This is a genomic window from Ferrovum sp. (assembly GCF_027317285.1).
Taxonomy (GTDB): Bacteria; Pseudomonadota; Gammaproteobacteria; order Burkholderiales; family Ferrovaceae; genus Ferrovum.
Genome location: NZ_DAHVHV010000010.1, coordinates 1 through 47651, shown reverse-complemented (window position 1 = coordinate 47651; position 47651 = coordinate 1). Strand labels below are relative to the sequence as shown.

The window sequence follows — 47651 nt, the reverse complement described above, 5'->3', positions numbered from 1 at the left end:
TCCGTGCTCTATCACAGCGTGCAAGGGCGTGCCAAGAACTTCCTGCGCAAGTTGGATCACCACAGCATCTATTGGCTGATTGCCGGAACATACACTCCGTTCTGTCTGGTGACGCTGCGCGGACCCTGGGGTTGGTCGCTGTTCGGCGTGGTGTGGGGGCTCGCAGTATTCGGCGGCTTGCAGGAACTGAGGCCGAGCGAGGCACGAACGCTGTCCCTGTGGATCTACGTTTTGATGGGCTGGCTGATCCTGATCGCTCTGGTTCCGCTGGAGCGGGCACTGGGACCGGCCGGTTTCGCCTGGGTCGTTGCCGGCGGACTGTTCTATACGATCGGCATCATCTTCTATGTGCTCGACACACGCCTCAGTTATGCGCATGGGATCTGGCACTTGTTTGTGATGGCTGGCAGCGCCGCTCATTACGTTGCCATCCTGCATTATGTTCTGTGAGTGGGGTGGGTCAAAATCAATGGCCAAAAGTGGGTCAAATCTGTTGACCATCGATCATCGATTAAGGAGTCTATATGAGCAAAACTGAAGTCAAATGGCTGGACGAGCCGGAGAAGCATGACTACCCGGCGGCCGAGTCCTATCTGAGTCTGATCTACGATGTGCAAACCGTGGCAAAACTTATCGAGCAATTGAAGCAGGCTCCCATGACCGAATTCAAGGCAAAGGACATTTTCAGGGCCTCCGGCTTGTCCTTGCTGGGGATCAGCAATTCCCGTGTGGAAAGAGACCGCAAAAAGATTCTGGCCGAACAATCCCTTTCTCCGTTGTTGCTTGTACGGGATACGGTCAACGGCAAGGTTGTGATTGCCGATGGTTATCATCGCATGTGCGCGGTCTACGGGTTTGAGGAAGATTCCATGATTCCGTGCAAGATTTGCTGAAAGATCGGGGCGATGGGAACGGCCAGATGACTGTGTGTATGCGCGCGCCCGGCGCTGGATATTCATCGTAAAACCTTGGTACAATTTCCCCTGTACGATGGCGGGGCAGACACGTGTCGCGCCCCTGGATCTGGTTCCCTACTCTGAGGATGAGGTTTATGACCAGCAAATCTGTTTTGCCCCATGGTGAGGATCTTGATCCGGCAACTCAAGTCAGGTTGTCCCAGTTCATGGACCATCAATATCTCTGCTCTTCCCTGACGGTGAGTGAGGTTCGCACCCTGCTGGAGTATCTGACCTACCTGGAATTTAATAAAGGCGACATCCTGTCCGAGATCGGTTCGGTGGGAGATGCCTTGTATTTTGTGGTTCAGGGGCAGATCGCCCTGGCTTTCGTGGAACAGAACCAGGAAAATGAAATCGCCTCTGCGGGACCGGGCGAAATGTTGGGAGAGATGTCTTTTTTTGACAAAATGCCCCGTTCGGTTCGGTTGGTGGCCAAAGAGCCTGACACCCAGGTGCTTAAATTATCCAGAACCATGTACAAGCGTCTGAAATCAGAGCATCCCTTCATTGCCATCAACATTGTGGAACATGCCATTGTGAGCCTGGATCGGTTGTTTCGGGCGGTCAGTACCAATTACTCGCACTTTTCCCATTATCTCTACCGCACGGGCAAGTAATTTCTTTCGGGCCTCTGATCGGACAGGTCGGAATGCCGGGAGCACTCCTGGAGTGGTTTCGTTCCCAATTCTTCTGGAAAGGTCTGCCCGCCCGAACGCGACGTAACCCATTGAACCCTTTTATCTTTTGTTTTGAAACCGCGCCTGGTTTCGGTGATTTTGAACCGTTGGCGGAGTCACCATGGAAAAATTGCAAACCACCACGCTGAAAATCAAGGGCATGAGTTGTGCTTCCTGCGTCAGTCGCGTGGAAAAGGTTCTGGGTGGACTTGCGGGAGTCGTGGCGGTGGATGTGAATCTGGCCACGGAACGGGCACAGGTTCACCATGCGCCGAACGGCGTTCGACTGGAAGATTTGACGGCGGCCGTGGCCAGGGCCGGTTACGAGGCCTGTGCGCTGGAAGAACAGGAAGAGGTGGACGATAGCATCGAACGGGATGCTGCGTTACGGGTTCAGAGGCGCGAGGTGATGGTGGCCTCCGTGTTGGGGTTGTTCGTCCTGATCCTTTCCATGGGACCGGCCTTCGTTCCGGTGCTGGCACGCTGGCTCGAGGGGGTTAGTCCTTTTCATGAATTCTGGGCATGGGTGCAGGCGGTATTGACGACCCTCGTCCTGTTTGGGCCGGGACGACGATTCTTCGGTCCGGGATGGAAGGCCTACCGTCACCTCTCTCCGGACATGAACTCGCTGGTCGCCACAGGAACCGGCGTGGCCTGGGTCTACAGCCTGTGGGTGCTGGTGTTTCCCGCCTGGTTTCCCGTGGCTTCCCGCCATCTTTATTTCGACTCGTCTGCCGTGGTGGTGGCTGCCGTGTTGTGGGGAAAATATCTGGAATCCCTGGCCAAGGGACAGACCTCTCTGGCTCTGCGCAAACTCATCGGCCTGCAATCCAAGACCGCTTGTCTGGTGGACGATCAGGGCCAGGAACGCGCTGTCCCCACCGTCCAACTGAAGGTGGGAGACCGTCTCGTCATCCGTCCGGGAGAGAGAATCGCGGTGGATGGGCGGGTGAAGGAAGGCCGTGCCTATGTGGACGAATCGATGCTGACCGGGGAGCCTTTGCCAAAGATCAAGGGGGAGGGAGATCAGGTGATCGGGGGGACGGTGGATCTGGATGGGCGACTGATCGTCGAGGCGACTTCCGTGGGAAGGGATACCGTGTTGGCGCAGATCGTGAAGTTGGTGGAAAGTGCGCAAACCGGGAAGTTGCCCATCCAGGGGTTGGCGGACCGGGTGGTACGCATATTTACGCCGTTGGTTCTCCTGACGGCGCTGCTTTCCTTTGCGGTCTGGATGGTGGTGAGGGACGATCTCAATTTGGCGTTGGTTTCCGCGGTAGCGGTATTGGTGGTGGCCTGTCCCTGTGCCATGGGTCTGGCCACCCCGGCTGCCATCATGGTGGGCACCGGGCGTGCTGCCGAACTGGGGGTCTTGTTTCGCAAGGGTGAGGCCCTGGAGGCTCTTTCGCGTATCGACAGGATTCTCTTTGATAAAACCGGGACTCTGACGGAGGGGCGACCGGTCCTGGTCGGGGTGCATGGCGCGCAGCCTGATGAAGCCTTGCGACTGGCCGCCGCATTGGAGTCTGCCAGCGAACATCCCCTGAGCCGATCCATCGTGGATGTTGCCCGGCAACGTGGCATGAATCAACCGGTTGTCGAAGGGTTTCGTGCGGTACCGGGTTTTGGGGTCGAGGGGCAGGTGGACGGTTCCAGGGTATGTGTGGGTGCTCGGCGGTTTCTTGAGCAGGAGGGCATCCCTGTGGACGAGAATGCCGTGAACGAAGCCACGCGGCTGGAAAATGAGGGCTGTACAGTGGTATTTGTGGCGATCGGTTTGCGATTGTTGGGTTTTCTCGCCCTTTCGGACCCGATCAAGGCGGGGGCTCAAGAGGTCGTCCAGGCATTGAAAGCGCGGGGCTTGAAGGTGGTCATGGTGACCGGCGATGCCCATCGGACGGCAGCGGCCATCGCAGGACAACTGCAGCTTCCGGAATTCCATGCGGAAATGTTGCCCCAGGATAAGGCCCGTGTCGTTATCGACTTGCAAAACCAGGGGCATCGGGTGGCGTTTGTGGGCGACGGGATCAATGACGCGCCAGCGCTGGCCCATGCCTCGGTGGGCATTGCACTGGCCTCAGGCACCGATATTGCCATGGAAGCGGCAGCGGTGACCCTGACCCGGGGAAATTTGCGCGCAGTGGTGACCGCCTTCGATGCAGCGCGACAGACGCTCGATAATATCCGGGGCAATCTGTTTTGGGCATTTTTTTATAACATTCTGCTCATCCCCATTGCGGCGGGTGTGGCCGTGCCCTTTGGCGTACATCTGAATCCGATGCTGGCTGGAGTCGCGATGGGGTTGTCTTCCGTATTTGTTCTGGGGAACAGTTTGAGGCTCAAACGGATCTCCGCCTTTGATGAGGCAGTCGTCCGGAAATAATTTTCGGCCTCCCTGTAAAAAAAAACGTGTTTCTGTTCGATGAGGTCAAACCGGTGGTTCTTCGGTATCATCTGAACTTTCTGTTATCGGAAAAACCTTACCGTTGTCGAGGGAGATAAGTGGAAGACACTGAATTGAAGGAATGGCAAAGGAAACGGCGTCAGATGCTGGGAATGGGCGGTGCGGCTCTGGCCGGTTCCCTGTGGCCGAAGGTCAGTTTGGCCGAGTTGGGGGAAGCGTTTCCCCTCGGGTTTCTGTGGGGCGCGGCGACGGCGGGACATCAGGTGGAAGGCAGCAATATCAACAGCGACTCGTGGTTGCTGGAAAATATGCAGCCAACCCTGTTTGACGAGCCATCGGGGGATGCCTGCGATCATTACAACCGTTTTGATCAGGATATTTCCATGTTGTCCGATCTGGGGCTCAACACTTTCCGTTTTTCCATCGAATGGTCACGGATCGAGCCTGAAGCCGGACAATTTTCACGGGGGCAGATCGATCACTATCGCCGTGTTCTGGAATCATGTCAGCGTTACGGGGTGCGTTCCATGGTGACGTTCAACCATTTCACCACCCCGCGCTGGTTTGCCGGGTTGGGGGGATGGGAAAACCCGGAATCGAGTTGGCTCTTTGCGCGGTACTGTGATTGGGTGACGCGGCATCTGGGCGAGTGGATGAATTATGCAACCACGTTGAATGAGCCCAATCTGACGCAGTTGCTGTTTTGTATTCCGGGGTATGAACTGACCAAACTGGGTACGATCAAGGACCAGGAAATTATTCGAAAAGCCGGAACCCGGGTGGGCACGGGCCGCTTTTCTTCGTGGATCTTCGGGGACCTGGAGCAGGTTCATCAGGGGTTGCTCCAGGCTCATCAGGCAGGGTACGAAGCCATCAAGGCGGTACGTCCCGAATTGCCGGTCGGGGTTTCCATTGCCATGGAAGATGACCAGCCCGTGGGGCCGGGAGCAACGGCGATGCTGGAGCGCAAGCGCCGTCTTTCTTACCTGCCCTGGTTTGAAATGGTGCAAAGGCATGGTGATTTTCTGGGGGTACAGGCCTATTCCCGGGCACGGATCGGCGCGCGCGGCCGGTTGCCGCCACAGACTGGTTATCCGCTCACCGATATGGGGTATGAATTCTATCCTGAAGCCCTGGAGGGCGTCATCCGGTATACCCATGGGCATGTAAAAATCCCGCTGTACGTGACGGAAAATGGCGTGGCCACCATGGATGATACGCGGCGGGTCGACTATATCCGTCAGGCGGTTTCGGGGGTGGCCCGTTGCCTGGCCGCAGGGATCGATGTGCGGAGTTACATTCACTGGTCCCTGCTGGACAACTTTGAATGGCTGGACGGCTACCGCCCGCATTTTGGATTGGTGGCAGTGGACCACAGAACTTTTCAACGGCACATCAAGCCCAGTGCGACTTATCTGGGCGAGATTGCCCGGCAGAACCGGGTCCTGGTGGTACCCCGCTCCGCGTGAAATCCGCTGCGCATCACAAGGATCCGTCGCATTGGATGAAGGCAGCGGTTGCCGTTTTCTTTTGCTGGGGGATGAGTACCGTACTGATCGATTCTCTGGTGCCCAAACTCAAGGTTCTGTTTTCCCTGGGGTACGCGGAGGTATTGCTGACCCAGTTCAGTTTCTTCATCGGTTATCTGGTGTTCTCGATTCCTGCGGGGCAGATCCTGGCGCAGTTGGGTTATGCGCGCAGCATTGCCCTGGGACTGGCGACTGCGGTCCTGGGATGCCTGCTCTTCATTCCGGCAACGGCGTTTCGTGAATTCCCGTGGTTTTTGGGTGCGCTTTTCGTCTTGTCGGCGGGGATTACCCTGCTTCAGGTCAGCGTCAATCCCCTGGTCATGGAGTTGGGGGACTCTGGTCTCGCCCACAGTCGCCTGACGTTGGCTCAAGCCTTCAATTCCCTTGGCACGACCTTGGGGCCCCTGATCGGCGCGGCAGTGATTCTGCGGCATGCAACTTTCGAGGACATGAACCCGATGCGCTGGCCTTTCCTGGCGATTGCCGTCATTTTTGGCGCGTTGTCCCTGTTGTTCTGGAAGGGGCAGCATTCGTCGGACCTCCCGGTTCTGCAGGAATCCCCGCGTGGGGTGGATTGGCAACTCTTTAAAAAGTTTCGATTTTCCTTTGGTTGGAGCGCCCTGTTTGTTTATGTGGGCGCCGAAGTGACTCTGGGAAGTTTGATGACCAGTTATTTGATACAACCCCAGGTGCTGGGTATCAGTGCTCCCGTAGCGGGGAGTCTGGTCAGCCTTTACTGGGGGGGGGCCATGGTAGGGCGTTTCATGGGTTCCTGGGTGCTCTCCCGTTTGCAGGCACACCGGGTCCTGGGCAGTTGCGCCCTGGGCGCAGCGACTCTGGTGCTGGTCTCCTCCTCAAGTCAGGGGCATCTCGCAGCGGTGGCCCTGATTGCCGTAGGGCTGTGTAATTCGATCATGTTTCCCGTCATTTTTTCGTTGACCCTGGAAAATCTGGGCGGCGATACGCCCCAGGGGTCCGGGCTGTTGTGTATGGCCATCGTGGGCGGGGCACTGGTTCCTTTGCTGACGGGAGCCCTGGCCGATGAATGGGGGTTGGCCCACGCTTTCGGGGTTCCAGTACTTTGCTACTTCATCATTGCCACTTTTGCCTTTTCGCAGAAGAGATTGGTCCGGTGTGAGCATCGTCCATGAACTGCTCCCGCCGACCCTTGGGCGGAAACGAGGATGGCAGTCCTGTCGCTCGGTGAGAAGGAAGCGTCGATAACTACCGACCGTACCGCACATTGAGTACTGCCTTTCCGATCGAGTCCTGATGAAGGTAGAAACCCACCATTGCGGCTGGCGCATTTTCATCCAGTGGCAGTTTGTCCGTTTTCAGCGCGTATACGGTGAATTGATAGCGGTGCGGCTTGTCGCCTGTCGGCGGGCATGGGCCGCCATATCCGGATTTGGCGAAATCGGTTCGACTTTGGATGCTGCCCGGTGGGGCAAGATTTGTCTGCGGGTTTCCCGCGTCCTTGGCCAGCGTCGTTGCGCTGGCGGGGATGTTGAAGATGACCCAGTGCCACCAGCCGCTACCCGTCGGGGCGTCCGGGTCATAGACAGTCACGGCAAAACTCTTGGTCCCTGCGGGGGCACCCTTCCATTGAAGTTCGGGCGAGACATTACTGCCTTGGCATCCAAATCCATTGAATACCTGTTCGTTGGCAATGCGCCCGCCTTCCTTCACTTGAGGGCTTGTCAAGGTAAAGCCGTCCGCCATGACGGTTTCAGCCATCAAGAGGTTGGCCAGCACAAACAAAAAAACTTTCCGCATTGTGGTCTCCATTGCATGATTTATTCGCCTCGTCCGGACCGTGTCCCACGGGGCCATGGTAGACCTTTCCGGATGAATGGGCAATAAAACCCGGCCTTGAACGGGTTATGGGGATGCTTCTGAGTGTGAACACCGGATTTGATGGTCTGATTTTCAGGCTGAATGATGGGCGGCTGAAAAAAGTGGCTGTGAAGGCCCATGTTTATTGATGTGATGGTGGAGGTAAGCGGGATCGAACCGCTGACCTCTTGCATGCCATGCAAGCGCTCTCCCAGCTGAGCTATACCCCCAAAAGAATCCGTGCATCATACAGGGTTCAAGGGACTCATGCAAGGGATGTGGGGGTGAGGAAAGGATTCTCCGGGGATTGCCGGAAGATTGTTGGGGGGTAAGTGCGTGTCATTCAGCGCCAGAGAGTCCTTCTCTGCGGGAGGATTGATGGCTTCTCGGGGGGGTAATAAAAGTGTTTCTGGCTTGTTGGGTGGTGAATTGATTCGGCAAAAGCGAGGGGTGTGATTTATTGAAAATAATTATTGGTTTTTTGACTTTGCATTTTGTTTCAATTTTGTTTTATGATTTGGTATACTGACCGGCAATCCAGTGATTGCAATCTGTTGTCGGTAATTCGGATTAGGCACTTTAACACGTGCCTTAAGTTTCACTTAATAAAAGGAATGTGATGATGGCAACTTATGAAGAATTGATGGCTCAGGCAGAGGAATTGAAACAGAAGGCAGAGGCCGTGCGTCAACAGGAAAAGTTGGGCATGATTGCAGAGATTCGCGAGAAAGTGGCGCGTTACGGTATCACGGCCAAGGAGTTGGGGCTGGTGGGGACACGCGCCGTGGCCCGCTCCGCTGGATCCGGTGTTCGCTATCGGGGTCCTAATGGGGAAATCTGGAATGGCAAGGGACGTCGCCCCGATTGGCTTAAACAGGCTACCAGCGCGGGACGAAACAAGTCTGATTTTGCGATCTGATTGCCTCGTCCATTTCCTGAAAAAAATCCGCAGGGCAGGGCAGGTGCTTACGTTGTCTTGTCCCTGGATTGATCGTCCAGATTCTTCAGGAAATCCATTTTTTCGGCAATCTTGACTTCCAGCCCGCGGGGTACGGGACGGTACCACCGGGGAGGTTTCATGTCTGAAGGCAGGTAGGTTTCTCCTGCGGCGTAGGCATGGGGTTCGTCATGGGCATAGCGATAAGTTTTTCCATGTCCCATTTCTTTCATCAAACGGGTTGGCGCATTGCGTAGATGCATGGGAACTTCACGGCTCCTGTCCTGCTTTACGAAGGCGCAAGCCTGGTTGTAGGCCATGTAGCCGGCATTGCTCTTGGCCGCAACGGCAAGGTAGATGACTGCCTGGCCGAGTGCCAGTTCCCCTTCCGGGCTACCCAGTCGTTCTAGGGTCAGCGCAGCATCATTGGCAATCTGCATGGCCCTTGGATCCGCCAGACCGATGTCTTCCCATGCCATCCGGACGATTCGCCGTGCCAGGTAACGGGGATCGGCTCCCCCATCCAGCATCCTGCACAGCCAGTAGAGCGCGGCATCGGGATTGGAGCCGCGCACCGACTTGTGCAGGGCGGAAATCTGGTCATAGAAGTTGTCCCCCCCCTTGTCAAATCTTCTGCTGTTCAGGGTGAGCGCATTCTGGATGAAATCGGCATCGATCATGGTCACGCCCGCCGTGCCTGCAGCCGTATTGCACTGTTCCAGCAGGTTCAAAAACCTTCGGGCATCCCCGTCGGCATAGCCAATGAGGGTGTCAACGGCCAAGTCGTCGAACTGGAGCTGACCCAGTGCCTTTTCCTGTGCCCGCCGCAGCAATTGTCTCAGTTCGTCTTCCGTCAGGGGCTTCAGGACATAGACCTGAGCGCGGGACAGAAGGGCTGAGTTCACTTCAAACGACGGGTTTTCGGTCGTCGCGCCAATGAAGGTGACCAGACCGCTTTCGGCATAGGGCAGCAGGGCATCCTGCTGGTTCTTGTTAAACCTGTGAATTTCATCCACAAACAGGAGGGTGTGTTTGCAACGGGCCAGATTCTCCTGCGCCTGCTCCATTGCTGCCCTGATGTCTTTCACCCCGGAGAACACGGCGGACAGGGCGATGAATTCACAGTCAAAGGCGCGTGCAGTCAGCCGGGCCAGGGTTGTCTTGCCCACACCTGGTGGCCCCCACAGAATCATGGAATGGGGTTTTCCTGATTGAAAAGCCAATTTCAACGGCTTGCCTTCACCCAGAAGGTGGGACTGCCCAATGACTTCATCCAGTTCCTTGGGACGGAGGGCTTCAGCCAGGGGGGCAACGGGCTGTTGTGGAAATAAATCAGCCATGATTTTTCCCTGCCGACTCGCGGGATTGCGCCATAAACCCTTCGGGCGTTTGTGGGCGGGGTAATCCGGCCAATGGAGGTATGGGGTTCTGGGACATGACGGGGCTTCCGTGTCAGCGGAAAACTGTAGGGGGTCCGGGAATCGGATGGAGCATGGATTATAATCCATTCCATTCAGGGTGGACGCCCTCCGATTTTCGCTACAGGTTCCCTCGCTCATGGATCATTCAGCCCATACCCCGGTGATGCGCCAATATTTGGCTCTGAAGGCCCAACATCCGGATCGCCTGGTTTTTTACCGGATGGGAGACTTTTACGAACTGTTCTATGAGGATGCGGAAAAAGCCGCACGCTTGCTGGATATTTCCCTGACCAGTCGCGGGATGTCCGCAGGTCGGCCGGTTCCCATGGCGGGAATCCCGTACCATGCGGCCGAAGGCTACCTGGCGCGTCTGGTTGAATTGGGGGAATCGGTGGCGATTTGCGAGCAGGTGGGCGATCCGGCCACCAGCAAGGGTCTGGTGGCGCGTCAGGTGATGCGCGTGGTGACGCCGGGAACCGTGACCGAGGCTGCTCTTCTGCCGGATCATCGAGATGCCCCGCTGGTGGCGCTGATACAACGGTCCGGGCAGGTGGGTGTGGCAGTTCTGACCTTGAGCAGTGGGCGCTTCCGGGTGCTGGAGGTTCCGCTGCCAGGTTTGATGTCCGAATTGGAGCGCATTCAGGCCCGGGAAATACTCTGTCAAAGTGGAGAAGAGCCGGCGACCCGGGGAGGCTGGGTGGTTCATGCCCTCCCTGCCTGGCATTTCGACGAAAATCGGGCCCTGCGCGATTTGACGCAGCATTTCGGCGTGCATGACCTGGTGGGGTTCGGTCCGGTGAGTCCGCTGATGTTGCAGGCTGCCGGGGCCCTCTTTCACTATGTACAGCAGGCCCAGGGGGCGCACTTGCCCCACATCGATCGCCTGGAAGTCCAGCAGACCAGGGATTGGGTATATCTGGATGAAATCACGCGACGCAATCTGGAAATCACGGAAACCTTGCGCGGCAGCGGGGCTCCTACCCTGTGTTCATTACTGGATACCTGTCGCAATTCCATGGGGCGACGTTTGCTTCGCCACTGGTTGCACCATCCCCTGCGTGATTTGAGCGTGATTCGGGCCCGCCAGGAAGGTGTTCGGTGCCTCATTGGTCGAGGAGATGCGCACCAGGCCCTGCAACTGCAAAGTTTTCTCAAGACCACGGGCGATGTGGAGCGGGGGGTGGGAAGGATTGCCCTGGGGAGCGCGCGCCCCAGGGATCTGGTGGCGTTGCGCGAAACCTTGCAGGGGTTGCCCGATCTCTGGACGACAATCCAGGATCTGACGGACTCGGCGCGTCTGCGGGAATTGCATGATGTGTTGCGCCATTTCCCTGGCGAAGTGTTGGACCTGCTGCAGCGTTCCATTGCTTCTGATCCGGCCCCTTTGATCCGGGAGGGCGGGGTCATCGCGCAGGGCTTTGATGCCGAACTGGATGAATTGCGCAGCATTCAGAACGACTGCGGCGCTTTCCTGCAGGCTCTGGAGCAACAGGAGAGAGCGCGGACGGGCATTCCCACCTTGAAGGTGGAGTACAACCGGGTACATGGGTTCTATATCGAGGTGACCCACGTACATCGGGAGCGCATTCCCGATAACTACCAGCGCCGCCAGACCCTCAAGAATGCCGAGCGTTATCTCACGCCCGAACTCAAGGCGTTTGAAGAGCGGGCACTGGCTGCGGGAGAGCGTGCTTTGGCCCGGGAGAAATGGCTGTATCAACACGTTCTGGAAACATTGAAGCAGTTTCTCGGGGAACTCAAAATGCTGGCCTCGGCCATCGCCGAACTGGATGTGTTGGCCTGTTTCGCAGAACGGGCTGTGGCGCTGAATCTGGTGGCTCCCGAGTTCTGCGCGGAGTTCCGCATGGAGATCGAGGCGGGGCGGCATCTGGTGGTGGAACAGCAGGTGGAACGGTTCGTGCCCAACGATACCCGTTTGCACGAGGGGCGTCGTCTGCTTCTGATCACGGGCCCCAACATGGGGGGCAAGTCCACCTACATGCGGCAGACTGCCCTGATTGCCCTGCTGGCGCATACCGGAAGTTTCGTGCCGGCGCGACGCGCGCTTCTCGGTCCCCTGGATCAGATTTTCACCCGGATCGGGGCGGGTGACGATCTGGCTTCGGGGCGATCCACTTTTCTGGTGGAAATGTCGGAAGCCGCCTACATTCTGCACCATGCGACTCCTGCCAGCCTGGTTCTGGTGGATGAGATCGGGCGGGGAACGTCCACCTTTGACGGACTGGCACTGGCACACGCCATTGCCCGCCATCTGTTGGAGAAGAATCGTTGCGCCTGCCTGTTTGCGACGCATTACTTCGAGTTGACCCATCTGGAACGGGAGGTGGCGGGGGTGGCCAACGTGCATCTGGATGCAGTGGAACACCATGACCGTATCGTATTCCTGCACGCGCTGGAAGAAGGTGCGGCCAGTCGCAGTTACGGCCTCCAGGTGGCGGCTTTGGCAGGCATTCCCCGACCGGTGCTGCGCTGGGCGCGGGAATTATTGACGCGCCTGGAACAGCAACCGGGGCTACGCCCGGCTCAGGACGACCTGTTTCAACAGGAATGGAAGCCACTGCCGGAAGTCGAGCGGGAGGAAAATCTTCAGAAACCGGAACCTCATCCGGCAATCGTGCGTCTTGCCGCTTTGGAACCTGATCGGTTGACCCCCCGTGAAGCGTTGGAAACCCTGTACGCCCTGGTGGCGCAGGTTCAATCGAACCCGGCGCCGGGGGGCTGAAGACGCGCCGGTTTTCTGCCTGTCGGGCAGATCAGGTAGAATGCATCCAGCAACGGGAGGATCCACATGCTGAAAACAGGACAACCGGCCCCGGGTTTTGAGTTGCCCGATGCAGGGATGGAAATGGTTTCCCTTAATGGCTACTTGGGGCAGTGGATCGTCGTGCTTTTTTTCTATGCGCGGGATGCGTTGCCTCAATGTCGTGAGGAGGCCATCGGTTTCAGCGACCGGGAAGAGGAATTTGACCGCCTTGGCGCCAAGGTGCTGGGTGTTTCCCAGGATGATGTGCTGTGCCATGCGGACTTTTGCGAGGCTCACGGCTTGAATGCCCGGCTCCTGTCGGACGTGGAAGGGGAGGTTTGTCAACGTTACGATGTCCTGCGGGAAAAGGAGATGGGTGGGCAGAAACGATCCTGTGTGGATCGTATCACCTACATCATCGATCGCCAGGGAATGGTTCGTTTTGCAGTAGCGGTGAACAACAACCGCGACCATGTGGTCGAAGTGTTGAATCTTGTCAAGGAACTTAATCGATCATGATTATCGCAAAGAATTCAGTCGTCACGCTCGCTTTCGTATTGCGGGACGATCAGGGGGTTTTGCTGGAAGAGAGCGACCCTACCATCAGTTACCTGCATGGGGGCTATGACGGCATTTTTCCTTTGGTGGAAGAAACGCTGGAGGGTCAGGAGGAAGGGTTTGCCTGTAAGGTGACCATGACGCCGGACATGGCCTTCGGGGAGTACGATCCCACGTTACGCAGAACGGAACCGCGTTCGCTGTTTCCGCCTCAGGTCAAGGTGGGGATGCAGTTTCAGGGCGAGGGGGAAGGCGATCAGAATTGGCTGTTTGCGGTGACGGAAGTCACGGACGAAACAGTGACGCTGGATGGGAATCATCCGTTGGTTGGCAAGACGCTGGTGTTCGACTGTACGGTGAAAGGCGTGCGGCGTGCCAGTGCAGAAGAACTGGAACATGGCCATGTTCATGGAGAACATGGCCATCACCATTGAAGCATCAGTTGGTTTTCAGGTAGGCCGGCCACGGCGTCCCCAGTTCATTCTGGGTCAGACGTGGGCTCTGGAACAGGGTCCACTTGCCAATCAACCCCTTGGACCAGATCCCCAGAACCAGTTGACCATCGCGATATTCGCAACGGTAGGTGGCGGGGATCGTGGTCGTTCCCGTGCCAAACGGGACCCCGGTGAGATCGGCGTCGGTCTCGATGATGACGCCATCCTCCGTGCGCAGGATGCGTTCGTGGATGTTCTTGGCGGCGTTCCCTGGTGAGGCGTTCAGCATGCTCACGGGACAGGCGGCCTGCATGGCTTCCAGTTCCAGGCCGGGTTTATTGGCGATCTCCCGTTGGCCAGGGTGCGCCAGTTTGAGTTCGTCGGGATAGGGTTCGCCGGCTTGGGCAACGAGCGGGGCTGCCGTCAGCAAGGCCAGAACGACCAGCGTCGGGCGTCGGATGGGTGCAGGCATAGGAGTTCTCCAGATCAGATCGTTATTCGGTTATGACGGGAGTGGCGATGACCCGACCTTCCCTCCCATGAGGCGATTCTACTGCAATCTGTGGAGAATCGTGTGGTGAGAAGGGGAAGAGATGCAACTTTTGCCGCTTGGGGTCATAATGGCGCAGTTGATTTCCTTTCCCAGTTCCGCTGCGTGTGGATTACAGGATGCCTCGGCACATGAATGATGAATCGGTCGTTTCAGATACCCTTGCTGAAGATTCTCTCCTGCTTCAGATCCGTGCGTTGGGCCATCTGCCTTCTCCTTCCTCCACCGCTTTGCGTCTTTATGCGTTGATCCAGTCGGACGACGTGGATTTGCACAAAATGGCCGAAGTGATCAAGGGGGATGTGGCGCTGACCGTGCGCCTGATCCGCCTGGCCAACCGTCCGGGAGGGAATCCGGGGCGTCCGGTGGCTTCCGTCGAAGAAGGGTTGATGCGCCTCGGACTCAAAACCGTGGCGGGATTGGCCGTGGGCATGTCGGTGATCGATGATGCTGTCGCCTCGAGTGCGCCGGATGCCTCGGCCTATCTGGCGCTGTGCCGTCACTCCCTGGCGGCGGCAGTGCTGGCAGAGTGGATGTGTGACCGTCCCAATGTTCCGGCCAGTGCCGCCGACCTTTTTACCTGTGCCTTGCTGGCACGGATTGGGCAACTGGCCCTGCTCCGTTTCTACCCGGAGCCTTACTCGGTTCTGCTTCGTTTGAAGCAGAACGCGCATGAATTACTGGGTGCGGAACGAGAACAACTGGGCATCGATCATCAGGCGATCACTCTGGCGTTGCTGCAGGAATGGGGGTTTCCTGATCCGCTGACGGAGGCCATCCGAATTTCCGAGGCGGAACCTGAATTGCGGGTAGGCAATGACCGCAGTCACGTCATGGCACAAATTCTCAATTTTGCCTGGGAGGCCGCTCCTGCGTTGGTCTCCCGGCGTCCGGAAAAGATCATGAGCCATCTGGAATATGGCTTGGCCCTGCTGGGGCAAAACGTGTTGGCGGAAGAACTCTCCGGAATGGTCGGGAACATCCTCCAGCATTGGCTTGAGTGGGATTCTCACAAACAGGAACACGATCATTCCGCCACAAGTGCCGTCCAGGATACGGGTGACCCGGAGACGGTCACGGCGCAACTGTTGCTCGTGGGGGTTCCCGAGGACACACGTCAGTCATGGGAACCGGTCTTCGTGGAACGGGGTTACGGTGTTTTGAGCGCGGACTCCTGGGGAGCCGTGACGGCCCAGATGACCAACGAACGGGTGGAGTTCATGATTCTCTGGCAGGATGGGCTCCGCACCCTGGGGGAGCAGGAAAAACGGTTGTTCGAATCCTGGGTGGGCGAGGGACGCCGGGCGATCGTGGTGCTGGTTCCTGACTTGAATGCACCCTTTGCCCATGAACTTCTGGAAATCGGGGCGGACATCGTCCTGCCCTGCACGGTGTCTGCTACCCTGCTGGGGGCTCAGTTGGCGCGTTTGGAGGACAAACTGGTGGTGGCGCGAAACCTTGAATCCGAACAGTCTGCGCACCGCAAGTTATTGTCCGAACTGGTATTGACGACTCGTAAATTGCATTTGCAGGCCTTGACGGATCCGCTCACGGGGCTGGCCAACCGGCGGATGGCGGAGGCTTTCCTGAAACGTCACTGGTCTTTGGTGGAACGCCGTAACATTCCGCTGGGGTGTCTTATCATCGATCTCGATGACTTCAAGCGAATCAATGACAAATTTGGGCACGATGCCGGAGATGCCGCCCTTCGGGCCTTTGCCGCTGTCCTCCGGGAGAATGTCCGCCAGGAAGATCTGGCAGTTCGTTTGGGCGGAGATGAATTTTTGGTGGTGTGTCCCCTGGCACAGGTCTCCAACCTGGAACATCTGCGCGAGCGCCTGATCGAGGCGGCTCATCGGTTGACGCTGGAAACAGGCCCTTTGTCGTGTTCCATCGGGTTTGCCGAAAGCGATCGAAATACCATGAAATCCCCGTCCGAATTGCTGAAACAGGCGGATGAGCATTTGATGCGGTTGAAACGTAGTCGTCCGGGGAAAGGGTGAAGGCGGGATCAATAAGGTTCGGTGATCGTGGCGATTAGAATTATTTAGTTTATTTATACTTGATTTCCTATAAGATGCTTGGCAGTAAGACCCCTGAGTAGCAGCTAACCCGATGGAGGAAAACCATGTCAGTGAAGAAATACAATGCTGGTGTGAAGGAATATCGCCAGACCTACTGGACCCCTGAATACACCCCTAAAGACACGGATTTGTTGGCGTGTTTCAAAATCACCCCACAGCCTGGAGTGGACCGTGAGGAAGTGGCCGCTGCCGTGGCCGCCGAATCGTCCACCGGAACCTGGACCACGGTGTGGACCGATCTTTTGACGGATCTGGACTACTACAAGGGGCGTGCCTATAAAATCGAGGATGTTCCCGGCGACGATACCTGTTATTACGCTTTTGTGGCCTACCCCATTGACCTCTTCGAAGAAGGATCGGTCGTCAATGTGTTGACCTCGTTGGTGGGCAATGTGTTCGGCTTCAAGGCCTTGCGTGCCCTCCGCCTGGAAGACGTGCGCTTCCCCATTGCGTATGTCATGACCTGTGGCGGTCCTCCTCACGGGATTCAGGTGGAACGGGATGTGATGAACAAATATGGTCGTCCCATGCTGGGTTGCACCATCAAGCCCAAGTTGGGTCTGTCCGCCAAGAACTATGGCCGCGCGGTTTATGAATGCCTGCGTGGGGGTCTGGACTTCACCAAGGATGACGAAAACGTCAACTCCCAGCCGTTCATGCGCTGGAAGCAACGTTTCGATTTCGTCATGGAAGCCATTGAGAAGGCGGAACGCGAAACCGGTGAGCGCAAGGGTCACTATCTGAACGTGACGGCGCCCACCCCGGAAGAAATGTACAAGCGTGCGGAGTATGCCCGGGACATCGGTGCGCCGATCATCATGCACGATTACCTGACCGGAGGGCTGACGGCCAATACCGGGTTGGCCAACTGGTGCCGGGACAATGGCGTGCTGTTGCACATCCACCGGGCCATGCACGCCGTGCTTGACCGTAATCCCCATCACGGGATTCACTTCCGCGTGCTGACCAAGGTGCTGCGTCTGTCCGGTGGAGACCACCTCCATTCGGGTACCGTGGTGGGAAAACTGGAAGGTGATCGGGATGCCACCCTGGGCTGGATCGACATCATGCGCGACAGTTATATCAAGGAAGACCGCAAGCGCGGGATCTTCTTCGATCAGGATTGGGGTTCCATGCCCGGCGTTCTGCCAGTGGCCTCTGGAGGGATTCACGTCTGGCACATGCCTGCCCTCGTGAACATTTTCGGGGATGATTCGGTCCTGCAGTTTGGTGGAGGCACGCTGGGTCACCCCTGGGGCAATGCAGCCGGAGCCGCCGCCAACCGCGTGGCACTGGAAGCCTGTGTGGAAGCCCGCAACCAGGGTGTTGCCATCGAGAAGGAAGGCAAGGCTGTGTTGACCAAGGCCGCCGAACATAGTCCCGAACTGAAGATCGCCATGGAAACCTGGAAAGAAATCAAGTTCGAGTTCGATACCGTGGACAAACTGGACGTGGCCCACAAGTAATGGTGCCTGATGTCGTGTGGCTCTGGGGCCGCACGACCGTGCAAACTAATTTGAGGAATGAGTCATGAGTGAAGTAATGGATTACAAGTCGCGTCTGAGCGACCCTGCCAGCCGCAAATTTGAAACTTTCTCCTACCTGCCTGCCATGAATGCGGAAGAAATCCGCAAACAGGTGGAATACCTGGTGAAGAAGGGATGGAACCCGGCCATTGAACACATCGAACCCGAGTACCTGATGGATTCCTACTGGTACATGTGGAAATTGCCGATGTTTGGCGAAACCGATGTGGAAAAGGTCTTGGCAGAAGCCGAAGCCTGTCACAAGGCCAACCCGAACAATCATGTGCGCTTGATCGGCTACGACAATTTCAGTCAGTCGCAGGGCGCCTCCATGGTGATTTTCCGCGGCAAGACCGTGTAACGGGGGAAGTCCTCGCATCCGCCCCCGTGACCTCGATATCGAGGGCCGGGGGCTTTTTGTTGGCGGGTCTCTTTCTGCCTCGTTTGGTCAGGGAAGAGGCATGATCAAGGATCAGATTAAGGAATCATTCCATGAGCGATATCATTTCGCAGTATCGAATTTCCACGGCGCCCTATTATCGTCCGGTGGCGGATGAGGTCGAATTGTTTCAGGCTGCCTACAGCGTGCGCATGCCCATGATGCTCAAGGGGCCAACGGGGTGCGGTAAAACCCGTTTCGTCGAGTACATGGCCTATACGTTGGGGAAACCCCTGATCACCGTGGCCTGCAACGAAGACATGACGGCTTCGGATCTGGTAGGGCGATTTCTTCTGGATGCCCAGGGGACGCGCTGGCAGGATGGGCCGCTCGCCATTGCCGCCCGCTATGGTGCCCTTTGTTATCTGGATGAAGTGGTGGAGGCGCGCCAGGACACTACGGTGGTGATTCACCCGCTGACGGACAACCGGCGTGTACTTCCTCTGGAAAAGAAGGGCGAATTGATCAAGGCTCACGCCGACTTTCAACTGGTGATTTCTTATAATCCCGGTTATCAGAGTTTGATGAAGGATCTCAAGCAGTCGACCAAACAGCGTTTTGGCGCGCTGGACTTCAATTATCCCGCGCACGAGGTCGAAACGGAAATCATCGCCCATGAAACCGGGGTTACGGCGGAGGTGGCCGGGAAATTGGTCTCCATTGCAGAACGGGCCCGCAATCTGAAAGGGCATGGACTGGATGAAGGAATCTCCACCCGGATGCTGATCTATGCTGGAAGTTTGATTGCCACCGGGGTGGATGCCAAAAATGCCTGTCGCGTGGCACTGGTCCGTCCCATTACGGATGATCCGGACATGCGCGATGCCCTCGATGCGGCGGTTATGACCTTCTTTTGAGGAGCGGGCGGACCATGGCGATCCATCTCGAAGATTACCAGGCGTTACTGGCCGACCTGTCTCCAGCCTGCCAGCAAGGGTTGCGTGACGAGTGGCATGAGGCCACGCGGGCACTCTCGGCTCGTGGCCTGGACAACTACCTCAAGGGAACGGCGGCCTTGCAGCATCTGGGGCGGGGAAACGAACTGGTCCTGACCTGGATCGAAGTGGCCCCCCAGGTGGCCCGGGCGGTGGGTGAGGAATGCCTGACGGATCTCGTACAGATTGCATTGGGATTTTCCTCGCGGACTTCCGGAACGGTGATCGAACGTTTGCTGGGGACGGCTCCCGTGGCGGCCAGTCGACTGGGAGACGCCGACCTGTTTCAGGCCTACCTCCAGTTTCTCAATCATCTTCTGGGCCAGGCCCCCCGTGGGGTCCGGCCCATGCTCGACAATCTGGAAGTCTTGCTCAACCAGTTGACCTTGGGCGGGTTGCGTCGCTGGGCAACTTGGGGCGCCCACGCCCATCGTACCAACTATGAGGCGCAGATCGAGTATTTTGGCTTGGCCTCCAAGGAATCGCTGGCCATGTTGCAAAAGGAGCGCAAGGGGACGCTCTTCATCGATATTCAGCGCCGGATCAACATGTATCTGCGTGCCCTGTGGGGGCGGGATTTCTTCATGCGTCCCACCTCCGGAGACTTCGAGCGAAGGGAAGGCTACAAACCTTATATCGAGAGCTATTTCTTTCATGTACCCGATGCCTTCGATGACCATGAGGGCGTTTCCGGCCTCAGTCTGTACCGGGCTGCGGCTGCCCATTGCGCCGCTCATTGGGTGGCGACCACGGCGCCGATTTCGGCAGAAAATCTGAATCCCCTGCAGATGGCGCTGATCGAGATCATCGAGGATGCGCGAGTGGAAACCCTGGCCATTCGACGTTTTCCGGGGCTGGCGCAATTGTGGGCCCAGTGCCATCATGCTCATGCGGGTCAGGGGGCAAGCGCTGGTGACTATTTCAACCGTCTGAGTCGGGCCCTGCTGGATCCCGCCTATCAGGATCCTGACCCTTGGGTGGCGGAGGGGCGACTCCTGTTTGCCCAGGCAAAAAACCTGGATGATCATCAACTTTCCTGGGACATCGGAGTTTCCCTGGCGCATACTTTTCGGGCCAAAAATATCGCTTACAACCCGCGCACGGATGGACAGCGCCCTCTTTACCGGGATGACAACCGTTTCATCTGGGCCTTTGAGGGGTTCGATTTCGAGGCGGCACTGGCAGCAGGGTATGATCGGCCGCGTCAGGTGCGGCGCAAGGTCAATCTGATGGAAATGGTCAACGAGATCGACACCGAACTGGCAGGGGATGACGCCCAGGAAATTTGGGTGCTGGGCACGGAACTCTTCCCCTATGAGGATACGGGCGTCAGTTTCAATGAACGGGAAGGCAAGGAACCGGTTTCTGACCCATTTCACTATGCGGAATGGGACTATCAGATTCAACTCGAGCGGCCTTCCTGGGTGACGGTTCTGGAACGCCGCTCCAGTCGAGGGGACCTGGCGCTCATCGAGGACATCACCTTCCGGAACAAGCGTCTGATTGCGCGGATGAAGTTCATTCTGGACGCGATGCAGCCGCAGGGAGTGACGCGTCTGCGCAAACTGGAGGAAGGCGATGATATCGACCTGAATGCGGCCATTGCCAGTACCATCGACCTGCGCATGGGCGTACAGCCCGAACCGCGCATCATGATGCGCAGTGTCCGCAAGGTGCGGGACATTTCAGTCATGGTTTTGCTTGACTTGTCCGAGTCGACCAATGACAAGGTAGCGGGGCAGGACTATTCGGTTCTCGATCTGACTCGTGAAGCCACCGTTCTGTTGGCAGACGCCATCCACAAGGTGGGAGATCCCTTCGCGATTCATGGGTTCTGCTCCGATGGTCGGCATGGGGTGTCCTACTACCGTTTCAAGGATTTTGATCAGGATTATGACGATCTTCCCAAAGAACGGCTGGCGGGCATGAAGGGGCAGTTGTCCACCCGCATGGGGGCTGCCGTTCGTCATGCCGTACAATATCTGAAGCAGCAACGTTCGGCCAAAAAGTTATTGCTGGTGCTGACGGATGGAGAACCTGCTGATGTGGATGTTCGCGACCCACAGTATCTTCGTTACGATACCAAGAAGGCTGTGGAGGAGGCGGGACGATCGGGTATCATGACCTACTGCCTGAGCCTTGATCCGCGGGCAGACCAGTATGTTTCGCGCATTTTCGGGGCCAAGAATTTTCTGGTGGTGGATCAGGTGGCGCGTTTGCCTGAGAAATTGCCTTTGCTTTATGCCGGGTTGACACGCTGAAAGGCACGAGGATGACTATGGAACAACGTTACAAGGGCGTATACTCCGATCTCAATGGGGGGATGACCCATTTGGCCCAGATCATCAAGGACGCATGGGTGTTTGGATTGCTGCCGGAAGATCAGGACGGCAAGGGTTGGACGAGCGGGCAGATCCAGCAACTCTATGACAAGGTGTCGGAAGAGTGGGAGAAATATGGACACCTGCCCAGCCGTTTGACGCCCGAGTTGCGCAACCGTCACCAAAGGATCTATGAAGCATCGGTGGAGCGGGCGCGCAAGAACGGCTGGAACCCCGAGTTGGGCGAAGATGATTGATCGCATCAAAAAAATGTCGTCCGGTTGGCAGTATTGACTTAATTGTGTATAATCCTGTGTTTTTCGGACGAATCCCTACCGTATTTGGAGAATGACATGGCTGCAATCGCCGCTCATAAAGCGCAGATCATGAAGGACTTTCAGCGTACCCCCCAGGACACCGGCTCAACGGAAGTCCAGGTGGCCCTGCTGACTCATCGCATCAATCATCTGACCGAGCACTTCAAGACCCATGTCAAGGATCACCATTCCCGCCGTGGCTTGCTCAAACTGGTCAGTCAACGTCGCAGTTTGCTGGATTATTTCAAGCGCACCAATATGGACGGCTATCGCCAACTCATCGCCAGTCTGGGTTTGCGCAAGTAAAATCCGGTGGGGAAGATCTGGTTCGAAATGCGGTGCGAGGTGATAGGCGCACCGCATTTTTGTTTCATATACCGATGCAGAACGTAACAATCTATTGATAGTGAGGATGAACGCGTGAATCCGATTCGCAAGACATTTACCCTGGGCCGCCATCAAGTTACCCTTGAAGCCGGAGAGATCGCCAGGCAGGCTGATGGTGCCGTGATGGTGTCCATGGAGGATACCGTGGTTCTGGTGACCTGCGTGGCCCTGAAGAAAGCTAAAGTAGGCCAGGATTTCTTCCCCCTGACCGTGGACTATCAGGAGCGGTTTTATGCAAGCGGGCGTATTCCCGGAGGCTTTTTCAAACGTGAAGGACGTCCTTCCGAAAAAGAAACCCTGACTTCCCGGTTGATCGACCGGCCTTTGCGTCCCCTGTTTCCGGAAGGGTTTTACAACGAAGTTCAGATCGTGGCAACGGTCATGTCCTGCAATCCGGAAATCGACCCGGATATTCCTGCCCTGATCGGCGCTTCTGCAGCGGTTGCCTTGTCCGGGGTTCCCTTCAGTGGCCCCATCGGGGCGGCCCGGGTGGGTTATGTGGAGGGCCAGTTCGTGCTGAATCCCACCGCGACCGAACTGACCCAGTCAAAGATGGATCTGGTGGTGGCGGGGACGGCGGAAGCGGTCCTGATGGTGGAGTCCGAAGCCAGCGAATTGCCTGAAGATGTCATGTTGGGCGCCGTGGTTTATGGACATGAACAGATGCAGGTCATCATCGATGCCATCAATGAATTGGCCGACGAAGCAGGCAAGGAACCCTGGGATTGGACTCCCCCTGCCCGTGATGAAGCATTGATTGCGCGTCTTGAAGCACTGGCTCTGGATCCCTTGCGTGAAGCCTACCGGATCCGTGCGAAACAGGCACGTACGGAGCGGATCGATGCCATTCGAAGCGAAGTCATGCCGCAGGTGCTTCCCGCCGATGCCGATGCCGACCGGCAAAATCAGGTGCGCAGCCTTTTTGGGGAGTTGGAGGCGCGTATCGTGCGACACCAGATTCTGGATGGAGACCCACGTATCGATGGGCGCGATACTCGCACGGTTCGCCCCATTACCATTCGCATGGGGGTATTGCCTCGCACGCACGGTTCTGTGCTGTTTACTCGTGGAGAGACCCAGGCTCTGGTGGTGGCGACCCTTGGCACTGGACGCGATGAACAGATCATCGACGCAATCCAGGGAGAGTATAAGGACCGCTTCATGCTCCATTACAATTTCCCTCCCTATTCCACCGGGGAGACAGGGCGGGTCGGCAGCCCCAAGCGGCGTGAAATCGGCCATGGACGTTTGGCGAAAAGAGCTCTGGTGGCAACCCTGCCTACGCCGGAAGAATTTTCCTACACGCTCCGCGTGGTCTCCGAAATTACCGAATCGAACGGGTCCAGTTCCATGGCCTCGGTTTGTGGCGGTTCCCTTGCGTTGATGGATGCGGGCGTTCCGGTCAAGGCTCACACGGCGGGCGTGGCCATGGGTTTGATCAAGGAAGGGAATCGTTTCGCCGTGTTGACGGATATCCTGGGTGATGAGGACCATCTGGGTGATATGGATTTCAAGGTGGCCGGTACGGAGCAGGGGGTCACCGCCCTGCAAATGGACATCAAGATCACGGGAATCACCAAAGAGATCATGCAGGTGGCACTGGCGCAAGCGCGCGAAGGGCGTATCCACATTCTGGGGTTGATGAAGAAGGCAATGCCCATGGTGCGTGAAGAGTTGTCCAGTTTTGCGCCGCGCATCCTGACTCTCAAAATCAATCCGGAAAAAATTCGGGATGTGATCGGCAAGGGCGGGGCGGTAATTCGTGCCTTGACAGAAGAAACCGGGACGACGATCGATATCCAGGAAGATGGTACGGTCAATATTGCCTGCCTGACTTCGGAAGCCGGCGCTTTGGCCAGGAAACGTATCGAGGAGATCACGGCCGAGGTGGAAGTCGGCAAGGTCTATGAAGGAATTGTTCTGAAGTTGCTCGATTTTGGTGCGATCGTGAGCGTTCTTCCTGGACGGGACGGATTGTTGCACATTTCCCAGATTGCCCACGAGCGGGTCAATGCCGTGGCAGATTATCTCAAGGAAGGGCAGCAACTGAAGGTCAAGGTACTGGAGGCGGATGAAAAAGGTCGTTTGCGACTCAGCCTCAAGGCCTTGCTGGAACCCCCCGTGGTTGAGGAATGAACTTCGTGATAGGATGAGTTGACCGAGAGGTCTGTCTGGAATGTTGATACGGTGAATTGCCATGGTTGAAGCCACGTTGAAACAATTTTCTCCCTATGTCCTGAAAGAGGGAGAAACGTACATGAATGACCTGCAACTGGCCCATTTCCGCCATCTTCTGGAGAGTTGGAAGGCGGAATTGGGTCAGGACATCGACCGAACGGTCCATACCATGCAGGATGAAGCGACTGTTTTCGCCGATCCCAATGATCGCGCCAGTCAGGAATCGGATATGGCGCTGGAATTGCGCAACCGCGACCGCGAGCGCAAGTTGATCAAAAAGATCGATGAAACCATCGCCAAAATAGAAGCCGGTGACTATGGCTACTGCGAGAGTTGCGGGGTGGAAATCGGCATCAATCGTCTTCAGGCGAGACCCACTGCCAGTTTGTGTATCGATTGCAAACAACTCGAAGAAATGCGCGAGCGTCAGGTCGCCAAGTAATTTTCAGTCGTTTCCTTTTGTCGAGGGAGGCAGTGCCGGGTACAAGGCCTGCCTCAGATTCGCACGAGCGGTTTCAGAAGCGACCACCCCAAATCCCAATGTTCCAAAGGCGACCGCTGGAACTGGCTGGAACTGAACCGATGCCAGCGCCCGATGACGACGCTCATCAGCAGATTCGCCTGCACCGCAACGGCACGGTCGCTGGACATGTCGCCGTGGGTGACGGCGAGGCGCAAACTTTGGCGAATCGATGCTTCCAATCGCTCACAGAGTTGCGCGATGCGGACCAGCAGCCGTTCGTTTTCATGATGCAGGACTTCCCCCGTCAGGACACGGGTCATGCCCGGATTCTTGTCTGAAAAAGCCAGCAGCAACGTCAGGGTGGCCTCCACTTGTGCCAGACCCGAAGGCAGGTCGACGGCGATACGGTTGATCCGGGTAAACAGGGTTTGTTCGATGAATTCGATCAAGCCCTCGTACATCTTGGCCTTGCTGGCGAAATGACGGTACAGGGCGGCCTCGGATACATTCAAATGGCGGGCCAGGAGTGCGGTGGTGATTTTCTCGGGTTGGGGGCGTTCCAGCAGGGAGGCCAACATGTGCAGGATTTCCTGACGACGTTCGCCCGCTTTGGAACGGGATTGGGAGGGGGGGGATTCCGGGGTGGACATGGTGCGCTGTGGGGGCAGGAATGCCATTGGATGAAACCGCACATTATAACGAACCTGGCCTGAATCAAAGAGTTTCATTTTTCAACTCCTGCCGGGCCTCATCGACCGTGTTAAAATCAGAGCCATTTCCATCATTCAGTCAGAGGTCGGGTCATCGTGGCAGGACATTCCAAATGGGCCAATATCAAACACAAGAAAGCCGCCGCTGATGCCAAACGCGGCAAGGTTTTTACCCGCCTCATCAAGGAAATTACCGTGGCTGCGCGCATGGGCGGTGGGGATGTCGGGAGCAATCCGCGCCTGCGTCTGGCTGTGGACAAGGCCTATGACCAGAACATGCCCAAGGACACCATCGAACGCGCCATCAAGCGGGGAAGTGGTGATCTGGAAGGCGTCAACTATGAAGAAATACGCTATGAAGGGTATGGTATCAACGGTGCCGCGGTGATGGTGGATTGCCTGACGGATAACCGGACCCGCACCGTAGCCGATGTGCGCCACGCCTTTACCAAGTACGGGGGTAATCTGGGCACGGATGGTTCAGTGTCCTTCCTGTTCGTGCACTGTGGACAAATGCTTTTTTCTCCGGGGACGGATGAAGACCGGTTGATGGAAGCCGCTCTGGAGGCGGGAGCCGACGATGTCCTTCACCATGAGGACGACAGTCTGGAAGTGGTGACCCCGCCCTACGAATTCAGCGCCATTCGACAGGCCCTGGAAAAAAGTGGGTTCAAGGCGGAATTCGCCGAGGTGACCATGAAACCCCAGAACGAGGTGGAATTTTCCGGGGATGAAGCGGCGCGCATGCAGAAACTGATCGATGCACTGGAATCTCTCGACGATGTGCAGGCGGTGTATACCACCGCCGTTCTGTCCGAGTGAATGGTGGCCTTGCGTATTCTGGGTGTGGATCCCGGCCTGCGTTGTACCGGGTTTGGGGTCATCGAGTTGTCTCAGCGAGGGAATGACCCCGAATATGTGGCCAGCGGAACCATTACCACGCCTTCCACTGCGGCCCTGGCAGCACGTATCAAGGTACTTCACACGGGGCTGAAGAGTGTCATCGAACTTCATCGACCGCAGGTCATGGCGATTGAAATCGTCTTCGTCAATGTGAACCCTCAAGCCACCCTGCTGCTGGGACAGGCTCGGGGAGCCTTGCTGGCGGCTGCGGTCATGCACGACCTCGAAGTTCACGAATATACGGCGTTGCAGGTCAAACAGGCCGTGGTGGGGCACGGCCATGCCAGCAAGGAACAGGTTCAGGCCATGGTCATGCGTTTGCTCAAATTAACCGAGGTTCCGCGAACCGACCCTGCCGATGCCCTGGCTTGTGCGTTGCGGCATGCGCACGGAGGTTCACTGCCACCGGCGGCGGCAGGGCGCCGGTCCACGCGCTGGCGTTCGTTGCCAGGACGCACGGGAAGTCCCTCATGATCGGACGGTTGCGCGGAATCGTGGTACATCAGGCCCCCCCCTGGGTGGTATTGGAAGTACAGGGGGTGGGATATGAGCTCGAGGTTCCTTTGGGAACCTTTGCGCGTTTGCCGGCGGAAGAAGTGCCCGTATGTTTTCTGACTCACCTCGTGGTTCGGGAGGATGCCCATCTCCTGTATGGTTTCCTGGATGAGGACGAGCGTCAGGCTTTTCGTCAACTGCTGAAAATCAGCGGGGTGGGACCCCGTCTTGCGCTGGCGGTGTTGTCCGGACTGTCTGTGAGTGCGTTGGGGCAGGCCGTGGAACGACAGGAAGTGGATCTCCTGACGCGTATTCCCGGTATCGGGAAAAAAACTGCCCAGCGGCTCCTTCTGGAGTTGAAAGAAAAGTTGGTCGTACCCTCCCTGCCCGAAGTTTCTCCTTCTCCTTCTGGGGGGGCCGCGCTCCAGGTGGAACTGGCGCAGGCCCTGAGCGGATTGGGTTACCACGACCGTGAGATTCAATGGGCCTTGAAGCAGTTGCCGGCGGGGGATTTGACCCTGGAACAGGGCATTCGCCAGACTCTGGGCTGGCTCGCGCGTCGGGAGTCCTGAGTCATGACGGGATCTGAGGTGAGGGGAAGGAAATGATCGAACAGGATCGTCTGATCCAGGGGCAACTGGAGTCGCGCCAGGAAGAAGTTCAGGAACGGGCGTTGCGTCCGCGCCATCTGGACGATTATGTGGGACAGAAAAAAGTGCGCGCCCAACTGGAGATTTTCATCGAGGCTGCGAGACGGCGGAAAGAGCCCCTGGATCATGTCTTGTTGTTCGGTCCGCCGGGACTTGGCAAGACGACCCTGGCGCATATCATTGCACGGGAAATGGGCGTCAATTTGCGCCAGACTTCGGGACCGGTGCTGGAACGGGCGGGGGATCTGGCAGCCATGCTCACTCACCTGGAACCTAACGACGTACTGTTCATCGATGAGATCCATCGTCTGAGTCCGGTGGTGGAAGAAATTCTTTATCCGGCCCTTGAAGATTACCAGATCGATATCATGATCGGAGAAGGGCCGGCAGCTCGTTCTGTCAAACTGGACCTGCCGCCGTTCACTCTGGTGGGGGCAACCACGCGCGCCGGAATGTTGACCAACCCTTTGCGCGATCGATTTGGAATCGTGGCCCGGCTCGAATTTTATACGGAAGATGAATTGTCCCGGATCGTGACTCGCTCAGCCCATTTGCTGGGGATGGACATGGATGAAGCGGGAACCCGTGAGGTGGCGCGGCGTTCCCGGGGGACTCCGCGCATTGCCAATCGCCTGTTGAGACGGGTGCGGGATTACGCGGAAGTCCGTTCACAAGGATGCGTCACACAGGCGGTGGCAGATGCAGGGTTGAAGTTGCTGGAAGTGGACGACAAGGGGTTGGACATGATGGACCGCAAGTTGTTACAGACGGTCATTGAAAAGTTTGCTGGCGGGCCCGTGGGGGTGGATACCTTGGCCGCCGCCATTGGAGAAGAGCGGGATACCATCGAAGACATACTGGAACCCTATCTGATCCAGCAGGGATACTTGCAGCGTACTGCGCGTGGGCGCATGGCGACGGCCGCCGCTTTCCATCACTTTGGCCTGCCTGTATCGGGGGGAAAAGATACCGGTGAACTCAGCCTGGAAGAACGTTCATGAATTCCAGACGAATCGAGGTTCCCGTCAGGATCTACCATGAGGACACGGATGCTGGCGGGGTGGTTTATCATGCCAACTATTTGCGTTACATGGAGCGGGCCCGCACGGATTGGCTGCATGAGCGGGGTTTGGACCATGATCGCGTCGCGAGCGAATACGGGGTCTTGTTCGTGGTTCGCAGTGTCGAGATCAAATTCCAGCGTCCTGCCCGTTTGGGGGATAACTTGCTGGCTGTGGCGGAACTGGCAGGGGTGCGCCATGGTCTGATGCTGTTCCGGCAGTCGGTCGTGCGCGGGACACAGAGTTTGGTGCGCGCGCAGGTGATGGTCGCCTGCGTGACGGTGAAGGATTTTACAGCAGCGGTCATACCGCCTGCCTTGGCACATTTTCTGGGAGTGGAAGGGTGAATATTACTTCGGATATTTCGTTGGTCAGTCTGGTCGTCCAGGCCAGTGTTCTGGTCCAGATCGTGCTTGGATTACTGTTGTTGATATCGCTTTTGTCCTGGACCTATATCTTTACAAAAATGTTGACCCTGGGCAAAGCGCGGCGCCAAACGACCAAATTCGAAGAAGAGTTCTGGGCGACCTCGGATATTGGCGCCCTCTATCAGCGTGCTTCTGGGCATAACGAAAACAGCGGGGCACTGGAGCGGATTTTTGAGTCCGGCTATCGGGAGTTTCTTCGCCATCGCAAATCCGGGACGCAGGAGACGGCGGCCGTGACCAGCGGAGTGCAACGGGCCATGAAAGCCACGTTCCAGCGTGAAACTGATCGCCTTGAGTCGCATCTGGCTTTTCTGGCTACGGTGGGTTCGGTCAGTCCCTACGTGGGATTATTCGGGACGGTGTGGGGAATCATGAATGCCTTTCGTGGTCTGGCCAACGTGGGGCAGGCGACTTTGGCTCATGTGGCGCCAGGCATCGCTGAAGCCCTGGTGGCCACCGCCATGGGGCTGTTTGCGGCAATCCCTGCAGTCGTGGCCTATAACCGCTACGCCCACGACACCGACCGGTTATCCAGTCGCTTTGAAAGTTTCATGGAGGAGTTCTCCAACATCCTGCAACGCCAGTTCAAACCGGCTCAGAACGGGCGTTGATCATGGCACGTAAACCGCGGCGCATGATGAGTCAGATCAATGTGGTTCCCTACATTGACGTCATGCTGGTGCTTCTGGTCATTTTTATGGTGACGGCCCCCATGATCAACCCGGGACAGGTGGATCTGCCTTCGGTGGGACAGAACCTCGCTCAGTCGCAGGATCCCGTGCAGGTGATCCTGCATCTGGACGGTCATCTGGCCGTTCTGGACTCCCATCAGAGCAGCGAAGAACAGAACGTGACCCGTGATCGGCTGGTGGACCGGATGAGGGCCTTGCATCATGCGGAACCAGACCGTCCGGTGGTCATTGCGGCAGATCGTTCCGTACGCTATGAAGAAGTACTGCAGGTCATGGATCTGCTCAAAAAAGCGGAGGTCAACCGGATTGGTTTACTGGCGCGGGGGCGTTCCGGCTGATGCACACGGCCGTCGATCAGGAACGGGGGGTGCGTCTGTGGGCCTGGATTCTGGCGTTGCTGGTTCATGCCCTGTTTGTGGCGGTTCTGGTCCTGGGAGTATCCTGGCAACGGCACCCTGATCCCGCTCCCCTGGTGGCCGAACTGTGGTCGGATATTCCCAAGCCTGCCACCGTTACGGAAGTGACCCCACCCCAACCCGTAACACCGGAGCCGCAGGCCCAGCCAGCACCTGTTCCGACACTTGCGCCTCCCCGCGTGGAGCCCACCCCGGCCCCCCGTCCTGAACCCAAGCCGGTCTTGCCGGCAACGCCCAGCGCCGCGGATATTGCGCTCGAGAAAAAAAAGGAAAAAGCGGCACAGGAAGCGAAACGTCAGGCGGATCAACAGAAACGGGAAAAAATGCTGGCGGAGCAACTGCGTCAGGAGCGTCAGGAGGCGCTCAAAGAGGAGAGAAACGATGCCAAATTACGTGCTGATGCCGAGGTGCGTCGTCGTCAGGCCGAGCAGTTGGCTCAAAATGCCCGTGCCGCCCAAGCCGCGGCAGTGGACCGTTACAAGTTGGCCATCATCAACAAGATCCGCGGCAATACGGAAGTTCCCGAAGGGGTTCAGGCCGGGTTGACGCTGGAGGTGGATGTCACCATACTCCCGGATGGAGGGGTTCTGGAACCCGTCAGGATCGTCAAGTCCAGTGGCGATCCGCGCTATGACCAGGCGGTTCTGCGCGGCATTCTGCGATCCCAGCCCTTACCCTTGCCCAGTGACGTGGCCCTACGTCAACTATTTCGAGTGACTCATCTACAACTCCACCATGAAAAATAATCTGCTCATTTTCATCGCTTTTTTGTTGGCACTGATTCAAGTGCCGGTTCATGCCGATATGACCCTCGAGATCGTCACCCAGGGAGCGCAACTGACTCCCATTGCCATATTGCCCTTTGCGGGCGATGGCACGGGGCCTCACCAACTGTCTGCGGTCATCGCGGCCGACCTCAAACGTTCCGGTCTGTTTGATCCGCTGAATACTCAGGGAGTCTCACCTGCCCCTGCTGATGTGGAAGGCGTGAATTGGGATGCCTGGCAGGCTCAACACGCCAATTTTGTGGTGGTGGGGAATGTTCAGGAAGAACCGGCGACCCATCATGTCAAACTCAATTTTCGTCTGGTGGAATTGCCCAACCGGATGGCACACCTCAGTCTGTCTTTTGATGGGCCTGCGGACCAGTACCGTATGGTGGCGCACCATGCGGCCGACGCCATTCTGGAAAATATCACCGGCTACAAGGGCATGTTCAGTTCGCGTATTGCCTATATAACCCAGCATGGTCCGGCCCGCAGTCTCAAGGTGGCGGACAGCGACGGCTTCAACGAGCAGAGCATGCTCCATACCAATGAACCGATCCTGTCTCCAAAATGGTCGCCTGATGGTCAGCGTATGGCCTATGTGACCTTCGAACTTGGTCGTCCCATGGTGGTGGTACAGACTTTGGCTAGTGGGGTCCGTCATGTGGTGGCCCGCTATAAGGGCAGCAACAGTGCGCCAGCCTGGACCCCTGATGGACGGCATTTGGCGGTGGTTCTGACCAAGGATGGGCACTCGCAGATCTATCTGGTCTCCCTCAATGGTTCGGAAGCCCCCGAACGTCTGATTTCCAGCGGGGGAATCGATACGGAACCTTATTTTTCGCCGGATGGACAGACCCTGTACTTTACTTCCGACCGGGATGGCGGGCCTCAGATTTACCGAATTGCACTGAGTGATTTGCGCGGGTCTCCGGAACGTCTGACCTATGGCAGCAGTTATGCGGTTTCCCCCAGACTGAGTCCGGACGGCAAGCAACTGGCCTATATCCAGCGTGATGGAGGGGCTTTTCATGTGATGCTCATGGATTTGGCAACAAAACAGACGCAACCCATGACTGATAGCTCTCTGGACGAGTCGCCGACCTTTGCGCCGAATGGAAAATACCTGCTCTACTCCACTCAGGATGGGGGGAGGGGTGTTCTGGCCATCGTCAGTACCGATGGAAGAATCCGTCAGAAACTGTCGACCCAGACCGGGGATGTTTATGAACCCGTATGGGGGCCGTTGCAGTAAACCTAAGAATGGGGGTATGCGTTATACTGAGCGCAGTATTTGTAACCACTTTCCGAGTTTTACGTCAACCCCTTTTCTTAACAAGGATAATCATGAAAAAAGCTCTTCTCGCATTGGCTGTTACCAGTGTCCTGGCTGCCTGTAGTTCCACCCCGACCGAGGAAACCAGCGCGCCCGTAGCACAGAAGACCGCTGCGCCCGCGGCAGTGGCTCCTGCACAACCCATGGTCAAGGAACCGGTCACGGTTTCCTTGTATCCTGCCAAGGGGGTGGGTGGGGCGTTGGGTCAACGGACCATTCATTATGCCTTCGACAAGTACACGGTTACGGATGAGTACATGCCTGTGGTCGATGCCCACGGCGATTTCCTTTTGTCCCATGGGGCCGCCAAGGTCACCCTGCAAGGGAACTGTGACGAGCGTGGCAGCCGTGAGTACAATCTGGGCCTGGGACAGCGTCGTGCCGATAGCGTACGTAAGATCCTGATTGCCAAGGGCGTGAAGGACAGCCAGATCGAAACAGTCAGTTTCGGCAAGGAGAAGCCTGTCAATCCCGGGCATAATGCCGCTGCCTGGGCAGAGAATCGCCGTACTGATATCGTCTACCAAGGCGAGTAATTTTTATCCATGACTCTTACCCGGCGAGTGCGTTTCCCTCGTCGGGTTTTCCTTTTTTGGTGACCATGAAAACCACCTTCAAATCGACATATTTTCTTCTGGTATCAGGTTTACTCTGGGCTGGCCAGGTTCATGCAAGTCTTTTGTCCGATGAAGAAGCCCGGCAGGGCGTGGCCGATCTCAAGAGCCAGCAGTCCGTCCTGAGTCGCCAGCAGCAGACGATGGATGAGCGGATCACGCGCATGGAAACTGCGCTTCAGGGTTATCCGGATCTGGTCATGCGTCTGGAAAGCATGAGTCAGGATCTGGCCCAGTTGCGGGGACGTATCGACAACCTGACCAACCAACTGGACGTGGAAGACAAGCGTTTTCATGATCTGTACATGGATCTGGATTCTCGTCTCAAGGTCGTGGAATCGGCTTTGCCCAAACCTGAGGGAGCGGAGGGGGCGGTTCCCGGGGCTCCGGGCGTGGCAGGCGGAAAAGAGGGCGCCACCTCTGCAGGCGCGGCAGAAAGCGGGAAGAATGCTGCGACTGTGGCGGACAATGGGCCAAAATCCGGAGGACAGGAAAAAGGGGGGAACCCGGAAGGTGCTTCTTCCGATGCCAGAGCGCCCTCTGCAGACTATGATGCGGCCCTATCCGTATTCAATGCGGGAAATTATGCCAAATCCCGGAAGTTGTTCGAGGCTTTTGTCAAGTCCAATCCCAATGACGAAAAAGTGCCCAATGCACTCTATTGGATCGGGATGAATCAGTTACTGCTCAAGGATTACAAAGGGGCGCGCGCGACGAATCAACATCTTTACAAGTCGTTCCCGGACTCACCCAAAACCCCGGATGGGTTGCTGAATCTTGCGGCGGCATGGTTGGGGTTAGGGGAGCCTGCCACGGCAAAAGCCACCTGGAAGATGATCATCGCCAAGTATCCGGACAGTTCTGCCGCTCAGAAGGCCAAGGTCCGCCTGCGTCAGCATTGACGTCATTGGTTTTTTAGGTGATAATGCCGGGCTACGCTGTTTGGTTTGGGTCGTTAGCTCAGTTGGTAGAGCAGCGGACTTTTAATCCGTTGGTCGCAGGTTCGAATCCCGCACGACCTACCAATGAATCAAATGGTTACAATGTTTTATTGGCCCTATAAAAATTATTGGCGGGAAATTTTTGACCGTTTCACGCCACCTTCTTCCCAATCCTGAATACGGCTTCCGCAAGTTTCCCTGTCGCCAGATGGCTGTACCGTTTGGTACTGGTTGCAGACCGATGCCCCAGTACTGCCCCCACGGTGTACAGATCCACTCCCTGATTGATCATGGCGCTTGCCGCCGAATGTCTCAGGTCATGGAACCTTAACCATTCCATGCCGGCCAGTCTTCTTGCTTCTCTGAAATTCTTTTCAATTCGACCATAGGATAAGCCAACCTTTGCACTAACTATCCTGGGGTGAATTGGAATCCTCCTTTGATCGCCATTCTTGGTGTCTGTGAGAACAAAATGACCATTTTCCCGTTCCGCAGGGTCACGATCACCCATGCTTCCGTGCTTCCGTGCCCACAAATTTGACCAGTTCGGCCTTCTTGGCCTGCATTTCTCGTAACTTCTTGCTCATTTGGTCAGCCTTGACCGCTTTTTTGGGAGCGATCGGCACTCTCTGATGTATGGATTTGATACCATGTGAGTTCCGGCTGATTTGTCTGTTGGATAACTGATCCATGGGGAAATATATGCACAAAGGTAGTTGTCTTTGCGGCGCAGTAGAGTACGAGATTACCGGCCCACTTGACCGTATTTTGCTTTGTCACTGCTCTCGTTGTCGGAAAGCGAATGGCTCGGCGTTTTCCGCCGTATCTCCAGTCGCCGCTTCCGACTTCCGAATCATCAAAGGACAGGAATTTCTGCGCAGTTACTCCACAGATGCGGGTGTACATCGAATATTTTGTGGCACCTGTGGTTCCCCTATTGTCAGCAAACGGGACAATATGCCAGAGACAGTACGGCTGCGCATAGGCACGCTTGATACTCCACTGGATACGGGAATCTCCGCGCATATCTTTGTTGGCTCGAAGGCCGAATGGTATGAAATTCTTGATGGACATACACAGTATGCAGAGCGTCCGCACCCCGGTTAATTCTGCTCTCAAGCGGAACGGCGCAACAGCGCGCAGTTTCTTGGTTCCATTTTTGGCAATCACAATAAATGTCTTAAATGTATCCGGAAAACAGTGGGTTTCTGGACTTTGGCGGGATTTCCAGGTGTTACTGAGGTGCCTGAAATGCCTTGGGAAATTTTGGCAGATCGGGGTTCATGAAATCCCAATGCGCTGCACTTGAAGTATAAATGTCGAGCATGGGCTTAAACATCGAGGGATCGTCAAGGGTTCCTGCACGAAGTCCCAACAGATTTGGAAGTTTCCCTAATTTGGCAAATAGTTGGGAACCACAATTGGGGCAAAATCCTCGACTTATTTTATTTCCGCTGTCCGCAGTTGATTCGTAGTATTTTACCGTGCCGCGGATCTTTACCGTTTTCTCTGGGACAAACAGAGCCGGTGTAAAAGCGCCACCCGAAGTTCTCTGGCAATCACGACAATGACAATTGCCCGAGAAAACTGCCTCTCCGGTAGATTCATAGCGAACATTCCCGCAGAGGCAACCACCAGCCAGTATTTTAGTCATGATACCCCTCCATAATTTATGGAAAAATTATTGTGTATGTCTGACATTGGGTGCTGTTAGGCCACAATTTTCTCGGCGATGATCCGAGAGAGAACTGCTGGAGCAATAAGTCGATGCAACGGCATCACCGGTAGCATATAAATTCGCCCCAGCAGGTTGTGAATGTGGACCACCGTGGTCACCGAGACGGACTGAATGCCTGCTTGGTCAAGAGGATGTTTGTATACGGAGAGGACGACATTCAGATGCTTGTCGCGATCTCCCAGGAGTGCCTCATTGGGCGAATTGGAAAAGAGTGTGAAGATCCCCACTCGATCTCCAGGTGCGTAGGTTGACGCAGGCTTTGATGGGCTCAAATTCCCAAGCGCTCCAAGGTCTTTTAAGCCGACAAACTGAACAATCTTATTCCGCAAAGCCATGAGTGAATGAATCCAGGGCGGAGTATTTGCCAAGGCAGTGAGGAAATAGCCCAGCGCTGTGCGTGTAGTGTCTGGAACAGAAATAATGTAGGAGTCATGAAAATACGCGCCGGACAGTTGTGCGTTGATGGAACTTCCGGGGGGTACATCAGAGAGTATGGCGTGTGGTTTCATTGTGGCCTGCTTTGTGATTGGAAGAAATTTTCGTCATAATTCCAAGCCCTGTCTCTAACTCGGCGTCGTGAATTTCATTGCCAAAGGGGTATCCACGATAAAGGGAGGGACTGAACCCCGCAGGATATTTTTTCCTGCCGAACCAAGTCCCGCCAGAATCCGGGGGACGAGGCTGTTGAAGATGCCGGTTATGTCACCGTCAATTGTTCGAATCGCGCCACCAATCAACAGCCCCGCCAGTCCGTGAACTACTGACCAGGCATAAAGTTCGGCCCCCGATCTGTTTTCAACCGCCAGTACTTTCTCACCCACAAGATCGTCAAGTGCTGTCTGAAGCAGTTGGTAGGGGGATGTTCTGTCTGTTTCGGGTTTTTCCTGAAACGGTATGCCGAACATCACCTGGAAATGCGGGGGGTTGTTCACTGCAAAAGTGACATAAGCCAGACCCAATGCCTGGAATGCCGCAAGGGCAGGGCATTCTGGATTGAGCGTGCGGGCTTCTGCCATGGCGTGTTCCATCTGCAGGGCGAGACGCTGAAATCCGTCCAGGGCTACTGCGTTCAGTAGATCTTCCTTGCTGGAGAAATGACGATAAGCGGCGCTGGGCGACACCCCGACATGGGCCGCTGCTTCCCGCAGGCTGAATCCCGCTACGCCATGCTGGGCGATGAGCGAAACTGCTGCCTCGATCAGGGCCTGCTCCAGGTTTCCGTGGTGATACTGGTTTCTTTTTTCCATGTGAACAATGTTGACATATTTAATGGGTAAATGTAAAGTGAACGCTAATCACATGGGGGTGTGGCAATGAAATTTTCACCTTCCTTCTCTCCTGTTCATGGATGGAAAGCCAACTTTAATGATGGTTCTGCTACTCGCTGCCGAGATTATTTTTTCTATATTGTCCGTTGTTGTCCTGACCGTGTCGGACAATAAAAACTCTTGTGGCGCATAGCCCTTGGAAAATTACTTCCTTCTCAAGTTCATTCACCTTCTCGGTGTAGTCATTTTTCGGGACCTATGGGCCTTTTCCGGGAATCGTCTGGCCGTGCGTTTTGCTTACGAGTGGCACGATGACTCGGGTCATTGGTTCCGTTCCTATGGCAACGAAAACTGGGAATTCAATGAGCAAGGGTTCATGGTGCGCCGCTTGGCCAGCATTAACGATCTGCCCATCCAGGCCAATGACGGGAAATTCTTCTGGCCTTTGGGGCGTCGCCCTGAGGATCACCCTGGATTGAGCGAGTTGGGGTTATAGTCGCGGTTGAACCCAGCGAGGAAATATCGTGTATATCCCCCCCCAATTCGAAGAATCCCGCGTCGAAGTTTTGCATCAACTGATCTGTACCTACTCCTTGGGAACTCTGGTGACGCTCTCGGCTTCCGGGATGGAGGCCAATCACATTCCCTTCCATCTCACGCCTGAACCAACTCCCTTCGGTACCTTGCAAGGCCATATGGCTCACGCCAATCCGACGTGGAAAAGTTTCAATCCGGAACTTAACGTTACACAACGATGGCGGTGGAAGTGGCCAAAACCAAGCCCGCTTTGAGAGTAACAAGAGGAAAGAAAATATGAGCGATAACCCCATCAGCCTGACCCCACCCCCCGAGGGCTATGCCGACTGGCTGTCCGATCTCAAGGACCGTATTCACACCGCGCAGCAGCGCGCCACGCTGGCGGTCAACCGCGAACTGGTACTGTTGTACTGGCACATCGGCTACGATATTCTGGCGCGGCAGGCTGCACAGGGATGGGGGTCAAAGGTGATCGAGCGTCTGGCGCATGATTTGTGCACCGCTTTTCCTGAGATGAAGGGGTTTTCGCCGCGCAACCTTAAGTACATGCGTGCTTTTTCCCAAGCGTGGCCGGATGTGAAGTTTGTGCAAGAGGTGCTTGCACAATTGCCCTGGTATCACCAGTTGGCACTGCTGGACAAACTTGATAGCCCCGCGAACCGCCACTGGTATGCCACCCAAGCCATCAAGTACAACTGGTCGCGCAATATTCTGGTGATGCAGATCGAAACTGGCCTGCTGGAGCGTAGCGGCACGGCGGTCACCAACTTCTCAGCCAGTTTGCCAAAACCGCAATCTGACCTAGCCCGAGAGTCGGTGAAAGACCCGTATCGCTTCGACTTTCTGGGTCTGACCAACGAGGCGCAGGAGCGCGAGATCGAAAATGCCTTGGTGAAGCATGTTACCGAATTTCTGCTGGAGTTGGGCGCGGGCTTTGCATTTGTCGGGCGACAGGTGCTGCTGGATGTCGGCGGTGACGAGTTTTTCATTGATCTGCTGTTCTATCACCTCAAGTTGCGCTGCTATGTAGTGATTGAGCTCAAGGGTGGAAAATTCAAGCCCGAACATTTGGGGCAACTTGGATTTTATCTGACTGCCATGGATCGTCAGGTCAAAGGCGAACTGGACAACCCAACCATTGGGCTTTTGCTCTGCAAGAGCAAAAACAAGATCGTGGCCGAATATGCCTTGGGCGATAAGACCCAGCCCATGGGGATTGCCGAATATAAACTGCTCGAGTCCCTGCCTGCCGAACTACAAACCAGCCTGCCCAGCATCGAACAGATTGAGCGAGAATTGACGGGCAGCAGCGCATTCACAGAGGACGACCCAGAATGACGAACCCCACCAACGCCTAAACCGTGCCTTCGGTGTCCATCACTACGGCACGCACCGGTCCGTATCGCCAGACACCGCGCTTCCGTCCAATGGCTTCAGGTCTGCCACTCCTCCACCCGCATTCCACCACCAAGCCCCCGTTGGCCTTGGTCAAGTTGTTCAAGTTGCTTGATCGTCACCCCGACCTACTCAATGAGTTGACATCCTCCCCGGCATGAATCCGTGGGCGGGAAAAATTCGGAAATCCCGAAGGGGGAATTTTTGACCAAACAGGGTCATTTGACGCGATTCTTGCGCGTGGTGCAAGTTATAACTTATTGATTATCAATGTGTGAATAGATTGCATGCTTACTTTTAATCTGTTGGTCGAAGGTTCGAATCCCGTACGACCTACCAATGAATCAAATAGTTATAGCAATTTCCAGGAAATAGGATTTCCGCAATTACTTTATGACTCCTTTGGCCATGGATGCGGGAATATTTGGGCTCAGCGGGTTGACGCTGACGCGTAGTTTTGCCGGTTCAATGATCAAATCCATGTCTTCCATCGGAATGGCACCGAGCAACACTTGATTACCGATGACCAGTGCACCGGTTACGCATTCTCGGTTAAGCATGGAAATCCGCACAGGTGAGACATAGTCCACTAGGTGCGACTTGCCATCGGCTGTTTGTACTTCTCGTTTTGATCTGGTCTTGAGTTGTAATTGCAGGGCGATGTGCTCAGGAATACACAAGTGCATTGCGCCCGTATCCACCACGGCGCAGGCATTCAACTCTTCCAGATCATCCCGTGCATCGTTGGCCAGTCTTAAATCTGCGTAGGTGATACCCATCTTTGTCTCCTCCCGCGTTGATTGATGACCACCTTCGGCCCCTCTCATTATACCGATGTCACCAGCAGTCCGAATTTCCCGGAAACCATCGTTAAAGCCGTTCCCCCTCGGCGTGGGAGATGTTCATGGGTGAGCGAACGTGTCTCGGAGTTTCAGTAGATTTCGGAATCGCTGTCCGAGGGCATCGTTGTGAGTGCCAACTCGATATTTGAGGCCAGGTCTTTGGCATAGTCCGCTGCTTCGGACAAACGGATCGACTCATAGAACTCTGCTTTCAGCCGAAAATTTTTGATGTCTTCCATCAGCAACGCTCTTATCTCATCTTTTTTCATCTTGATCTCCATTTTGCGGTTGACCGAGGTTTGATCTGTGCTTCTCTTCTGCCGTTATTGCCGTTCGATCGCCATGGTCGCTCGAGCGCTGTGCTCGAGCCAAAAGCCCTGTGACTGGGTCAATGGCTCAAAGTTCAGGGCGGCGGCGTAGGCTCGGTAGTTCCCTGACCTTTTTCAGGATGATAGTCGTATTTTACTGTTTCATCGGGATTTTCTTTATTTTCATATTTTTTGTCTTCTTTTTCGTCCTCTTTTTTATCGGTGCTGCTTTCTCCGGTGGTGGCTACAAAAACAATGGATCCCAGAAAAAGCAGGCCTATGATGGTTTCAAGCATAAAATACTGGGTCCTTTCTGGCTGGTGAAGCGGTGGAAACGGAATTATTCCATAGGCGTCCTTCCGTCCGGTGAAAAAATCGTCATATTTTTTGGTAGGGAACGAACCTTCGAGTGATTTTCGTATTCTAAAGTTCGAGGAGTCATTCCTCGCGGGTTGTCGACGGACACGCAGCCCATCGGTCGACAACAGATTCGTTCATAATAAATCTGAGGAGACCGCCATGAAAAAAATAACCATTGCGCTGACAGTGTGGTTGACCTGTATCGGTATGAATGCATGGTCTGCGGACCATGAGGTCAAGATGATGACGCAGGGGAGCGACGGACAGACGCTGGTCTTTGAGCCTTCATTCATCAAGGTCGCGGTGGGGGATACCGTTACCTTCAAACCCATGCAGAAAGCGGGTCATACCAGTTATTCCATCTTCGAGCCGGAAGGGGCAAAGCCCTGGAAAGCGCAGCCCGATTCGGAAATCACTGTCAAACTGGACAAGGAGGGGGTTTATCTGGTGGAGTGTTTTGTCCATAAGACCCTGGGTATGGTCGCTGTGATCCAGGCCGGAAAACCGGTCAATCTCGAGGCCGCCAAGCAAAAAGCGGCGGAAGAGTCCGCCAAGATGGCGGTTGGGAAGGATCGCTTCGCCAAGGAGTTGGCGCTCGTCAAGTAGGGTGACAGGGTGAGTCTGGCTGGCCTCTCGCCTCCATTTTCCGGGGGGTGGGGGGGCGGTTCCGGCTGCGGGTAGGATGCCGCCATTGGAACAAATAGCGCGGAAAATCTTTCGGTGTTTGGGCGATGGAAATCCGGTGGGCGGTATTAGCATGCCCTTTGGGGAGAGTTCTGAGGCCGGGGGCTGATATGTCGATATTGAGTGGTATGGGGGGGATCGGGGCAACGCTTGCCGCAGGTAACGTCCTGACTTCCGCCGTGTCCAGAAGGCATGGAGGCGGTCATGGGGAGGGGCAAACGGCCGTTGCGGTCTCAGGGTTTGCGGGAGGGACGCTTATGCCCTCCGTGGTGCAGTCCCTGCGTCAGGCCATTGGCACGGGCTCTTCGAGATCGACAGGCTCTGCCGTGTCCTCGCCTCCTGCAACGAGTGTTACAAATTCTCATTCATCGGGGAAGTCCCCTGAGCAGGCGTTGAATGCCTTCGTTCAGGCGCTTTTTTCCTCCCTGTATGGGGCAAATAACGCGGTTTCGACAAATTCTGCACAATCCGCGGGGCCGGCGGCGTCGACCGGATACCTCTCCGCGCCGGGTTCTCTGGAAAACCGCTTGAGTGGTTTGATCCAGACGCTTTCCTCCGTGAATCCATCGTCCGTGCCGAGGCCGGCTGCGACAGGGGGGCTAGCGGGTGAGGCGGGTGTTTCCTCTCATGGGGCATTGCAACAGGAGTTTCACAATCTCTTGTCTGCTTACGGGGCGACACAGGGTCAAGCGACCCTCAATGGATTTCTTACCTCATTGTCAAACAATTTGCGGAATAATGGCGCCAGTTTGGGGTTCAATGCGATTGCTTGACAGGGTGGGTGTATGAGGTTAGAATTCCATGTTCTGTGAATTTATCAAGGTGAATCCCATGTATGCGGTCATCAAGACGGGCGGTAAGCAATATCGCGTTCAGTCCGGAGAGAAGTTGAAAGTAGAGCGGATCGAGGCAGAAGTTGGTTCTGAGATAGGCCTCGATCAGGTATTGATGATTGCAGATGGAGAGACCTTGCATGTCGGACGCCCTTTGGTAGAAGGGGCGAAGGTCGCGGCAACAGTGGTCAGTCACGGTCGTCACGACAAGGTGCGTATCTTCAAGATGCGTCGCCGTAAACACTACCAGAAACACCAAGGACATCGGCAGAATTACACGGAACTGCAAATCGGTTCCATCACGACGGCAGTTTGAGGTTAAAACATGGCACATAAAAAGGCAGGCGGGAGTTCCCGCAATGGACGTGACTCAGAATCGAAACGGTTGGGGGTCAAGGCCTATGGTGGGCAGCATGTCAGCGCGGGGAGCATCATCGTGCGGCAGCGGGGCACACGTATTCATCCGGGATCCAATGTTGGGATGGGAAAGGATCATACCCTCTTCGCCAAGGTGGAAGGGCATGTCGTATTCCGCAACAAGGGCCCACTCAACGACAAGATCGTCATCATTGAACCCTTGGCCAGCGTTGCTTGATCGGGCGTTGCGATTACAGGAAAATAAAGCCCTATCCGTTGTGATAGGGCTTTTTTATTGATATGAAATTCATTGATGAAGCACGGATTCAAATTCATGCCGGAAAGGGTGGGGACGGCTCCGCCAGTTTTCGGCGCGAGAAGTATGTTCCCAGAGGCGGTCCCGATGGTGGGGATGGCGGGCGCGGGGGCAGTATCATCGCGGTCGCTGATCGCAATATCAATACCCTTGTGGACTATCGTTTTGCGCGCATCCACCGGGCCAAAAATGGTGAACCCGGGCGGGGTGCGGATTGCAACGGGCGGGGCGCGCCGGATGTGATGCTCCGCATGCCCGTGGGAACCCTGATTCGGGAAGCCGAATCAGGCGCGATCATGGCAGATTTGACCCGGCACGGTCAGCAGGTGGTTCTGGCGCAGGGAGGACAGGGCGGGCTTGGTAATCTGCACTTCAAGTCCAGCACCAATCGTGCGCCCCGTCAGTTCACCAAGGGTGAAGCGGGGGAGGAAAAAGAGTTACAACTCGAACTCAAGGTGCTGGCGGACATCGGTCTGCTGGGGTACCCCAACGCGGGCAAATCGACGTTCATTCGTTCGGTTTCCGCGGCTCGTCCCAAGGTGGCCGACTACCCTTTTACCACGCTTCAACCACACCTTGGCGTGGTCCGGGTGGATGATGCACGTAGTTTTGTCATAGCGGATATTCCGGGTTTGATTGAAGGCGCATCGGAAGGCGCGGGATTGGGACATCAATTTTTGCGACATCTGACGCGCACCCGTTTGTTGCTGCATCTGGTGGATTGTGCGCCGCTCGATGAAGAAATCGATCTGGTGGGACAGGCTCGAGCCTTGAGCAATGAATTGCTCAAGTATGATGAGACGCTTCATGCCAAGCCGCGTTGGATCCTTCTCAACAAAATGGATATGCTCTCCGAGGGGGCACGCTCAGAAGTCCGGACGCTTTTTGAACAGTCTTTAGGGCCTCAACGATTCTTTGAGTTGTCGGCATTGACGGGAGAAGGATGTCGGGAGCTGTGTTTTGCGATCATGGAGCATCTTCAGGAAATGAGGGCACAGAATCCGGAGACTGAAGAACTGGTGAGCGATGAGTCGACAAGCCCCCCGTCTGACCTGGGTGCTGAGTCGGGTCTGGATCGGCGCCCATCTGATGCCTCAGAGAGCGAGGAATGACTTCCTTTGTGCGTACAGCACAGCGTCTGGTCATCAAGATTGGCAGCAGTCTGTTGACCAATGAGGGGCGAGGTCTGGATCATGCGGCCATGCAGGGTTGGGCGGAGCAAATCCAGTTCCTGCGCAGGAAAGGGAAATCTGTGGTGCTGGTTTCCTCCGGGGCTGTGGCTGAAGGGATGCGTCGTCTGGGTTTGAATAACCGGCCCAAGGCGTTACACGAATTGCAAGCGGCCGCAGCCGTGGGACAGATGGGTTTGATCCAGGGATGGGAAACCTGTTTTCGTTCCTATGGCGTTGGTACGGCCCAGATTTTATTGACGCGTGCGGATCTGGCTTCGCGTGAACGGTACCTGAACGCCCGATCCACCTTGTCAACTTTGTTGGGCTGGGGGATCGTTCCCATCATTAATGAAAACGACACTGTGGCAACGGACGAAATCAAGGTGGGGGATAACGACACCTTGGGTTCGCTGGTGACCCAGTTGATCGAAGCCGACGGATTGGTGATCCTGACAGACCAAGCCGGACTTTTTACGGCGGACCCGCGCAAGGATCCCAATGCAACCCTGATTGGCGAGGCGAAGGCTGGCGATCCGAACCTCGAAACCATGGCGGGTGGTGCAGGTTCGATCCTGGGGCGCGGTGGAATGCTCACGAAAGTCCAGGCCGCCAAACGGGCGGCGCGCAGTGGCGCACACACGGCCATCGTTTGGGGAAGAGAACCCAATGTTCTGAATCGTCTGGCAGACGGAGAGCGCATCGGTACCCAATTGATGGCCAGTCTTCCCGCCTTGACGGCGCGCAAGCAATGGTTGGGCGACGCCTTGCCGGTGCGTGGCAGTTTGAGGCTGGATGACGGGGCGGTCAGGGCTCTTTGCCGGGAACAAAAAAGTTTGCTGCCGGTGGGGGTAACTGCCGTGCAAGGAGAGTTCGAACGCGGAGAGTTGGTCCGTTGTCTGGACGGGGAAGGGAGGGAAATCGCCCGGGGGTTGGTCAATTATTCTGCTCGGGAGACCACTGGCATTCTGGGGCATCCGACCGAGAGCATCGAGAATGTGCTGGGTTATGTGGATGAACCCGAACTGATTCACCGGGACAATCTGGTTTTGCTGCAGGGGCGGATGCCAGAAGCAGAAGAATAGAGGACTCGCGTATAATGCGCTTTTGCACGGGAGACAGGTCATGCGCGTGGTTGAAAAAGCACTGACTTTTGATGATGTTTTACTCGTACCGGCCCATTCACAGGTATTGCCGAGGGAAGTCACCCTAACGACGCAGTTGACCCGTGGAATTTCCCTGAATATCCCGCTCCTGTCCTCTGCCATGGATACGGTCACTGAAGCGCGTCTGGCCATTGCCCTGGCTCAGGAGGGGGGAATCGGGATCCTTCACAAAAATCTTTCCATCGAGCAGCAGGCTGCTGAAGTGGCCAAGGTCAAACGTTTCGAATCCGGAGTCGTGCGTGATCCGATCACCATCACACCGGATATGCCAGTCGGGGAGGTGGTTCAGCGTACGCGCCAGCATCGCATCTCGGGTTTGCCCGTGGTACAGGACGGGCGGGTGGTGGGCATCGTGACCAATCGGGACTTGCGGTTCGAAGGTCGCCTGGATCAGCCGGTGAGCGCAGTGATGACGCCGCGGGAGCGTTTGGTGACGGTGCGCGAGGGAGCAACTCGCGATGAGGCCATGAAATTGATGCACCAGCACCGACTGGAACGTGTGTTGGTCGTCAATGACCAGTTCGAATTGCGTGGTTTGATTACCGTGAAAGACATTCTCAAATCCAGCGAGCACCCTCTGGCCGCCAAGGACTCCGCGGGACGCCTGAGAGTTGGGGCTGCGGTTGGCGTGGGCGAAGGTACGGAAGAACGGGTTGCGGCTCTGATCGAGGCGGGAGTCGACGTTCTGGTTGTGGACACGGCCCACGGGCATAGCCAGGGAGTGCTGGATCGGGTACGCTGGATCAAGCGGCATTATCCCCATATGGAAGTGATTGGCGGGAATGTGGCGACGGCCGCAGCGGCCCGTGCGCTGGTGGATCATGGTGCCGATGGTGTCAAGGTGGGGATAGGTCCGGGTTCCATTTGTACCACTCGTATCGTGGCAGGAGTCGGTGTTCCCCAGATTACGGCGGTTCATAACGTGGCGACGGCTCTGGACGGAACGGGGGTTCCCTGCATTGCCGATGGCGGCATCCGCTTTTCTGGAGATGTGGCCAAGGCCCTGGCCGCTGGAGCAAATACCGTGATGATTGGAGGGCTGTTTGCGGGCACTGAAGAGGCGCCCGGCGAAACCGAATTGTTCCAGGGACGCTCCTACAAATCCTATCGAGGGATGGGATCTCTGGGGGCGATGCAGCAGGGATCCAGTGACCGCTACTTTCAGGAAGAGGAAAACAATGCAGACAAACTGGTTCCCGAAGGGGTGGAAGGACGCGTGCCCTACAAGGGGCCGGTCTCGGTGGTGATTCACCAGTTGATGGGGGGAGTTCGGGCCAGCATGGGCTATCTGGGCTGTCACACCATCGACGAAGTCCACCAGCGTGCGGAGTTTGTGGAAATATCCTATGCCGGAATGCGTGAGTCTCACGTCCATGACGTGCACATCACCAAAGAAGCACCCAACTACCATATAGATTGAGTTATGTCCCGCCAGAAAATTCTGATTCTTGACTTCGGGGCCCAGTACGTCCAGTTGATTGCGCGGCGCGTTCGGGAGGCTGGGGTCTATTGTGAATTACATCCTTGGGATGTTACCGATCAATTCGTGCGGGAATTTGCGCCGCAGGGCGTGATCTTGTCCGGAGGACCGTCTTCGGTGACGACTGGGCATGAGGCCCCTCGTGCTCCGCAGTCCGTGTTTGAGTTGGGTGTTCCTGTTCTGGGAATTTGTTATGGGATGCAGACCATGGCTGCCCAACTGGGCGGTCAGGTGGAAAATGCCGTCGTGCGCGAATTTGGGCATGCGACCGTCCAGACATTGGGGGATTCTTCCCTGTTTGCCGGGTTGTCTGATCAGGAAGGTCCGCACGGAGAATCCCTGCTGTCGGTATGGATGAGTCACGGCGATAAAGTAACTTCACTGCCTCCAGGGTTTTTTGTCAGTGCGGCGAATGCAGCGACCCCGATTGCGGCCATGGCCGATGAAACCCGTCATTTCTACGGGGTTCAGTTCCATCCGGAAGTGACCCACACAGCGCAGGGGAAAGCGCTTTTGACCCGTTTTGTGAGGGATATCTGCGGCCTCTCTGCAGATTGGACCATGCCCCATTTCATCACTCAGGCGGTGCAGGAAATCCGGGACCAGGTCGGCACGGATGAAGTCATTCTTGGACTTTCCGGCGGCGTGGATTCTTCAGTAGCGGCGGTTCTCATCCACAAGGCGATTGGTCCACAGTTGACCTGTGTTTTTGTGGACCATGGCTTATTGCGTTACCGGGAAGCCGAGGAAGTCATGGCCACCTTCGCCCAGCACCTTGGTCTCAAGGTGATTCACGTGGATGCCCGAGCAACCTTTATGGGGCATCTGGCAGGCGTCACAGACCCTGAACAGAAACGGAAAATCATTGGTCGTGAATTCGTCGAGGTTTTTCAGCGCGAAGCCGAACGCTTGCCGCAGGCCAAGTGGTTGGCTCAAGGAACCATCTATCCGGACGTCATCGAATCCGCCGGCTCCAAAAACGGCAAAGCCCAGAATATCAAATCCCACCATAATGTGGGCGGGCTTCCCGATACGCTTCATCTGAAACTGCTTGAGCCCTTGCGCGATCTGTTCAAGGATGAAGTACGCGCCCTGGGGGTGGAACTGGGGCTTCCTTCTGAAATGGTTCATCGTCACCCCTTTCCGGGGCCGGGTATGGGCGTGCGCGTACTGGGCGAAGTGTCTCCTCACTTTGTTGATCTGCTGCAGCGTGCCGATGCCATCTTTATCGAAGAATTGCGCTCTTCGGGGTGGTATGACCAGGTTTCCCAGGCTTTCGCGGTGTTCTTGCCCGTGCGTTCGGTAGGAGTCATGGGGGATGGACGGACCTATGAACATGTCGTGGCTTTGCGTGCCGTGGTCACCAGCGACTTCATGACAGCCCACTGGGCCGAACTCCCTTACGCTCTGCTGGGAAAAGTTTCCAATAGAATCATCAATGAGGTACGTGGAATCAACCGCGTGGT

52 protein-coding genes, 2 tRNA genes and 1 pseudogene are annotated in these 47651 nt (G+C 56.2%); 43 read left to right on the top strand and 12 right to left on the bottom strand.

Annotated elements, in window-relative coordinates; genetic code table 11:
* The 6 genes from trhA to M6F29_RS04135 form a co-directional block, all read left to right on the top strand.
* A partial coding sequence (trhA, locus tag M6F29_RS04160) for a PAQR family membrane homeostasis protein TrhA (protein ID WP_298157657.1) occupies window positions 1–450 on the top strand: 450 nt, incomplete at its 5' end.
* Window positions 451–524: 74 nt separating this feature from the next.
* On the top strand, window positions 525–893 hold the full coding sequence (locus M6F29_RS04155; RefSeq protein WP_298157656.1) for a hypothetical protein: 369 nt from the start codon (window positions 525–527) through the stop codon (window positions 891–893).
* Window positions 894–1051: 158 nt separating this feature from the next.
* Window positions 1052–1576: a Crp/Fnr family transcriptional regulator gene (locus tag M6F29_RS04150; RefSeq protein WP_298157655.1), complete on the top strand. Its 525-nt coding sequence runs from the start codon at window positions 1052–1054 to the stop codon at window positions 1574–1576.
* 181 nt (window positions 1577–1757) lie between these two features.
* Window positions 1758–4019, top strand: coding sequence for a heavy metal translocating P-type ATPase (locus M6F29_RS04145; protein ID WP_298157654.1), 2262 nt, complete (start codon window positions 1758–1760; stop codon window positions 4017–4019).
* Window positions 4020–4138: 119 nt separating this feature from the next.
* Window positions 4139–5509, top strand: coding sequence for a glycoside hydrolase family 1 protein (locus tag M6F29_RS04140; RefSeq protein WP_298157653.1), 1371 nt, complete (start codon window positions 4139–4141; stop codon window positions 5507–5509).
* Window positions 5510–5544: 35 nt separating this feature from the next.
* Window positions 5545–6720, top strand: coding sequence for a sugar MFS transporter (locus tag M6F29_RS04135; protein WP_298157652.1), 1176 nt, complete (start codon window positions 5545–5547; stop codon window positions 6718–6720).
* A gap of 73 nt (window positions 6721–6793) precedes the next feature.
* Here the strand turns inward: M6F29_RS04135 and M6F29_RS04130 are convergent, their stop codons facing one another.
* Both M6F29_RS04130 and M6F29_RS04125 read right to left on the bottom strand, forming a co-directional pair.
* Window positions 6794–7345 carry a YbhB/YbcL family Raf kinase inhibitor-like protein gene (locus M6F29_RS04130; protein ID WP_298157651.1) on the bottom strand — a complete coding sequence of 184 codons (552 nt, stop codon included), beginning with the start codon at window positions 7343–7345 and terminating at the stop codon, window positions 6794–6796.
* Between the two features lie 214 nt (window positions 7346–7559).
* A tRNA-Ala gene (locus M6F29_RS04125) sits at window positions 7560–7635 on the bottom strand.
* 392 nt (window positions 7636–8027) lie between these two features.
* Here M6F29_RS04125 and M6F29_RS04120 point away from each other — a divergent pair.
* Window positions 8028–8324 carry an H-NS histone family protein gene (locus M6F29_RS04120; protein ID WP_298157650.1) on the top strand — a complete coding sequence of 99 codons (297 nt, stop codon included), beginning with the start codon at window positions 8028–8030 and terminating at the stop codon, window positions 8322–8324.
* 47 nt (window positions 8325–8371) lie between these two features.
* Here the strand turns inward: M6F29_RS04120 and M6F29_RS04115 are convergent, their stop codons facing one another.
* Window positions 8372–9682 carry a replication-associated recombination protein A gene (locus M6F29_RS04115; protein ID WP_298157649.1) on the bottom strand — a complete coding sequence of 437 codons (1311 nt, stop codon included), beginning with the start codon at window positions 9680–9682 and terminating at the stop codon, window positions 8372–8374.
* A gap of 217 nt (window positions 9683–9899) precedes the next feature.
* On the opposite strand from M6F29_RS04115, the gene mutS reads away from it, so the two are divergent.
* The 3 genes from mutS (at window position 9900) to M6F29_RS04100 (ending at window position 13519) form a co-directional block, all read left to right on the top strand.
* Window positions 9900–12506: a DNA mismatch repair protein MutS gene (mutS, locus tag M6F29_RS04110; RefSeq protein ID WP_298157648.1), complete on the top strand. Its 2607-nt coding sequence runs from the start codon at window positions 9900–9902 to the stop codon at window positions 12504–12506.
* Between the two features lie 66 nt (window positions 12507–12572).
* A complete protein-coding gene (locus M6F29_RS04105) occupies window positions 12573–13046 on the top strand; it encodes a peroxiredoxin (protein WP_297455507.1) in 474 nt (157 codons plus the stop codon).
* Window positions 13043–13519 (top strand): FKBP-type peptidyl-prolyl cis-trans isomerase, encoded by a 477-nt coding sequence (locus M6F29_RS04100; protein WP_297481365.1) that lies wholly within the window; start codon window positions 13043–13045, stop codon window positions 13517–13519. Before M6F29_RS04105 ends, M6F29_RS04100 begins: the two co-directional genes overlap by 4 nt.
* 4 nt (window positions 13520–13523) lie before the next feature.
* Here M6F29_RS04100 and M6F29_RS04095 read toward each other — a convergent pair whose 3' ends face one another.
* Window positions 13524–13991: a hypothetical protein gene (locus tag M6F29_RS04095; protein ID WP_298157647.1), complete on the bottom strand. Its 468-nt coding sequence runs from the start codon at window positions 13989–13991 to the stop codon at window positions 13524–13526.
* A 209-nt stretch (window positions 13992–14200) separates the two neighbouring features.
* Here M6F29_RS04095 and M6F29_RS04090 point away from each other — a divergent pair, with 209 nt between their 5' ends.
* The 9 genes from M6F29_RS04090 (at window position 14201) to dksA (ending at window position 24698) form a co-directional block, all read left to right on the top strand.
* Window positions 14201–16072, top strand: a complete 1872-nt coding sequence (locus tag M6F29_RS04090; protein ID WP_298157646.1) for a sensor domain-containing diguanylate cyclase — start codon at window positions 14201–14203, stop codon at window positions 16070–16072.
* A gap of 125 nt (window positions 16073–16197) precedes the next feature.
* Window positions 16198–17619, top strand: a complete 1422-nt coding sequence (locus M6F29_RS04085; RefSeq protein ID WP_298157645.1) for a form I ribulose bisphosphate carboxylase large subunit — start codon at window positions 16198–16200, stop codon at window positions 17617–17619.
* Window positions 17620–17683: 64 nt separating this feature from the next.
* A complete protein-coding gene (locus tag M6F29_RS04080; RefSeq protein ID WP_297455029.1) occupies window positions 17684–18040 on the top strand; it encodes a ribulose bisphosphate carboxylase small subunit in 357 nt (118 codons plus the stop codon).
* A 131-nt stretch (window positions 18041–18171) separates the two neighbouring features.
* Entirely contained in the window at window positions 18172–18975 is an 804-nt protein-coding gene (locus M6F29_RS04075) for a CbbQ/NirQ/NorQ/GpvN family protein (RefSeq protein ID WP_297455026.1), read from the top strand.
* Between the two features lie 14 nt (window positions 18976–18989).
* Complete coding sequence (locus M6F29_RS04070; protein ID WP_298157644.1) at window positions 18990–21314, top strand: nitric oxide reductase activation protein NorD; 2325 nt, start codon at window positions 18990–18992, stop codon at window positions 21312–21314.
* A gap of 17 nt (window positions 21315–21331) precedes the next feature.
* Window positions 21332–21631, top strand: coding sequence for a hypothetical protein (locus M6F29_RS04065; RefSeq protein ID WP_297478831.1), 300 nt, complete (start codon window positions 21332–21334; stop codon window positions 21629–21631).
* A 96-nt stretch (window positions 21632–21727) separates the two neighbouring features.
* Window positions 21728–21997 (top strand): 30S ribosomal protein S15, encoded by a 270-nt coding sequence (gene rpsO / locus M6F29_RS04060; RefSeq protein ID WP_297478829.1) that lies wholly within the window; start codon window positions 21728–21730, stop codon window positions 21995–21997.
* Window positions 21998–22111: 114 nt separating this feature from the next.
* Window positions 22112–24214 carry a polyribonucleotide nucleotidyltransferase gene (gene pnp, locus M6F29_RS04055; RefSeq protein ID WP_298157643.1) on the top strand — a complete coding sequence of 701 codons (2103 nt, stop codon included), beginning with the start codon at window positions 22112–22114 and terminating at the stop codon, window positions 24212–24214.
* A gap of 61 nt (window positions 24215–24275) precedes the next feature.
* A complete protein-coding gene (dksA, locus tag M6F29_RS04050; protein ID WP_297455012.1) occupies window positions 24276–24698 on the top strand; it encodes an RNA polymerase-binding protein DksA in 423 nt (140 codons plus the stop codon).
* A gap of 53 nt (window positions 24699–24751) precedes the next feature.
* On the opposite strand, the gene slmA is transcribed toward dksA, so the two are convergent.
* Window positions 24752–25447, bottom strand: a complete 696-nt coding sequence (gene slmA / locus M6F29_RS04045; RefSeq protein ID WP_298157642.1) for a nucleoid occlusion factor SlmA — start codon at window positions 25445–25447, stop codon at window positions 24752–24754.
* A 78-nt stretch (window positions 25448–25525) separates the two neighbouring features.
* Between slmA and M6F29_RS04040 the strand changes: the two genes are divergently transcribed.
* The 12 genes from M6F29_RS04040 (at window position 25526) to M6F29_RS03985 (ending at window position 33816) form a co-directional block, all read left to right on the top strand.
* A complete protein-coding gene (locus M6F29_RS04040) occupies window positions 25526–26251 on the top strand; it encodes a YebC/PmpR family DNA-binding transcriptional regulator (protein WP_298157641.1) in 726 nt (241 codons plus the stop codon).
* On the top strand, window positions 26252–26806 hold the full coding sequence (gene ruvC / locus M6F29_RS04035) for a crossover junction endodeoxyribonuclease RuvC (protein ID WP_297498497.1): 555 nt from the start codon (window positions 26252–26254) through the stop codon (window positions 26804–26806).
* Entirely contained in the window at window positions 26803–27399 is a 597-nt protein-coding gene (gene ruvA, locus M6F29_RS04030; RefSeq protein ID WP_297498493.1) for a Holliday junction branch migration protein RuvA, read from the top strand. Before ruvC ends, ruvA begins: the two co-directional genes overlap by 4 nt.
* 32 nt (window positions 27400–27431) lie before the next feature.
* Entirely contained in the window at window positions 27432–28478 is a 1047-nt protein-coding gene (ruvB, locus tag M6F29_RS04025) for a Holliday junction branch migration DNA helicase RuvB (protein WP_297498462.1), read from the top strand.
* Entirely contained in the window at window positions 28475–28885 is a 411-nt protein-coding gene (gene ybgC / locus M6F29_RS04020) for a tol-pal system-associated acyl-CoA thioesterase (RefSeq protein ID WP_298157640.1), read from the top strand. The genes ruvB and ybgC overlap by 4 nt, the downstream gene beginning before the upstream one ends.
* Window positions 28882–29577 (top strand): protein TolQ, encoded by a 696-nt coding sequence (gene tolQ / locus M6F29_RS04015; RefSeq protein WP_297454993.1) that lies wholly within the window; start codon window positions 28882–28884, stop codon window positions 29575–29577. The genes ybgC and tolQ overlap by 4 nt, the downstream gene beginning before the upstream one ends.
* 2 nt (window positions 29578–29579) lie before the next feature.
* On the top strand, window positions 29580–29996 hold the full coding sequence (tolR, locus tag M6F29_RS04010; RefSeq protein ID WP_297454990.1) for a protein TolR: 417 nt from the start codon (window positions 29580–29582) through the stop codon (window positions 29994–29996).
* Entirely contained in the window at window positions 29996–30820 is an 825-nt protein-coding gene (gene tolA / locus M6F29_RS04005; protein WP_297485039.1) for a cell envelope integrity protein TolA, read from the top strand. The genes tolR and tolA overlap by 1 nt, the downstream gene beginning before the upstream one ends.
* Window positions 30810–32096, top strand: a complete 1287-nt coding sequence (gene tolB, locus M6F29_RS04000) for a Tol-Pal system beta propeller repeat protein TolB (RefSeq protein ID WP_298157639.1) — start codon at window positions 30810–30812, stop codon at window positions 32094–32096. Before tolA ends, tolB begins: the two co-directional genes overlap by 11 nt.
* A gap of 92 nt (window positions 32097–32188) precedes the next feature.
* The gene (gene pal, locus M6F29_RS03995) at window positions 32189–32713 is read left to right on the top strand and encodes a peptidoglycan-associated lipoprotein Pal (protein WP_297454983.1); all 525 of its coding nucleotides are present in this window, start codon (window positions 32189–32191) and stop codon (window positions 32711–32713) included.
* A 143-nt stretch (window positions 32714–32856) separates the two neighbouring features.
* Window positions 32857–33693, top strand: coding sequence for a tol-pal system protein YbgF (ybgF, locus tag M6F29_RS03990; protein WP_298157638.1), 837 nt, complete (start codon window positions 32857–32859; stop codon window positions 33691–33693).
* Window positions 33694–33740: 47 nt separating this feature from the next.
* A tRNA-Lys gene (locus M6F29_RS03985) sits at window positions 33741–33816 on the top strand.
* A 67-nt stretch (window positions 33817–33883) separates the two neighbouring features.
* Here M6F29_RS03985 and M6F29_RS03980 read toward each other — a convergent pair.
* On the bottom strand, window positions 33884–34243 hold the full coding sequence (locus M6F29_RS03980; protein WP_298157637.1) for a tyrosine-type recombinase/integrase: 360 nt from the start codon (window positions 34241–34243) through the stop codon (window positions 33884–33886).
* Window positions 34244–34434: 191 nt separating this feature from the next.
* On the opposite strand from M6F29_RS03980, the gene M6F29_RS12240 reads away from it, so the two are divergent.
* A complete protein-coding gene (locus M6F29_RS12240; RefSeq protein WP_366525936.1) occupies window positions 34435–34839 on the top strand; it encodes a GFA family protein in 405 nt (134 codons plus the stop codon).
* Between the two features lie 127 nt (window positions 34840–34966).
* Here the strand turns inward: M6F29_RS12240 and M6F29_RS03970 are convergent, their stop codons facing one another.
* Genes M6F29_RS03970 through M6F29_RS03960 form a run of 3 tightly spaced genes read right to left on the bottom strand, consistent with a single transcriptional unit; the run spans window position 34967 to window position 36717 of the window.
* Complete coding sequence (locus M6F29_RS03970; protein WP_298157635.1) at window positions 34967–35386, bottom strand: GFA family protein; 420 nt, start codon at window positions 35384–35386, stop codon at window positions 34967–34969.
* 56 nt (window positions 35387–35442) lie between these two features.
* Window positions 35443–35979, bottom strand: a complete 537-nt coding sequence (locus M6F29_RS03965; protein ID WP_298157634.1) for a DUF2867 domain-containing protein — start codon at window positions 35977–35979, stop codon at window positions 35443–35445.
* A gap of 54 nt (window positions 35980–36033) precedes the next feature.
* A complete protein-coding gene (locus M6F29_RS03960) occupies window positions 36034–36717 on the bottom strand; it encodes a TetR/AcrR family transcriptional regulator (protein ID WP_298157633.1) in 684 nt (227 codons plus the stop codon).
* A 217-nt stretch (window positions 36718–36934) separates the two neighbouring features.
* On the opposite strand from M6F29_RS03960, the gene M6F29_RS03955 reads away from it, so the two are divergent.
* The 4 genes and pseudogenes from M6F29_RS03955 to M6F29_RS12230 all read left to right on the top strand — a co-directional run.
* Entirely contained in the window at window positions 36935–37234 is a 300-nt protein-coding gene (locus M6F29_RS03955; RefSeq protein WP_298157632.1) for a DUF1348 family protein, read from the top strand.
* A 28-nt stretch (window positions 37235–37262) separates the two neighbouring features.
* Entirely contained in the window at window positions 37263–37529 is a 267-nt protein-coding gene (locus M6F29_RS12235; RefSeq protein ID WP_366525935.1) for an FMN-binding negative transcriptional regulator, read from the top strand.
* Between the two features lie 22 nt (window positions 37530–37551).
* On the top strand, window positions 37552–38613 hold the full coding sequence (locus tag M6F29_RS03950; RefSeq protein WP_298157631.1) for a PDDEXK nuclease domain-containing protein: 1062 nt from the start codon (window positions 37552–37554) through the stop codon (window positions 38611–38613).
* 125 nt (window positions 38614–38738) lie between these two features.
* Window positions 38739–38831 (top strand): annotated as a pseudogene (locus M6F29_RS12230) (type II toxin-antitoxin system MqsA family antitoxin); the annotation flags it as partial.
* Between the two features lie 225 nt (window positions 38832–39056).
* Here the strand turns inward: M6F29_RS12230 and M6F29_RS03945 are convergent.
* The 3 genes from M6F29_RS03945 to M6F29_RS03935 all read right to left on the bottom strand — a co-directional run bounded on the left by M6F29_RS03945 (window position 39057) and on the right by M6F29_RS03935 (window position 40116).
* Window positions 39057–39449: a clan AA aspartic protease gene (locus M6F29_RS03945; RefSeq protein WP_298157630.1), complete on the bottom strand. Its 393-nt coding sequence runs from the start codon at window positions 39447–39449 to the stop codon at window positions 39057–39059.
* Between the two features lie 152 nt (window positions 39450–39601).
* On the bottom strand, window positions 39602–39781 hold the full coding sequence (locus M6F29_RS03940; protein WP_297485032.1) for a hypothetical protein: 180 nt from the start codon (window positions 39779–39781) through the stop codon (window positions 39602–39604).
* A 134-nt stretch (window positions 39782–39915) separates the two neighbouring features.
* Entirely contained in the window at window positions 39916–40116 is a 201-nt protein-coding gene (locus M6F29_RS03935; protein WP_297453965.1) for a hypothetical protein, read from the bottom strand.
* 223 nt (window positions 40117–40339) lie between these two features.
* On the opposite strand from M6F29_RS03935, the gene M6F29_RS03930 reads away from it, so the two are divergent.
* The 7 genes from M6F29_RS03930 to guaA form a co-directional block, all read left to right on the top strand.
* Window positions 40340–40786 (top strand): plastocyanin/azurin family copper-binding protein, encoded by a 447-nt coding sequence (locus M6F29_RS03930; protein WP_298157629.1) that lies wholly within the window; start codon window positions 40340–40342, stop codon window positions 40784–40786.
* 909 nt (window positions 40787–41695) lie between these two features.
* Window positions 41696–42013 (top strand): 50S ribosomal protein L21, encoded by a 318-nt coding sequence (gene rplU / locus M6F29_RS03925; RefSeq protein WP_297453957.1) that lies wholly within the window; start codon window positions 41696–41698, stop codon window positions 42011–42013.
* Between the two features lie 9 nt (window positions 42014–42022).
* On the top strand, window positions 42023–42292 hold the full coding sequence (gene rpmA, locus M6F29_RS03920; protein WP_297453955.1) for a 50S ribosomal protein L27: 270 nt from the start codon (window positions 42023–42025) through the stop codon (window positions 42290–42292).
* A 62-nt stretch (window positions 42293–42354) separates the two neighbouring features.
* Complete coding sequence (gene cgtA / locus M6F29_RS03915; protein ID WP_298157628.1) at window positions 42355–43482, top strand: Obg family GTPase CgtA; 1128 nt, start codon at window positions 42355–42357, stop codon at window positions 43480–43482.
* Entirely contained in the window at window positions 43479–44624 is a 1146-nt protein-coding gene (gene proB / locus M6F29_RS03910) for a glutamate 5-kinase (protein WP_298157627.1), read from the top strand. Before cgtA ends, proB begins: the two co-directional genes overlap by 4 nt.
* A gap of 40 nt (window positions 44625–44664) precedes the next feature.
* Entirely contained in the window at window positions 44665–46125 is a 1461-nt protein-coding gene (guaB, locus tag M6F29_RS03905; protein WP_297498417.1) for an IMP dehydrogenase, read from the top strand.
* Window positions 46126–46128: 3 nt separating this feature from the next.
* Window positions 46129–47651, top strand: a 1523-nt coding sequence (gene guaA, locus M6F29_RS03900) for a glutamine-hydrolyzing GMP synthase (RefSeq protein WP_298157626.1), incomplete at its 3' end; no start/stop codon positions are given.

Bases quoted from the DNA above. Each gene is read 5' to 3' on its own strand.
- M6F29_RS04155 (WP_298157656.1), top strand. From the start codon at position 525: ATGAGCAAAACTGAAGTCAAATGGCTGGACGAGCCGGAGAAGCATGAC.
- M6F29_RS04150 (WP_298157655.1), top strand. From the start codon at position 1,052: ATGACCAGCAAATCTGTTTTGCCCCATGGTGAGGATCTTGATCCGGCA.
- M6F29_RS04145 (WP_298157654.1), top strand. From the start codon at position 1,758: ATGGAAAAATTGCAAACCACCACGCTGAAAATCAAGGGCATGAGTTGT.
- M6F29_RS04135 (WP_298157652.1), top strand. From the start codon at position 5,545: ATGAAGGCAGCGGTTGCCGTTTTCTTTTGCTGGGGGATGAGTACCGTA.
- M6F29_RS04130 (WP_298157651.1), bottom strand. From the start codon at position 7,345: ATGCGGAAAGTTTTTTTGTTTGTGCTGGCCAACCTCTTGATGGCTGAA.
- M6F29_RS04120 (WP_298157650.1), top strand. From the start codon at position 8,028: ATGGCAACTTATGAAGAATTGATGGCTCAGGCAGAGGAATTGAAACAG.
- M6F29_RS04115 (WP_298157649.1), bottom strand. From the start codon at position 9,682: ATGGCTGATTTATTTCCACAACAGCCCGTTGCCCCCCTGGCTGAAGCC.
- mutS (WP_298157648.1), top strand. From the start codon at position 9,900: ATGGATCATTCAGCCCATACCCCGGTGATGCGCCAATATTTGGCTCTG.
- M6F29_RS04105 (WP_297455507.1), top strand. From the start codon at position 12,573: ATGCTGAAAACAGGACAACCGGCCCCGGGTTTTGAGTTGCCCGATGCA.
- M6F29_RS04100 (WP_297481365.1), top strand. From the start codon at position 13,043: ATGATTATCGCAAAGAATTCAGTCGTCACGCTCGCTTTCGTATTGCGG.
- M6F29_RS04095 (WP_298157647.1), bottom strand. From the start codon at position 13,991: ATGCCTGCACCCATCCGACGCCCGACGCTGGTCGTTCTGGCCTTGCTG.
- M6F29_RS04090 (WP_298157646.1), top strand. From the start codon at position 14,201: ATGAATGATGAATCGGTCGTTTCAGATACCCTTGCTGAAGATTCTCTC.
- M6F29_RS04085 (WP_298157645.1), top strand. From the start codon at position 16,198: ATGTCAGTGAAGAAATACAATGCTGGTGTGAAGGAATATCGCCAGACC.
- M6F29_RS04080 (WP_297455029.1), top strand. From the start codon at position 17,684: ATGAGTGAAGTAATGGATTACAAGTCGCGTCTGAGCGACCCTGCCAGC.
- M6F29_RS04075 (WP_297455026.1), top strand. From the start codon at position 18,172: ATGAGCGATATCATTTCGCAGTATCGAATTTCCACGGCGCCCTATTAT.
- M6F29_RS04070 (WP_298157644.1), top strand. From the start codon at position 18,990: ATGGCGATCCATCTCGAAGATTACCAGGCGTTACTGGCCGACCTGTCT.
- M6F29_RS04065 (WP_297478831.1), top strand. From the start codon at position 21,332: ATGGAACAACGTTACAAGGGCGTATACTCCGATCTCAATGGGGGGATG.
- rpsO (WP_297478829.1), top strand. From the start codon at position 21,728: ATGGCTGCAATCGCCGCTCATAAAGCGCAGATCATGAAGGACTTTCAG.
- dksA (WP_297455012.1), top strand. From the start codon at position 24,276: ATGGTTGAAGCCACGTTGAAACAATTTTCTCCCTATGTCCTGAAAGAG.
- slmA (WP_298157642.1), bottom strand. From the start codon at position 25,447: ATGAAACTCTTTGATTCAGGCCAGGTTCGTTATAATGTGCGGTTTCAT.
- ruvC (WP_297498497.1), top strand. From the start codon at position 26,252: ATGGTGGCCTTGCGTATTCTGGGTGTGGATCCCGGCCTGCGTTGTACC.
- ruvA (WP_297498493.1), top strand. From the start codon at position 26,803: ATGATCGGACGGTTGCGCGGAATCGTGGTACATCAGGCCCCCCCCTGG.
- ruvB (WP_297498462.1), top strand. From the start codon at position 27,432: ATGATCGAACAGGATCGTCTGATCCAGGGGCAACTGGAGTCGCGCCAG.
- ybgC (WP_298157640.1), top strand. From the start codon at position 28,475: ATGAATTCCAGACGAATCGAGGTTCCCGTCAGGATCTACCATGAGGAC.
- tolR (WP_297454990.1), top strand. From the start codon at position 29,580: ATGGCACGTAAACCGCGGCGCATGATGAGTCAGATCAATGTGGTTCCC.
- tolA (WP_297485039.1), top strand. From the start codon at position 29,996: ATGCACACGGCCGTCGATCAGGAACGGGGGGTGCGTCTGTGGGCCTGG.
- tolB (WP_298157639.1), top strand. From the start codon at position 30,810: ATGAAAAATAATCTGCTCATTTTCATCGCTTTTTTGTTGGCACTGATT.
- pal (WP_297454983.1), top strand. From the start codon at position 32,189: ATGAAAAAAGCTCTTCTCGCATTGGCTGTTACCAGTGTCCTGGCTGCC.
- M6F29_RS03980 (WP_298157637.1), bottom strand. From the start codon at position 34,243: ATGGGTGATCGTGACCCTGCGGAACGGGAAAATGGTCATTTTGTTCTC.
- M6F29_RS12240 (WP_366525936.1), top strand. From the start codon at position 34,435: ATGCACAAAGGTAGTTGTCTTTGCGGCGCAGTAGAGTACGAGATTACC.
- M6F29_RS03970 (WP_298157635.1), bottom strand. From the start codon at position 35,386: ATGACTAAAATACTGGCTGGTGGTTGCCTCTGCGGGAATGTTCGCTAT.
- M6F29_RS03965 (WP_298157634.1), bottom strand. From the start codon at position 35,979: ATGAAACCACACGCCATACTCTCTGATGTACCCCCCGGAAGTTCCATC.
- M6F29_RS03960 (WP_298157633.1), bottom strand. From the start codon at position 36,717: ATGGAAAAAAGAAACCAGTATCACCACGGAAACCTGGAGCAGGCCCTG.
- M6F29_RS03950 (WP_298157631.1), top strand. From the start codon at position 37,552: ATGAGCGATAACCCCATCAGCCTGACCCCACCCCCCGAGGGCTATGCC.
- M6F29_RS03945 (WP_298157630.1), bottom strand. From the start codon at position 39,449: ATGGGTATCACCTACGCAGATTTAAGACTGGCCAACGATGCACGGGAT.
- M6F29_RS03940 (WP_297485032.1), bottom strand. From the start codon at position 39,781: ATGAAAAAAGATGAGATAAGAGCGTTGCTGATGGAAGACATCAAAAAT.
- M6F29_RS03935 (WP_297453965.1), bottom strand. From the start codon at position 40,116: ATGCTTGAAACCATCATAGGCCTGCTTTTTCTGGGATCCATTGTTTTT.
- M6F29_RS03930 (WP_298157629.1), top strand. From the start codon at position 40,340: ATGAAAAAAATAACCATTGCGCTGACAGTGTGGTTGACCTGTATCGGT.
- rplU (WP_297453957.1), top strand. From the start codon at position 41,696: ATGTATGCGGTCATCAAGACGGGCGGTAAGCAATATCGCGTTCAGTCC.
- rpmA (WP_297453955.1), top strand. From the start codon at position 42,023: ATGGCACATAAAAAGGCAGGCGGGAGTTCCCGCAATGGACGTGACTCA.
- cgtA (WP_298157628.1), top strand. From the start codon at position 42,355: ATGAAATTCATTGATGAAGCACGGATTCAAATTCATGCCGGAAAGGGT.
- proB (WP_298157627.1), top strand. From the start codon at position 43,479: ATGACTTCCTTTGTGCGTACAGCACAGCGTCTGGTCATCAAGATTGGC.
- guaB (WP_297498417.1), top strand. From the start codon at position 44,665: ATGCGCGTGGTTGAAAAAGCACTGACTTTTGATGATGTTTTACTCGTA.